Annotated in this window: 60 protein-coding genes (1 of these 60 cut by a window edge); 45 read left to right on the top strand and 15 right to left on the bottom strand. The window is 51.9% G+C overall.

Annotation, left to right across the window (positions count from 1 at the left end; translation table 11 throughout):
- On the bottom strand, window positions 1-870 hold the 5' portion of the coding sequence (locus tag KNP78_RS03545; protein WP_034776964.1) for an FtsW/RodA/SpoVE family cell cycle protein. 297 nt of this gene lie to the left of the window's left edge; only the first 870 of its 1167 coding nucleotides appear in the window; the start codon lies at window positions 868-870; the stop codon falls past the left edge of the window.
- Window positions 871-1019: 149 nt separating this feature from the next.
- On the opposite strand from KNP78_RS03545, the gene fabI reads away from it, so the two are divergent.
- Window positions 1020-1793, top strand: coding sequence for an enoyl-ACP reductase FabI (fabI, locus tag KNP78_RS03540; RefSeq protein ID WP_131433674.1), 774 nt, complete (start codon window positions 1020-1022; stop codon window positions 1791-1793).
- Window positions 1794-1878: 85 nt separating this feature from the next.
- A complete protein-coding gene (locus KNP78_RS03535; protein ID WP_021066964.1) occupies window positions 1879-2067 on the top strand; it encodes a hypothetical protein in 189 nt (62 codons plus the stop codon).
- A 2-nt stretch (window positions 2068-2069) separates the two neighbouring features.
- Here KNP78_RS03535 and KNP78_RS03530 read toward each other — a convergent pair whose 3' ends face one another.
- Window positions 2070-2579, bottom strand: a complete 510-nt coding sequence (locus KNP78_RS03530; RefSeq protein WP_034776969.1) for a YjcG family protein — start codon at window positions 2577-2579, stop codon at window positions 2070-2072.
- 173 nt (window positions 2580-2752) lie between these two features.
- Here KNP78_RS03530 and KNP78_RS03525 point away from each other — a divergent pair, with 173 nt between their 5' ends.
- The 7 genes from KNP78_RS03525 (at window position 2753) to KNP78_RS03495 (ending at window position 8353) form a co-directional block, all read left to right on the top strand.
- Complete coding sequence (locus KNP78_RS03525; RefSeq protein ID WP_034779805.1) at window positions 2753-3298, top strand: phosphatidylglycerophosphatase A family protein; 546 nt, start codon at window positions 2753-2755, stop codon at window positions 3296-3298.
- Window positions 3298-3882, top strand: a complete 585-nt coding sequence (locus KNP78_RS03520) for a phosphatase PAP2 family protein (protein WP_214752615.1) — start codon at window positions 3298-3300, stop codon at window positions 3880-3882. Before KNP78_RS03525 ends, KNP78_RS03520 begins: the two co-directional genes overlap by 1 nt.
- Window positions 3879-4412 carry a hypothetical protein gene (locus KNP78_RS03515; protein ID WP_214823276.1) on the top strand — a complete coding sequence of 178 codons (534 nt, stop codon included), beginning with the start codon at window positions 3879-3881 and terminating at the stop codon, window positions 4410-4412. Before KNP78_RS03520 ends, KNP78_RS03515 begins: the two co-directional genes overlap by 4 nt.
- Window positions 4409-4600 (top strand): hypothetical protein, encoded by a 192-nt coding sequence (locus tag KNP78_RS03510; RefSeq protein WP_214823275.1) that lies wholly within the window; start codon window positions 4409-4411, stop codon window positions 4598-4600. Before KNP78_RS03515 ends, KNP78_RS03510 begins: the two co-directional genes overlap by 4 nt.
- A 170-nt stretch (window positions 4601-4770) precedes the next feature.
- Window positions 4771-6795 carry a BglG family transcription antiterminator gene (locus tag KNP78_RS03505; protein WP_214823274.1) on the top strand — a complete coding sequence of 675 codons (2025 nt, stop codon included), beginning with the start codon at window positions 4771-4773 and terminating at the stop codon, window positions 6793-6795.
- Window positions 6792-7058 carry a PTS sugar transporter subunit IIB gene (locus KNP78_RS03500; protein ID WP_034776979.1) on the top strand — a complete coding sequence of 89 codons (267 nt, stop codon included), beginning with the start codon at window positions 6792-6794 and terminating at the stop codon, window positions 7056-7058. The genes KNP78_RS03505 and KNP78_RS03500 overlap by 4 nt, the downstream gene beginning before the upstream one ends.
- 32 nt (window positions 7059-7090) lie before the next feature.
- Window positions 7091-8353 carry a PTS ascorbate transporter subunit IIC gene (locus KNP78_RS03495; RefSeq protein WP_214823273.1) on the top strand — a complete coding sequence of 421 codons (1263 nt, stop codon included), beginning with the start codon at window positions 7091-7093 and terminating at the stop codon, window positions 8351-8353.
- A gap of 53 nt (window positions 8354-8406) precedes the next feature.
- On the opposite strand, the gene KNP78_RS03490 is transcribed toward KNP78_RS03495, so the two are convergent.
- Together KNP78_RS03490 and KNP78_RS03485 are read right to left on the bottom strand one after the other, a co-directional pair.
- The gene (locus KNP78_RS03490; protein WP_029595769.1) at window positions 8407-8694 is read right to left on the bottom strand and encodes an FHA domain-containing protein; all 288 of its coding nucleotides are present in this window, start codon (window positions 8692-8694) and stop codon (window positions 8407-8409) included.
- 273 nt (window positions 8695-8967) lie between these two features.
- Window positions 8968-9699: a hypothetical protein gene (locus tag KNP78_RS03485; RefSeq protein ID WP_214823272.1), complete on the bottom strand. Its 732-nt coding sequence runs from the start codon at window positions 9697-9699 to the stop codon at window positions 8968-8970.
- 151 nt (window positions 9700-9850) lie between these two features.
- Between KNP78_RS03485 and KNP78_RS03480 the strand changes: the two genes are divergently transcribed.
- From KNP78_RS03480 to nadE, 8 genes are all read left to right on the top strand, one after another.
- Window positions 9851-10420 carry a GNAT family N-acetyltransferase gene (locus KNP78_RS03480; RefSeq protein WP_034776985.1) on the top strand — a complete coding sequence of 190 codons (570 nt, stop codon included), beginning with the start codon at window positions 9851-9853 and terminating at the stop codon, window positions 10418-10420.
- The gene (locus KNP78_RS03475) at window positions 10420-11133 is read left to right on the top strand and encodes an alpha/beta fold hydrolase (RefSeq protein ID WP_214823271.1); all 714 of its coding nucleotides are present in this window, start codon (window positions 10420-10422) and stop codon (window positions 11131-11133) included. The genes KNP78_RS03480 and KNP78_RS03475 overlap by 1 nt, the downstream gene beginning before the upstream one ends.
- Window positions 11126-11686: an NADPH-dependent FMN reductase gene (locus KNP78_RS03470; RefSeq protein ID WP_214823270.1), complete on the top strand. Its 561-nt coding sequence runs from the start codon at window positions 11126-11128 to the stop codon at window positions 11684-11686. Before KNP78_RS03475 ends, KNP78_RS03470 begins: the two co-directional genes overlap by 8 nt.
- Before the next feature lie 69 nt (window positions 11687-11755).
- Entirely contained in the window at window positions 11756-11995 is a 240-nt protein-coding gene (locus tag KNP78_RS03465) for a hypothetical protein (protein ID WP_034776991.1), read from the top strand.
- Between the two features lie 71 nt (window positions 11996-12066).
- On the top strand, window positions 12067-13158 hold the full coding sequence (locus KNP78_RS03460; RefSeq protein WP_214823269.1) for a virulence factor: 1092 nt from the start codon (window positions 12067-12069) through the stop codon (window positions 13156-13158).
- Between the two features lie 243 nt (window positions 13159-13401).
- Entirely contained in the window at window positions 13402-13596 is a 195-nt protein-coding gene (locus KNP78_RS03455) for a hypothetical protein (protein WP_021066980.1), read from the top strand.
- Between the two features lie 100 nt (window positions 13597-13696).
- Complete coding sequence (locus KNP78_RS03450; RefSeq protein WP_235420157.1) at window positions 13697-14506, top strand: BsuPI-related putative proteinase inhibitor; 810 nt, start codon at window positions 13697-13699, stop codon at window positions 14504-14506.
- A 117-nt stretch (window positions 14507-14623) separates the two neighbouring features.
- Complete coding sequence (gene nadE, locus KNP78_RS03445) at window positions 14624-15439, top strand: ammonia-dependent NAD(+) synthetase (protein ID WP_034776993.1); 816 nt, start codon at window positions 14624-14626, stop codon at window positions 15437-15439.
- A 304-nt stretch (window positions 15440-15743) separates the two neighbouring features.
- On the opposite strand, the gene KNP78_RS03440 is transcribed toward nadE, so the two are convergent.
- Window positions 15744-16133: a disulfide bond formation protein B gene (locus KNP78_RS03440; RefSeq protein ID WP_034776995.1), complete on the bottom strand. Its 390-nt coding sequence runs from the start codon at window positions 16131-16133 to the stop codon at window positions 15744-15746.
- Window positions 16134-16243: 110 nt separating this feature from the next.
- Here KNP78_RS03440 and KNP78_RS03435 point away from each other — a divergent pair, with 110 nt between their 5' ends.
- From KNP78_RS03435 to KNP78_RS03415, 5 genes are all read left to right on the top strand, one after another.
- Complete coding sequence (locus KNP78_RS03435; protein ID WP_034776997.1) at window positions 16244-17122, top strand: transcriptional regulator CcpC; 879 nt, start codon at window positions 16244-16246, stop codon at window positions 17120-17122.
- On the top strand, window positions 17119-18240 hold the full coding sequence (locus tag KNP78_RS03430; RefSeq protein ID WP_034776999.1) for an N-acetyldiaminopimelate deacetylase: 1122 nt from the start codon (window positions 17119-17121) through the stop codon (window positions 18238-18240). The genes KNP78_RS03435 and KNP78_RS03430 overlap by 4 nt, the downstream gene beginning before the upstream one ends.
- Before the next feature lie 268 nt (window positions 18241-18508).
- On the top strand, window positions 18509-19897 hold the full coding sequence (locus KNP78_RS03425; RefSeq protein ID WP_034777000.1) for a cytochrome ubiquinol oxidase subunit I: 1389 nt from the start codon (window positions 18509-18511) through the stop codon (window positions 19895-19897).
- A gap of 14 nt (window positions 19898-19911) precedes the next feature.
- On the top strand, window positions 19912-20943 hold the full coding sequence (locus KNP78_RS03420; protein ID WP_034777001.1) for a cytochrome d ubiquinol oxidase subunit II: 1032 nt from the start codon (window positions 19912-19914) through the stop codon (window positions 20941-20943).
- Window positions 20944-21050: 107 nt separating this feature from the next.
- Window positions 21051-21713 carry a potassium channel family protein gene (locus KNP78_RS03415; protein ID WP_034779811.1) on the top strand — a complete coding sequence of 221 codons (663 nt, stop codon included), beginning with the start codon at window positions 21051-21053 and terminating at the stop codon, window positions 21711-21713.
- 28 nt (window positions 21714-21741) lie between these two features.
- Here the strand turns inward: KNP78_RS03415 and KNP78_RS03410 are convergent, their stop codons facing one another.
- Window positions 21742-22518, bottom strand: a complete 777-nt coding sequence (locus KNP78_RS03410) for a Cof-type HAD-IIB family hydrolase (protein WP_034777002.1) — start codon at window positions 22516-22518, stop codon at window positions 21742-21744.
- A 221-nt stretch (window positions 22519-22739) separates the two neighbouring features.
- On the opposite strand from KNP78_RS03410, the gene rnjA reads away from it, so the two are divergent.
- Together rnjA and KNP78_RS03400 are read left to right on the top strand one after the other, a co-directional pair.
- Window positions 22740-24407, top strand: a complete 1668-nt coding sequence (rnjA, locus tag KNP78_RS03405; RefSeq protein WP_034777003.1) for a ribonuclease J1 — start codon at window positions 22740-22742, stop codon at window positions 24405-24407.
- Between the two features lie 66 nt (window positions 24408-24473).
- Window positions 24474-25931: a phospholipase D family protein gene (locus KNP78_RS03400; RefSeq protein ID WP_034777004.1), complete on the top strand. Its 1458-nt coding sequence runs from the start codon at window positions 24474-24476 to the stop codon at window positions 25929-25931.
- 209 nt (window positions 25932-26140) lie between these two features.
- Here the strand turns inward: KNP78_RS03400 and KNP78_RS03395 are convergent, their stop codons facing one another.
- Together KNP78_RS03395 and def are read right to left on the bottom strand one after the other, a co-directional pair.
- Window positions 26141-27766 (bottom strand): alpha/beta hydrolase, encoded by a 1626-nt coding sequence (locus KNP78_RS03395; RefSeq protein ID WP_214823329.1) that lies wholly within the window; start codon window positions 27764-27766, stop codon window positions 26141-26143.
- 1 nt (window position 27767) lies between these two features.
- On the bottom strand, window positions 27768-28307 hold the full coding sequence (gene def / locus KNP78_RS03390; RefSeq protein WP_034777007.1) for a peptide deformylase: 540 nt from the start codon (window positions 28305-28307) through the stop codon (window positions 27768-27770).
- 330 nt (window positions 28308-28637) lie between these two features.
- On the opposite strand from def, the gene pdhA reads away from it, so the two are divergent.
- The 4 genes from pdhA to lpdA all read left to right on the top strand — a co-directional run bounded on the left by pdhA (window position 28638) and on the right by lpdA (window position 33490).
- Window positions 28638-29723 (top strand): pyruvate dehydrogenase (acetyl-transferring) E1 component subunit alpha, encoded by a 1086-nt coding sequence (gene pdhA, locus KNP78_RS03385; RefSeq protein WP_034777009.1) that lies wholly within the window; start codon window positions 28638-28640, stop codon window positions 29721-29723.
- 3 nt (window positions 29724-29726) lie between these two features.
- On the top strand, window positions 29727-30704 hold the full coding sequence (locus KNP78_RS03380; protein ID WP_034777010.1) for an alpha-ketoacid dehydrogenase subunit beta: 978 nt from the start codon (window positions 29727-29729) through the stop codon (window positions 30702-30704).
- Between the two features lie 76 nt (window positions 30705-30780).
- Window positions 30781-32073, top strand: coding sequence for a dihydrolipoamide acetyltransferase family protein (locus KNP78_RS03375; protein WP_034777012.1), 1293 nt, complete (start codon window positions 30781-30783; stop codon window positions 32071-32073).
- 4 nt (window positions 32074-32077) lie between these two features.
- A complete protein-coding gene (gene lpdA, locus KNP78_RS03370) occupies window positions 32078-33490 on the top strand; it encodes a dihydrolipoyl dehydrogenase (RefSeq protein WP_034777014.1) in 1413 nt (470 codons plus the stop codon).
- Window positions 33491-33507: 17 nt separating this feature from the next.
- Here the strand turns inward: lpdA and aac(6') are convergent, their stop codons facing one another.
- Window positions 33508-33951, bottom strand: coding sequence for an aminoglycoside 6'-N-acetyltransferase (gene aac(6'), locus KNP78_RS03365; RefSeq protein ID WP_034777016.1), 444 nt, complete (start codon window positions 33949-33951; stop codon window positions 33508-33510).
- 75 nt (window positions 33952-34026) lie between these two features.
- Between aac(6') and KNP78_RS03360 the strand changes: the two genes are divergently transcribed.
- Entirely contained in the window at window positions 34027-34350 is a 324-nt protein-coding gene (locus tag KNP78_RS03360) for a DUF3055 domain-containing protein (protein ID WP_052090094.1), read from the top strand.
- Window positions 34351-34457: 107 nt separating this feature from the next.
- Here KNP78_RS03360 and KNP78_RS03355 read toward each other — a convergent pair whose 3' ends face one another.
- The gene (locus tag KNP78_RS03355; protein WP_034777019.1) at window positions 34458-35939 is read right to left on the bottom strand and encodes an aminotransferase class I/II-fold pyridoxal phosphate-dependent enzyme; all 1482 of its coding nucleotides are present in this window, start codon (window positions 35937-35939) and stop codon (window positions 34458-34460) included.
- 172 nt (window positions 35940-36111) lie between these two features.
- Here KNP78_RS03355 and KNP78_RS03350 point away from each other — a divergent pair, with 172 nt between their 5' ends.
- The 3 genes from KNP78_RS03350 to KNP78_RS03340 all read left to right on the top strand — a co-directional run bounded on the left by KNP78_RS03350 (window position 36112) and on the right by KNP78_RS03340 (window position 38146).
- On the top strand, window positions 36112-36378 hold the full coding sequence (locus KNP78_RS03350; RefSeq protein ID WP_034777021.1) for a UPF0223 family protein: 267 nt from the start codon (window positions 36112-36114) through the stop codon (window positions 36376-36378).
- 246 nt (window positions 36379-36624) lie between these two features.
- On the top strand, window positions 36625-36813 hold the full coding sequence (locus KNP78_RS03345) for a hypothetical protein (protein ID WP_015881266.1): 189 nt from the start codon (window positions 36625-36627) through the stop codon (window positions 36811-36813).
- Between the two features lie 79 nt (window positions 36814-36892).
- Window positions 36893-38146, top strand: a complete 1254-nt coding sequence (locus KNP78_RS03340) for an inositol monophosphatase family protein (protein ID WP_034777023.1) — start codon at window positions 36893-36895, stop codon at window positions 38144-38146.
- A 61-nt stretch (window positions 38147-38207) separates the two neighbouring features.
- Here KNP78_RS03340 and KNP78_RS03335 read toward each other — a convergent pair whose 3' ends face one another.
- On the bottom strand, window positions 38208-38384 hold the full coding sequence (locus KNP78_RS03335) for a hypothetical protein (RefSeq protein ID WP_034777025.1): 177 nt from the start codon (window positions 38382-38384) through the stop codon (window positions 38208-38210).
- Between the two features lie 163 nt (window positions 38385-38547).
- Between KNP78_RS03335 and typA the strand changes: the two genes are divergently transcribed.
- Together typA and KNP78_RS03325 are read left to right on the top strand one after the other, a co-directional pair.
- Entirely contained in the window at window positions 38548-40392 is a 1845-nt protein-coding gene (gene typA / locus KNP78_RS03330; RefSeq protein WP_034777027.1) for a translational GTPase TypA, read from the top strand.
- Window positions 40393-40479: 87 nt separating this feature from the next.
- Complete coding sequence (locus KNP78_RS03325; RefSeq protein WP_232939276.1) at window positions 40480-40824, top strand: YlaH-like family protein; 345 nt, start codon at window positions 40480-40482, stop codon at window positions 40822-40824.
- A 42-nt stretch (window positions 40825-40866) separates the two neighbouring features.
- On the opposite strand, the gene KNP78_RS03320 is transcribed toward KNP78_RS03325, so the two are convergent.
- Window positions 40867-41067: a YlaI family protein gene (locus KNP78_RS03320; RefSeq protein WP_021067006.1), complete on the bottom strand. Its 201-nt coding sequence runs from the start codon at window positions 41065-41067 to the stop codon at window positions 40867-40869.
- A gap of 112 nt (window positions 41068-41179) precedes the next feature.
- Here KNP78_RS03320 and KNP78_RS03315 point away from each other — a divergent pair, with 112 nt between their 5' ends.
- On the top strand, window positions 41180-41629 hold the full coding sequence (locus tag KNP78_RS03315) for a PNPOx family protein (protein ID WP_034777031.1): 450 nt from the start codon (window positions 41180-41182) through the stop codon (window positions 41627-41629).
- Between the two features lie 33 nt (window positions 41630-41662).
- A complete protein-coding gene (locus tag KNP78_RS03310; protein ID WP_214823268.1) occupies window positions 41663-42979 on the top strand; it encodes a PhoH family protein in 1317 nt (438 codons plus the stop codon).
- Between the two features lie 28 nt (window positions 42980-43007).
- Here the strand turns inward: KNP78_RS03310 and KNP78_RS03305 are convergent, their stop codons facing one another.
- Both KNP78_RS03305 and KNP78_RS03300 read right to left on the bottom strand, forming a co-directional pair.
- Window positions 43008-44219, bottom strand: a complete 1212-nt coding sequence (locus tag KNP78_RS03305) for a multidrug efflux MFS transporter (protein WP_034777035.1) — start codon at window positions 44217-44219, stop codon at window positions 43008-43010.
- A 94-nt stretch (window positions 44220-44313) separates the two neighbouring features.
- Complete coding sequence (locus KNP78_RS03300; RefSeq protein ID WP_214823267.1) at window positions 44314-44781, bottom strand: hypothetical protein; 468 nt, start codon at window positions 44779-44781, stop codon at window positions 44314-44316.
- A 172-nt stretch (window positions 44782-44953) separates the two neighbouring features.
- Between KNP78_RS03300 and KNP78_RS03295 the strand changes: the two genes are divergently transcribed.
- The 4 genes from KNP78_RS03295 (at window position 44954) to KNP78_RS03280 (ending at window position 51431) form a co-directional block, all read left to right on the top strand.
- Entirely contained in the window at window positions 44954-45232 is a 279-nt protein-coding gene (locus KNP78_RS03295; RefSeq protein WP_021067011.1) for an Fpa/YlaN family protein, read from the top strand.
- An 86-nt stretch (window positions 45233-45318) separates the two neighbouring features.
- Entirely contained in the window at window positions 45319-46554 is a 1236-nt protein-coding gene (locus KNP78_RS03290) for an FtsW/RodA/SpoVE family cell cycle protein (protein WP_214797053.1), read from the top strand.
- A 31-nt stretch (window positions 46555-46585) separates the two neighbouring features.
- The gene (locus KNP78_RS03285) at window positions 46586-50023 is read left to right on the top strand and encodes a pyruvate carboxylase (RefSeq protein WP_214797052.1); all 3438 of its coding nucleotides are present in this window, start codon (window positions 46586-46588) and stop codon (window positions 50021-50023) included.
- A gap of 52 nt (window positions 50024-50075) precedes the next feature.
- Window positions 50076-51431: a cryptochrome/photolyase family protein gene (locus KNP78_RS03280; protein ID WP_214823266.1), complete on the top strand. Its 1356-nt coding sequence runs from the start codon at window positions 50076-50078 to the stop codon at window positions 51429-51431.
- Between the two features lie 51 nt (window positions 51432-51482).
- On the opposite strand, the gene KNP78_RS03275 is transcribed toward KNP78_RS03280, so the two are convergent.
- Window positions 51483-52385, bottom strand: a complete 903-nt coding sequence (locus tag KNP78_RS03275; RefSeq protein WP_128122990.1) for a COX15/CtaA family protein — start codon at window positions 52383-52385, stop codon at window positions 51483-51485.
- Window positions 52386-52716: 331 nt separating this feature from the next.
- Between KNP78_RS03275 and cyoE the strand changes: the two genes are divergently transcribed.
- The 5 genes from cyoE to KNP78_RS03250 are packed head-to-tail and all read left to right on the top strand — an operon-like array spanning window position 52717 to window position 57579.
- A complete protein-coding gene (cyoE, locus tag KNP78_RS03270) occupies window positions 52717-53637 on the top strand; it encodes a heme o synthase (protein ID WP_034777042.1) in 921 nt (306 codons plus the stop codon).
- 60 nt (window positions 53638-53697) lie between these two features.
- Window positions 53698-54714 carry a cytochrome c oxidase subunit II gene (gene coxB / locus KNP78_RS03265; protein WP_214791563.1) on the top strand — a complete coding sequence of 339 codons (1017 nt, stop codon included), beginning with the start codon at window positions 53698-53700 and terminating at the stop codon, window positions 54712-54714.
- 38 nt (window positions 54715-54752) lie between these two features.
- On the top strand, window positions 54753-56621 hold the full coding sequence (gene ctaD / locus KNP78_RS03260) for a cytochrome c oxidase subunit I (RefSeq protein ID WP_214823328.1): 1869 nt from the start codon (window positions 54753-54755) through the stop codon (window positions 56619-56621).
- Window positions 56622-57248 (top strand): cytochrome (ubi)quinol oxidase subunit III, encoded by a 627-nt coding sequence (locus KNP78_RS03255; RefSeq protein WP_214823265.1) that lies wholly within the window; start codon window positions 56622-56624, stop codon window positions 57246-57248.
- 1 nt (window position 57249) lies between these two features.
- Window positions 57250-57579, top strand: coding sequence for a cytochrome C oxidase subunit IV family protein (locus KNP78_RS03250; protein ID WP_034777045.1), 330 nt, complete (start codon window positions 57250-57252; stop codon window positions 57577-57579).
- Window positions 57580-57671 lie beyond the last annotated feature (92 nt).

The following is a 57671-nucleotide window of genomic DNA, read 5'->3' as shown; positions in this document are numbered from 1 at the left end:
CCCATAATGTTCAGCGATGACGGCGAAAATGAAGTCGGTCTGCGACTCCGGCAAATAGACCAAACCTTGACCGTAGCCGGCCCCGAACATTTGACCGGACCCGATCGCCTGAAGCGATTTAATCAATTGGAATGCCAAGTCGTCGGAATACTCATACGGATAAATCCACGCTTGGAATCGATTCAAGGCGTGTCCCGGAACAAAGCTTTGCAACACCTCGAAATGGGAGAAGAACAAGTACATGAAACCGCCGATCGTCACGGCAGCGGCGCTGAACAGACCGAGCAACCATTTCCAGCCGATTCCCGAGACGATGATGATGGCCCCGAGCATCGTGATGAGAACCAGTCCGGTCCCTAAATCCGGTTGCGTGACAATCAGTCCGAGCGGCGGAATGGCGAGTAGGACGAGCTTCATTAACAGCCACGTATCCTGTTGGGATGAGCCATAGCGTTTATTATGGTCGTAGACGATCGTAGCCATGGAGATGAGCAAAAACAACTTCATGAATTCGGCCGGTTGAAAACTGAAACCTGGCACGTTGTACCAGCCGTACGCCCCGTTGATGTTTGGAACGAGTGTCGTATCTCGGAGCGGTATCAAGCCCACTAGCAGCAAGAGCCCGAAGGAATAGAGATACCAGTGAATTTTTCGCAACTGTTCGTACTCGATCGTCATGATGGCGAACATGGCCACGAACCCGATGATGTAACGGATTCCTTGATCGAATGCGAAGTTGATATGTTGTAATCGTGTCGGCAACATCGGTTGTGCCGTGTAAATGGCGCCTAGGCTTATGACCATCAAGAAAAAGACGATTGTCAAAAGTGTCGTGTCTAAACTTCTTAAATAAGATTGAATGCGGTTCATGATGAAGTCGTCTCACCCTTTCTATACGTATTTTATCTTACCGTAAGTTAAAAAAATCGCAATACGTTACGCGCTAGTTGACAAAACAGACACCATTCTGTAATCTGATAACAGATGTTATAACCAGGTACTAAAAAGGGGAGTTTACGATGTCAATCTATCCAACGTTAACGAATAAGACGTATGTCGTCATGGGAATTGCCAATAAACGCTCGATCGCATGGGCGATCGCGAAGACGCTCGACGCGGCAGGTGCGAAGCTCGTCCTTACGTATGCGGCCGAACGCTTCAAATCAGGTCTTGAGTCGCTTGCGGCCGATTTGAACGGAGAGGCCCTACTTTTAGAATGCGACGTCACGAACGACGAAGCAATCGATACGACGTTCCGTACGATTCACGAACAAGCAGGGCCGATTCAAGGGATCGCCCATTCAATCGCATTCGCTGACAAAGAAGCACTACGCGGCGAATTCTCGGAAATGACGCGCGGGCAGTTCGCGCAAGCGCTCGACATTTCGGCGTACAGTTTGACGGCAGTCGTCAAAGCGGCCAAGCCGTATTTCGCAGAAGACGCTTCGGTCATCACACTCACGTACCTCGGCGGTGAGCGCGTCGTCCCGAACTACAACTTGATGGGTGTCGCGAAAGCAGCTCTCGACTCGAGCGTCAAATACTTGGCGAACGAGTACGGACCTCACGGCGTCCGCGTTAACGCGATCTCGGCAGGACCGATTCGCACGTTATCGGCCAAAGGTGTCGGCGACTTTAACAGCATTTTGTCTGAGCTTGAACAGAAGGCACCACTGCGTCGCAACGTCTCGGCAGAAGAAGTGGCCTCGACGGGCTTGTTCTTGTTATCGAGCATGGGCAGCGGTGTGACAGGAGAAGTCATCCACGTCGACAGCGGTTATCATATTTTGTAAATATAGGGGAAGGGCGCAGCGATGCGCTCTTTTTTGTATTATTCCGACCTGATTTCGGGTAAGGACCTGTGAAGGAGGTTGGATCATGGGTCCTTATCAGATTGATTTCACGGTCGTCCAATATGGAAATCGCCAAGTTCAACCGACAGAACGGGCGAATATCGAGCCGGTCACGCGGATTCAGCGTGTCCAACGAATCCGGCCGCGCCAAGAAGAATGGCTAGAAGCCGAACAACAAAACAGCCCCGGTCGATTTGTCGACCGGAGCGTGTAATCTTATCCGCGGAACCGGAACGTCTCATAGACGTTCCATGTTTCGTTTTCGAGCTCATACATGACGGCCATACGGTTGACCGTTTCCTCGAAATGAACTTGCTCCATGCGCATCCGTTCGAGCACGTCGAACAGTTCGGCATCGGTCAAATCTTGCCCGATGGTGATGTGCGGGAGAAACTCGTATTTGGGAGGCTGGTTGAGAAGCCCCTCGTGGAGCTTGTCTTGGAGCGCTGACAGTTCGCGCGTCGGCAACACTTTTAAGTAGAGGACGTTGTTCGTCGGTGCGAACGAGCGGACCCCATCGATTTTTAATTGGATCGGTTTGGTCGAGTCCGCGACTTGTTGCAAATACTCGAGCACTTTCGGTAAATCGGCTTCGTCAATCTCCGTGCGTTCCTTGATTGTCACGTGTGGTGAAATCAAGGCGTACTTCGTATCGTACCGCTTCCGATACGAGTTGGCGAAATCTTGAACTTGTTTTGATGGAAATAAGACTACCCCAATCTTCATTCCAGTTCCCCCTTTATAAAGTGGTCTACTTTTTTATGATGACCGATTTATTGAATGAAGTCAAAGCGGGCTTAGTCTTTTTTTCGAGTTTTCAGTATAATAGAGGTTGAGTACTTCGGGAGAAACCTTCTCGAGATGAAAGGATGTGTAGCGGGAGTGTTCCCGCCTAGATGATGAAACATGTACCACACTCACGAGACGTACGCGAGGCCGCACGGGCTCGCTTGATTGAACGGGGCGTATCGATTGAATCGATCGCCGAGATCGTCTATCAAATGCAGGCGCCGTATTCGCCACACTTGTCATTGAAAGACTGCACGGAATCGGTCGAGGCCGTGTTAGATAAACGAGAGCTCCAACATGCGATTCTCGTCGGATCAGAACTTGATATTCTCGCCGAACGCGGACAGTTGTCCGAGCCACTGTTGTCAATCGTGGCATCGGACGAGGGCTTGTTCGGTGTCGATGAGACGATTGCCATCGGGGCCGTCAACACATATGGTTCCATCGCCGTCACGACGTTCGGATACTTAGACAAAGCGAAAATCGGCATCATCAAACAGCTCGACACGAAAATGGAAGATGGTCAAGTCCATACGTTTATGGACGACCTCGTCGGCGCGATCGCGGCGAACGCATCGGGACGCTTGGCGCACCGCTTGCGCGATATGACCGACTTTGGCGAAGACGAGATGCGGGAACGGAAAGGCTTGTATTAATGACACCGCGCTCAAACATGTTGGCGATCACCGGGGCGATCAGTTTCGTGCTCTTCTCGGTGGTCGTTGTTTTAGGTTGGGTGGTGCCGGTTGATCGGTTCGTCACGTCTACGCTTGACCCGCTCGCCGGTCCGCTGTTCGTCTATGTGACCGAGCTCGGCAGCGTGAAGGTATTGATCGGCCTGTCGTTTATCGGCATGCTTTATTTTTTGTGGCGGGGCGACCGGTTCGAGGCGTTTCGTTTACCGATTGTCGTCATTACGACGCTACTTGTGACGCAAGGGCTGAAACTCATCTATGGTATCGACCGGCCGTCGATTGATGCGGCGCTCGACGCGACGACGTACAGTTTCCCAAGCGGTCATGCCTCAGGGTCACTCGCGTTGTATGGACTGCTCGCCGTATTGGTGTATCGACGGAATGAGACCGTCGCCGGCTTGATTCTGCTCGTCACACTGACGTTGGCCGTCTCGTTCAGCCGGGTCATCTTGAACGTCCATTATTTTAGTGACGTCATCGGGGGCTGGCTCGTCGCCCTTGTCATCGTGGCGGGATCAGAAATGGTAAGGAGGAAACAAATTTGATTCTTGTAACACAAGTCGAAACATGGTTGTTTATGGACCGCGACCGGGCTGATGCGGCGGAAGCGCCGACGATCCTGGTCGAAAAGGATGCGTCCGGAGCCAAATCGTTCACCGCGATGCGGACATTGTTCCAACTGAAGAAATGGACAGGGCAACACCGCTTCGTGCCGCTCTTGTCATGTGATGAAGCGGCTTATCGAGCCTACGAGGTGTTTCATGTCGATGCCAAGCCTCCGTTCGCCATCCTTGAATCGGGACATGTATTGATGAAGGACAATGAGCGGGATGAGGCCTATGAAGGCCCCCTGCGCGACGCAGGTGTCACGACAGACCGCGAGCGGATCGCGTTCGCAGCGGATTACCTTGAACGGGAACTCGGTGAACCGGTCATACTCGCCATCGATGAGGCGATCACGTCGCGTCCCCGCGTGCCAGATGACGTATGCGTACCGGGAAATGTGATGCAGACAAGTGAACGGTTATTCGCTTGGGCAAACCGACAACAAGCGGAGAGAGGTGACGTACGATGAACGAGTGGGAACAAAAAATCCAAGCACTACTCGACGGTTCGGTCGAAGAGTTACTCGTGCCAAAAGACGATTTTTTGACGGTCCGCTCGCTGTTGATTGACAAGGGCTGGATGTTTGAAGTCGTCGGGGAAGCGAAACACGGGGGCGTCACAATTTATCGGAAGAACGAAGCCAGTTCGACAGAATAAGCGGCTACGGATAAAGGAGGGGCAAAGGACAAATGAGGTCCTGTGCCTCTTTTTTCTGGTCGCACGACGAGAGACAGAAGTTTGGGGACGGTGACCCGAAAACTCTGTCGTAAACGCTTACATAATCTAGACGAAACTCGCTTATACTAAACGTGTAGGAGGCCACTACCATGTTATTGAATGAAAAGAGCAAGCGAATCTTGAGCGTTATCATGCACGAACAACGAGTGACGATTGAATCGCTCGAGCTGATGCTCCCGTATTCACGACGGACCATCGAGTATGAGCTGGAGCGAATTCAAGAATGGTTGGTCGATTGTGGACTGCCGGACATGCACACGGACGGGGCGACGATTCAATTGACGCTCACTCCCGAGCTGACGGAGCGGTTTGAACAAGCAGGATTGATTTGGGCTGAAGAAGAGCGCGAATTGCTGATCGTGTTCTTCACATTGGTCAACCGAGAGTTTTTATCGGCGTTTCATTTTCAACAACTCCTTGACGTCTCCAAATTCACGGTGCAAGAAAGTTTGAACGGTGTGAAGAAAAGTGCGGCGCATTTCGGTCTCGATTTCGCCTATACCCGGAAGTCGGGGTATCACGTAAACGGACATCCACAAACAATCGCCTTGTATTTATATCGGACGATTGAACGTCTCGTCACCCGTTCGACGAAGGAGCGTCTTGTCAGTGCCGTGCTCGCGGATTGGGAGATGGAATATGAAGAGCTGCTTCACCAACTCGAAACGTACGAGACGGTTCGACAGTTCCGCTTGGTCGAGAGCCATCGAGAAAAACTCGCCTACTTCCTCTTGTTCGGAAGCCGAATGGCGTTGCCTACGTCCACCGACGAAGAAGATCACGTCATGGCGGAGAACACGGACGACGCGCTCCGGCACCACTTCAGTCAAATGCCTCATCTCTGGGTGACGCTCGATATGCTGATCAAGAGCGGACCGAAAGTCGAGGAAGAGATGGATGAGGCGACACAACACGAATTGGCTAGCGTCATGATGGATGTGATCGAACGGTTCGAACTTCTCAGTTGCACGTTCATCATCGAGCGGGAAGCACTGTGCGAGAAACTCGTGCTTCATTCGAAAGCGACGATGCAACGCGTCTACACAGGGCTCGAAGCACCCGAAGAGCTCGAACGTTATGTCATGAAAGAACACAAAGTGTTGAACGTTCTCGTAGAGCGATCACTCGAGCCGTTCCGGCAACGTCTCGGCAAAGACGTTCCGGCGACGGAAGTCATGTATTATACGCTCCATTTTGCTGCGCATCTCCATCAACAAGGACAGCACCTCGATGAGCAGATGAAAGCCATCGTCGTCTGTCCGAGCGGGATTAGCGTCTCGCACATGCTCGACCATATTTTGAAGAATCAATTTCCTGAGATCGTCTTTTTACCACCGATCTCGCAGCGGGACGTCGAGCAGTACGCGCCGCTCGTCGACTTGATTTTCACGACCGTCCCGTTGCCGCGAACGATTCATGAGTTGGCGAATGTGACACTTGTCCCAGCGTTGCCGACACGGCTTGAACAAATCCAGTTGAAGCGTCAAATCGAGCAACGATTTTTAAAACGGGGCGAGCACGTCACAGTTCAACTCGACGACGTGTTGCAAGTCGTAAAAAAACATGCGACCGTCACGAACGAACGGCAACTGCGCCAAGATTTGCGGGCGTTGCTGTATGCAGACACGACTCAAACTGTACACCAGGGGGGACAGCCGGTGCTAAATGAACTGATCACGCGAGAAAATATTCAAGTGCTAGACAAAGTCGAGGATTGGCAAGCGGCCATCCGTCTAGCGGCCAAGCCGCTCGAAGCGAACGAATCGATTGTGACGAGTTATATCGACACGATGATTGACAACGTAGAAGAACACGGACCGTATATCGTCCTCATGCCTGACGTGGCCATTCCGCACGCCCGACCCGAGGACGGGGTCCGAAAGCTCGGCATGAGCGTATTGAAAGTGGGAGACCCGGTCGTCTTCCCCGAAAACAAATCGGTCCGGCTCTTCTTTGTACTTGCGGCCATCGACCAGACGACACATTTGAAGACGCTCGCCCAACTGACGGAATTGCTCGGCAACGAGGCCGATTTGGCGACGTTGTTGTCCGCCCAGACGAGTGACGACATGTTACCAGTCATCAACAAATATTCAGAGGAGGAACAATCATGAAAAAAATCTTAGTTGTATGTGGAAACGGGCTCGGTTCAAGTTTCATCATGGAGTTGAATGTGAAGAAGGCGCTTGATCAAATGGGTGCCGAGGCAGAAGTGTCGCACACGGATATCGCGACGGCACGTACGGAACCGGCCGATATTTATCTGGGGGCCAAAGACATCATCGGTACGCTCGATGACGGGACGCGTGAAATCGTGGCTCTTGAGAACGTCATGGACATTGAAGGGATCAAGGCGCAACTAGAAGGTAAACTGTAAACGACTTCGGGGGTCGGAAGGGGGAACAATGAATGCTTGATTTAATTATGCGAGACATACTAGGGACACCTGCCATTTTGGTCGGTCTGTTCGCTTTGATTGGTCTTGTGCTTCAAAAGAAAGATGTGGCATCGGTCGTCTCTGGGACGTTGAAGACGATCATGGGCTTCGTCATTATCGGGGCCGGGGCCGGGGTCATCATCGCGGCACTTGATATATTCGGGCAGATGTTCGACGAAGCGTTCAGTATTCGCGGGGTCATCCCGAATAACGAAGCGATCGTCGCGGTCGCCCAAGACGCGTTCGGCGTCGAGACGGCGATGATCATGGTGTTCGGGATGGTCATGAACATCGTGCTCGCCCGATTCACACCATTCAAATATATCTTTTTGACGGGTCACCACACGTTGTTCATGGCGAGTTTGCTCGCCGCGATTCTGTCGGTGTCAGGCCTTGAAGGAGTCGTCCTCGTCGCGGTCGGTTCGCTGTTGCTCGGGTTATGTATGGTCCTGTTCCCGGCGCTGTTGCAACCGTTCGTCCGTCAAATCACGGGGTCGGACGACTTCGCGATTGGGCATTTCGGTTCGCTCGGATATTTTGTCTCGGGTACGATCGGCAAGTATGCGGGCAACAAAGAGCATTCGACGGAACACATTCAAGTGCCGAAGCAACTCGGGTTCCTGCGTGACACATCGGTCGCCGTCTCTTTGACAATGACGCTCTTGTTCGTGGTCGTGGCCATCTTCGCTGGTCCCGGTTTTATCGAGAGTGAATTATCGGGCGGTTCGAACTATATCGTCTTCTCGATCATTCAAGCGATCACGTTCGCGGCTGGTGTGTATATCGTTCTCGCCGGGGTACGGATGTTGATTGCCGAGATCGTACCGGCGTTCAAAGGGATCGCTGACAAGATGGTACCGAACGCGAAACCGGCACTGGATTGTCCGACCGTGTTCCCGTTCGCTCCGAACGCGGTCATCATCGGCTTCTTGGTCAGTTTTGCGGCAGGATTGATTTCGATGTTCTTCCTCCCGCTGTTCGGGCTCGCGATCATCGTACCAGGGTTAGTTCCTCACTTCTTCACGGGAGCGACGGCTGGCGTGTTCGGGAACGCGACGGGAGGGCGACGCGGTGCGATTTTAGGTGCGTTCGCCAACGGTCTCCTCATCAGCTTCTTGCCGGCCATGTTGTTGCCGCTGCTCGGGAACCTCGGTTTTGAGAGCACGACGTTCGGTGATTCGGACTTCGCGCTCGTCGGGATCCTCATCAGCTGGTTCGTCTCCTTGTTCACATGAAATTGAATCCAAACGAAAGACCATGTCCGAACGGACATGGTCTTTCTGCTGTTTCAGGCGTTTGAGGCCAATTTGATTTTTTGTCGTTTTAACTTGTGTAATAACCAGGCATGTAACACTTCACAAGAATGGTGAGGAAGGGTCAGTTCAACGAGCGGGTGTGACTGACCGAATATAGTGAAGCGCGAATGGTCCTCGTCGAGCATCGATACTTGAATATCGGTCGCTTCTTGAAGCGAAATCCGTTGCTCGCCGGCTACTGCATCTTTTAGTTTCAGCATTTTTCCATTCGTCGCAAACTTGGTGAACGAAGACATTCCCTGTACTTTCAGTTGTTCCATCTCGTGTATCTATCCATCCGCATGATGAATAGATTTTCACCTCGCTTTCTCTATATTGCCTTCCATTCCTCCAGAAGGTTATTCCTAGTATACCGTCCTCGCGATAAAAGAAAAGACTTAATTTAACGAAAAATTAAGACAATTTGTTATCAATTTTTAAAAATAGTGTCACAGGCGCATCGCTAAGGGATTTAAGGTGTAATCCGTATGGGCGGGATAACAAAAAAGAACCTGATGGGATCAGGTTCGACAAAGATTCATGCAGGGATGAACTCAAAAGCGTTCGATCTCCCACGTGCGCCGGCGATACGTCAATTGTCCCTTCAACGCAATCGATTCCTTCTTCGCGTCAAAGTCTTCCTCGAGGACGGACATGTCCTCGTAACGTCCCGCGACATAGAAGGAAATCGACACTTGGCGATTGAATAGACTCCGTTTCGTATGGTCAAAGTCGATGATCAGGCCTTGCGGTGACAACGCCAAAATTTCATCGATGACCGGGAGGGGGATGGGGACGAAACTGATGTTACGGATGTCCCGATCGAGTTTGCTTTGCAAGACGCTTTGGAGAAACTGGCTAATCGTCGACCAGTCTCTGATGTAGAGGCTGCTGTGACGGTCGTTCGACTCGTTGAAGAAAGCGATCTCGTTTTGGATCGAGTTGAGGAACGGCCCTTTCAAACCTCGTTCCATGTGGCTGAGGAACAAAATCTCGGCGATTTCATGGTCTGATAACGATTCGAGCAGGTGGTAGTCGGGAAAGTCGATAGCAGTGAAGCTTGTTTGATTGTTTAAGTATTTCGTCGAGAACGTCGACAGTTCGTGCGCCTCGATATAGCGAAACCGGGTCCGGGACGACTGTCTCATCCCTTTTATGTCCGTGCGACAGATGATCATCGGGCGAGCGAGTGATAGCGCCTCGGTGACATCGCTCAGCGTCACGCCGTGAAGTGTAAAACGTTGCAGTTCTCGGTCTTGTTTAATATAGAACAACTGTTTTGACATGTTTATCCCCTCAGTTCAAAGTCACTATAGTTTGATTTTAGCAAATCCCTATCGAGTGCGCCATGTTTGAGCGGTTCGGGAGGATTGAGATGATGGTTTTTTTGGGAAAATGGTTATAATTGAGGAAAAGAAGCAGAAAGGCGGATTCCATATGTGGGGGTTGAAAAAAAGCTTTCCTGAACTCATAACGAGTCGGTTCATCTTAAGAGAACTCGAACCCCGTGACGCGAGGGCGCTCTATGTGATTCTCTCGACCGAGGAAGTGATGCGCTATTACGGGTCTGACCCTTTATTGGCCGTATATGAGGCGAAGAACGTTATCGCTTATTTCAAAGACCAGTTTCAACAAGGCAAAGCGATCCGCTGGGCGATCTGCGACCGTGAGACGAACGAACTGGTCGGGACCATCGGCTTTCATAACTGGACGCCCCAATACTTTCGTGCCGAGATCGGCTTTGAGGTTGCGCCGAACCACTGGCGTCGCGGCGTCGCGCATGAGGCGGCATCGGCCGTCATCCGGCACGGGTTCGACGAGTTCAAGTTTCATCGCATCTCGGCGCTCGTCGCCCCGGAAAACGAAGGGTCGAACCGGTTGGTGCAGAAGCTTGGATTCACGGAAGAGGGGCTACTTCATGATTATGCCTATAGTCATGGCCGTTTCATGGACTTGACGATGTATCGTCTCTTGAAAGAGGAATGGAATGAGAGGGAGGAAAGATAATGAGACAACTTGTGCTGTTACACGGTTTATGTGGGTCACCTGACTACTTTGAGGAACTTATCCCGTTGCTTGATGCGGAAGTATATGCGCTGACGCTGCCAGGTCATGCTGGAACCGAAGCAGGACCTGAGACGATGGACCAGTTCGCAGAGTGGGTGGTCGCCGAGATGCGGCTCCGAGAACTCGACCGGCCGATCGTGCTCGGCCATTCATTCGGCGGCTACATCACGACAAACCTCGTCCGCCGTTATCCGACCGAGTTGTCGGGATTCGGTTTGATCCACTCGACGGCAGCGGCTGACCCGGAAGAAGCAAAAGCCAAACGCAATCAAGCGATCGAACGAGTGATGGAAGAAGGGGTCCATCCGTTCATCGATACGATGATTCCCGGCGTGTTTGCGGCTGATTCCGACACTAGCTTGATTGAACGCGCGAAACAAATCGGGTATGAGATGTCGAAGGAAGGGGTCATGTCTGCCCAGCTCGCGATCCGCGATCGGGCCGACGAAACGGAGACCGTGCGTGAAACGGGATTGCCCGGACTATTCCTCTATGGGGACAAGGATCCGAACATGGGCGCGGATCGTGCTTTCTTAGGCGCAGAACATCACACGAAACAAACCGTCCCAGGCAGCCATATGGGGATGATGGAGGAGCCTGAATTAGAAGCGCGACTCATCAACGATTGGCTTAAGGAGGTGCGACATGTCTAAATTCAAACTTGTCGCCGTGTCAGGGAGTCTTCGGAAAGCGTCGTTCAATACGGCGTTGCTCCACTCGATTATCGAGCTCGGCCGTGACCGCTTCGATGTCGAAATCGCTTCGATTGAGATGCCGCTCTATAACGATGACTTGATCGACCCGGATGAACCCGAAGTCGTGCGCGACTTCAAACGAGCTGTGCGTGAGGCGGACGGTCTGCTCGTCGTCACCCCGGAATATAACCACAGCATCCCGGGTGTGTTGAAGAACGCAATCGATTGGCTGTCGCTCGAACCAGGCACGCCGCTCCGTGAGAAACCGGTCATGATTGCCGGGGCGTCTCCAGGGATGCTCGGGACGGCGCGATGTCAAATTCATCTCCGTCAAGTATTTGCCACAAATCGTGCTAACGTTTTACCAGGAAATGAAATCTTTATCACGCATTGTAAAGAAAAGATTGATGATACTGGATTGCATGATGAAAAGTCGTGGCAACAAATCGACCGAGTATTATCGGAGTATTACAATTGGATTGAATTTTGGAAGCGTCAAGCAAAAAATTAACTTGAAGTCGCCCTGATTGTTTGATAGAAATGAATTGTGAAAACAAACACAAAGGGAGCGACAGCAAAAATGGAAACGTATATTGAACTGTACAATGGCGGCGAGTTAGAGGACCGGGCAGTCATCAATGACGGGATGACGTTCGGCCGGGTCACGATTGTGGAATTATTCTATCAGACGGGCCATATTTTCGGATACGTGAAGGCCGATGGAGAGAAACGTTTCTTCCTCGAGCCGGTCGCCGGGGACGATACGTTCATCGTCGAAGGGGATCGTTATTCGCTCCAACAGTTCATCGCCCTATTTTGATGTTCACGACGCAAGCGACTCGCTTGCGTTTTTTTGTCGTTTTCGTCACGATTGAAGGTGAGGTGATGAGGATGAAACTAGTAGCAATTGAACCAACTCCAAGTCCAAATAACTTGAAGATTATCGTGGAGCCGGCTTTCACTGGCCGAGGCGTCACGTATGACAAGGCGAGCCGTGACATGCCTCCGATTATCGAGGACATCGTCGGGTTGCGAGGGGTCAAGTCGGTCTATGCGGTCTCCGACTTCCTCGCCGTCGAACGCCATCCAAAACATGATTGGCACGACGTTATGAACGAGATTCGTCGCGCGTTCGGGGAAGACGTCCCGGAAGTCGAGGCAAACCAGATGGCGGCGGACTATGAACCGGTCCACGTATCGGTCCAGTTCGTACTCGACGTCCCGATGCAGTTAAAACTCGTCAAAGGTGACACCGAAAAACGTGTCGGTCTGTCGAAGAGGTTCGTCGACGCGGCGCTCGACGTGCAAGCACAAGTGAAAAACATCATTCAAGACCGGCGTTGGGTCGAGCAAGCTCCGCGTTACGGAGAGCTCGAGGACGTGAGCGTCGTCGCGCAAGAAGAACTCGAGGCGGCTTATCCCGAAGAACGGGTCGCGCGCATCGTCGCCCGTGCGTTCAGCCGGGAAGCCGACTATGAAGCGAATGCGAACCAGTTGCAATCAGACGATTGGAAAGCGCGATTGGCGTTCTTGGACGAACTCGAGATCGTTCCGGACAACATGGTGTACTTCCGCCGTGCGCTCGAGGATAAAGTGATGGCGATCCGTCGACAAGCGGTCGTCATGATCGGCATGTTCGAAGAAAACCGCGAAGAGTACGTCACGTATATCGAACAGGCGCTCGTGGACTCGTCACCGATCGTCCGTCGTACGGCCGGCGATACGGTATCGGATTGGGCGTTGCCGCAGTCGCAGCCGTCGATGATCGAGGCGCTCAAAGACAAGAGCAAGCTTGTCCGTTGGCGGGCCGCCCGGTTCTTGTTCGATTGTGGAGATGAGCAAGCGGTGCCGGCATTGAAAATTGCCGAGGACGACCGCGAGTTCGAGGTTTCTCTTCAAGCCCGTCTCGCGAAAGAGCGAATCACGAGTGGAGAGACTGCGCTTGGGACGGTGTGGCAACAAATTTCGAATCGAACGAAGTAACAATCATTCGACAAACAAATATTTAATTTTTTTACAGTTACAGGGAAGAGAGACGAATCCTCATGCGATTCGTCTCTCTTTTCTCGTATTCAATTTGATAATTCATCCAAATGACTAACAATCGATACCAGTTATTCGACAGTTGGGTAAACGGGTCTTTTGGCCTGTCGAACGATGGGACGTTTTTCCTTGCTAATCGTTGATACACTAAACATATCTTATACCAACAAAGGAGCCATACTCATGATGCTTTTTGCAGAAACCCCAGAACTCGTAGCCTATAAGGAAGTCGTCGATGGTATGATCACGGTCATCTTTGAGTCGATTCACAGTGAGACGTTCTCGATCTCTGCACAAGTTCGTTCCGACATCGACGTCGCCGACGCGTTGTTCATGACTGGTTGGCAACAGTACGTGGAAAACGTCCAAGTTTCATAATAAAGGTGAATAATATACGTAAACCCATTACAAACGTCTGCACGAACGTTTACACTAGTGCTATAGACGTTTTTTTATTTTTCAGAGGAGAGTGGGATACGTGAAGAAGACTTGGTTATTGGCCATCGTCACGGCGATGATATTGGTTGTGGCGGCGTGCAGCAAAGAAGAAGCGAACCCGAGCGATGTGGACGACACCGCGTCGACACCGCCTGCTTTATTGACGCTCGATACGGACGTGAGCTACGATGCCGAATCGAAACAACTGTCGACGACGGTGTCGATGACAAACCCGAACGAAGAACCGGTCAAGGTAACGTTCAACTCGTCTCAACGGTTTCAAATGACGGTGATGAACGGTGATACGACCGTCTTCGATTACGGCAGTGAATATATGTTCACGGAATCGATTATCGAAGAGACGTGGGAGCCAGGCGAGAAGAAAGTGTTCGATGAAGTGTTCCCGCTCACGCTCGAAGCCGGGGACTATACAGTCGATTTCGTCGGACTGGCCCAAGTCGACGGTGCACCTGAAATGGCGGTCACGGATCAACAGACTTTGACGGTCGAAGCGGCGGAGCCACCGGCAGAAGAGGGAACGAGCGAAGAACCGGCGGAAGAGCCGACGGAAGAGCCGAGCGATCAGCCGGCCCAAACGAACGGTGCGTTCCGCGATGTCGCCATCAAACTGAACGGTAACGCGATCGACGTGTCTGGCTACACGGACGTCGAAGAGTTTGAGTGGAGTGTGTCGGACGGTCATAACCTGTATGCCCAAGGCGCGGCAGAAGTGACGAGCGGCGGCTTTACGTTCGGCGTTCTATTGGACGAAGAACCTCCGGTCGGGAAAACGCTGTTCTTGGAGATGACACCGATTGGCGGAGACGTAGCCTCGTTCCGCATCCAATAAGCGAACGACGGAAACTGAGGTTTCCGTCGTTTTTTTTCGGGAATGAAACAAGTTGACGGCACCCACGGATTGTCAGACAATTAGGCAAACCGATATCAGTTAGGGAGGAAGTTGAGTATGCAGCAACATATTATCGAATCGACACATGTCAAACCATCGATTAACCCGGCCGAAGAAATTCGTCTTCGGACCGATTTTTTAAAGGCTTATGTTAAACGGGCCGGTGCGAAAGGGCTCGTCCTTGGCATCTCGGGTGGACAGGACTCGACGCTCGCCGGTAAACTCTGTCAGCAGGCGATGGAGGAGTTGCGTCAAGAAACGGGCGCGGAGTACACGTTCTACGCCGTCCGTCTTCCATATGGGGAACAACATGACGAAGCGGATGCGAAGCGCGCCCTCGAATTCATCCGTCCGGACAAGACGTTCACGGTCAACGTGAAGCCGGCCGTCGACGCCTCGGCTGAAGCGTTCGCACAAGCGACCGGTCTTGAACTCGGTGACTTCCATAAAGGGAACACGAAAGCACGCGAGCGGATGAAAGTTCAATACGATATCGCCGCCACGTTCGGCGCGCTCGTCGTCGGTACGGATCATGCGGCTGAATATGTGACCGGCTTTTACACGAAGCACGGCGATGGGGCTGCCGACTTGACGCCGCTCACCGGACTCAACAAACGCCAAGGCAAGGCGTTGCTCCATGAACTTGAAGCGCATGAGAGTTTAATCTATAAAGTGCCGACGGCTGACTTAGAAGATGACAAGCCGGGACTCCCGGACGAGGTCGCTCTCGGGATGACGTATGATCAGCTCGATGACTACTTAGAAGGCAAAGAGATCGACCCGGCCATCGCCGAGCGGATCGAGACGATCTTCAAGCGGTCGCGCCATAAGCACCATATGCCAGCCTCGCTCTACGACGAGTGGTGGCAGTGACCATAGAGGACCAGCCCACGGGTTGGTTCTTTTTTGTATGATGAGCCAAGTTCTGTATTGCCTTTGCCGGCACCCTCCGTTCCTGGGGCGATGCGGATGCCTCCGCAGCGCGAATCGCGCTTTACGGGGTCATCCTTGCATCGCTCTCCCCTAGGAGTTCGGGTGCCGGCCTTGGCACTGGACAGTCAGACCGTCGCGATGGGGCACCGTGATTGCCCGCGGAAAGCATGGGCGCCGAAAGGGACGCGCGATTTAATCACACAAAAGAACCGATCCTTAGACCGGTTCTTTTGTGTATCACGTATTAGCGCTTCGAGCGTGTCGGCACGAATTGGATGAGCAAGATGAGCGTGAACGCGATCAAGCTGAGCAGCGGGATCGTGATGAATCCGAAGTAGTTCACCCAACGAATCAAACAGTCGTTACTGCAGAACGCGTCGCCGTTCGGGATGCGTTCGAGAACGACGTGATAGAGGGCGATCGCCCAACCCGCCCCGGCCATGAGACCGACGAACAATTTGTTCACAGCACGGTTTGAGACCATGACCGTCAAATAATAGATGGCGAGCGGATACATAAATATGCGTTGGAACCAGCATAACTTGCATGGCACGTACAGCATGATTTCCGAGAAATAAAGACTGCCGAGCGTCGCGATGGTGGCGACAATAAAGGCAAAATGGTGACGTTGCATCTGATTTCCTCCTGACGATTCAAAACTAATCGACAAACATGATATGATACAGTGAAGCAATAACGTATCCAGTATACAATCTTTGAAACGATAGAGAAACAGGTGACGTCATGCAAGTATCAGAAGTGGAAGTGTTGATCGTCCTCGCCGAGGAGTTGAACATGCGCAAAGCAGCGGAGCGGTTATTCGTCTCCCAGCCCGCACTCAGTCAACGTCTCGTCACGATCGAGCACCAATGGGGTAAAAAGATATTCGTCCGTTCGACGCGCGGGCTCGCGCTCACACCAGACGGAGAAAAGATCATCGACTTCGCAAAGAAGATGTACAGCGAAGAACAGGAGCTGCGTGGGGAGTTGACGGCGCAACAAGGTGAGGTGTACGGTACATTAAAAATCGCCGTCGCATCCATCATGGGACAGTATTGGCTGCCCCGCGTCTTGAAACGATTCATGGAGCGGTATCCGTCGGTCCGGGTCAAACTCGTCACGGGTTGGTCAAGCGAGATGATGCGCTATATGCTAGAAGAAAATTTTCATATCGGTATCATCCGGGGGAACCCTGACTGGCGCGGCGAGAAGATGAAACTGTTCTCAGATTCGCTCCACTTGGTCGATATGCGGATGACCGATTTAAAGCAACTCAAAAACAACGAGCGCTCATTCATTCAATTCAAGAGCGACTCGACCTATTATCAAGAGATTCTCGAATGGTGGCAGGAACGGTTCTCGAGCCCGCCGCTGACGACGCTCGTCGTTGATCAGATTGAGACGTGCAAACAGATGGCGCTCCACGGAATTGGCTTCGCGATTTTGCCGGAGTCGACGATCCGCGATGTCGAGGCGATCAATAAGATTCCGCTCACCTCGTCGAACGGGACACCGCTCGTCCGAGATACGTGGATGTTGTCGACCGAATCGATGCTCGAGTTGGCGCAAGTGAAGGCATTTTGGGAAATCGTGGACGAAGTGACAAAGGAGAGTGTGGAATGAGTTGGGCAATTGAAGCAAGACGGCAGTTACATTTGATTCCAGAACGAGGTTATGAAGAGTTTAAGACACAGGCGACGCTTGAGGAGTTGATCCGGTCCCTGAACTCGCCGCGGGTGCATATCTCACACTGGCGCACCGGTCTGTTCGTCCGGGTTGATGGGCTTGTCGGTGAGAAGACGATTGGGTACCGGGCCGACATGGACGGCTTGCCGATCACAGAAGAGACAGGACTCGAGTTCGCCTCGGTCCATGAGGGGATGATGCACGCCTGTGGTCACGACGTTCACATGGCGATCGCCCTTGGGTTGATCAAACGTGCCGTCGAGGAGCCGCTCGACCACGACCTCGTTATCTTTTTCCAACCGGCAGAGGAAGGTCCGGGCGGAGCTGAGCCGATGGCCGTGTCGGAACTGTTCTATCATTTCCGTCCCGATGCAATGTTCGGCCTTCATGTGGCTCCGGAATATCCGGTCGGCACGATCGCCTCGCGCCCGGGTGTCTTGTTCGCGAGTGCGCGTGAACTGCATCTGACGATTCACGGGAAAGGTGGTCACGGGGCCTTCCCGCATGCCGGGATTGACGCCGTGATCGTCCAAGCTGCCTTAATCATGCAACTTCAAACGGTCATCTCACGGAACATCGATCCGATGGGGAGTGCTGTCATCTCGATCGGTAAGGTTGCGGCCGGCACGAAAGAGAACATCATCGCCGACACGGCGAAACTCGACGGGACGATCCGGGCGCTGTCGGATAAGGAGATGGTCGTGCTCGAAGGGCGTATCCGTCAAATCATCGCCGGAGTGGAGATGACGTATAACGTTCAAATCGACCTTGAGTTCGGCAATCGCTATCACGAGGTCGTCAATGACGAACGTTATTTGTTCCAGTTTGAAGAAGTAGTCGAAGAAGTCGGGTATTCGTACAAGACGTGTGTCCCCGCCATGACCGGCGAAGATTTTGGTTACATGTTGAAGCAAGTACCGGGCTTCATGGTCTGGCTCGGCGTGAACGATATGGGTTCAGGGCTCCATCAATCAACGCTCAATCCGGACGAGCGGGCGATCGATGTCGCCATCGAGCTGTTCGATCATTTCTTTCGAACAGCGATCATTAAATGAAGGGAGCGGACACGACGGTGTCCGCTTTTTTGTGCGAAATGTGTTGAATTGTGCGTGAACGGTTAAAAATTCGGGAAATAAATAAGACTTGTAAAGCGTCGATATTGTTAATCATGCTCAAATGTGAACATTTTGCGAACTCAAGCATTGAGACATTACAGCGCTATATAAAATCATTATGATAAGGGTATCCAAGGGAAATCATCTGTGATGTTGCGCGATAGACATTGGTTTAAAGCGCTAGAGAGAGATAGGAGGTAATCAATAGATGTTTCAAGATCCTGTCCTGATGAGCCGGGCGTTAACGGCACTCACGTTGGGTTTCCACGTGATTTTTGCCACAATCGGCGTCGGGGTTCCACTTTTAATTTTATTGGCAGAGTTTCTAGGCATTAAAAAGAAAGATCCGAAATATACCTTGATGGCCCGTCGTTGGTCACGGGGCTATGTTGTCACAGTAGCGGTCGGTGTTGTGACGGGTACGGCAATCGGGCTTCAGCTGTCCTTACTTTGGCCGAACTTGATGCGGGTAGCCGGTCAAACGATCGCACTCCCATTGTTCATGGAAACGTTCGCGTTCTTCTTTGAGGCGATCTTCCTCGGAATTTATTTGTACACGTGGGATCGATTTAAAAACCCGTGGCACCATATGCTTCTCGGGATTCCGGTCGCGGTCGGTGCCTTGTTCTCAGGTTTCTTCATTACGACCGTGAACAGCTTCATGAACCAACCGGTCGGATTTGATATCGTCGACGGACGGCTTGCCAACGTGAGCCCGCTTGAAGCGATGTTCAGCCCAGCGATGCCAACGAAAATGGCGCACGTCTTGACATCGGCTATCTTGACGTCGGCGTTCATCCTAGCGGCGATCGCGGCCGTCCAGTTGCTCCGTCAGCGACGGAACCAGCTCGACAAGTTGTCAATCGAGTATCACAAAAAAGGACTACGCTTGACGATGACCGTCGCACTCATCTTCGCAATCGCGACTGCTCTTGTCGGGGACTTCTCAGGGAAATACTTGGCGAAGTACCAGCCGGATAAATTGGCGGCTGCGGAGTGGCACTTTGAAACCTCCTCGGAAGCTGAGCTTATCCTAGGCGGCTGGCTCGAGGAAGATGGGGAAGGCGGTTACGAAGTACGTGGCGCTTTGAAGATTCCATACGCCTTGTCCATCTTAGCTGGCGGCGTACCGAACTACGAGGTAACAGGTCTTGATGAATTCGCGAAAGAAGACCAGCCACCGCTATTCATCCACTATCTGTTTGATGCGATGGTCGGGATCGGGATGCTCCTCGCACTGATTTCGTTCTTGTTCGTCCTCGGACGTTATATCAAGCGGCTACCGCAATTCAGTAAACCGATGCTCATCGCCATCGCAGCGGGTGGTCCGCTCGCGATGATGGCCATCGAGTTCGGCTGGTTCTTCGCCGAGTTCGGTCGTCAACCTTGGGCGCTTTATGATTTGATGCGCACGAGTGAAGCGGCCACGACATCAGCGAACGTCGGTTGGATGCTTATCGCCTTTGCGATCCTGTATGCAGTTCTTGGCGTAGTCACGGTGCTCGTCTTGACTCGTCTGTTCAAGGACAACCCAGTAGGGAAAGAACTAAAACAATCGGAGCATCGCGGTGAAGCGATGTTCGCGGATGAAGTGTGATCGGAGGGTATGACATGCAGATTCAAGAACTAGGGATTGCCGTACTATGGACGTTTTTGTACGGCTATCTCATCGTCGCATCGATTGATTTCGGTGCCGGCTTCTTCGCTTTCTATAGTAAGTACACGAAGCGTGACCACATGATCAACCGTCTGATTCAGCGGTACTTGTCACCGACGTGGGAAGTGACGAACGTCTTCTTCGTCTTCTTCTTCGTTGGAATCGTCGGGTTCTTCCCGGATACGGCCTACTATTACGGGACAGCACTTCTCGTTCCGGCTTCGGTCGTCTTGATTTTGTTGGCGATTCGCGGGAGCTTCTATGCGTTCGCCAACTACGGTTCAAAAGAGAGCACGTTTTACATGTTCTTGTACGGGGCAACCGGCCTCTTGATCCCAGCCTCGATGTCGACCGTCCTCACGGTCAGTCAAGGCGGGTTCATCAATGAGACCGAGTCCGGCGTCTTCTTTGACGGCATGAAGTTGTTCACCAACTTCTACTCGTGGACCGTTGTCTTCTTGGCAATCGTGTCGGTGCTCTACATCAGTGCCATGTTCCTATTATTCTACGCGGACAAAGCGCGTGACGTTCAAGCGGTCCCGCTCGTTCGGAAGTGGGCCTTGTTCTGGAGCGTGCCGACGATTATTGCCTCGGGCCTCGTCTTCTTCGGGTTGAAGTCGCAGGCGGCTTGGCATTATGAGAGCATTTTGGCAGGCAACTGGTGGTGGTTCGCCGCAAGTTTCATCTTCTTCGTCGTAGCGGTTTCATTCGTCTACTTGAAGCGGAACTACGGCCTCGCTTTCTTGATGGTCATGGGTCAATTCTTCATGGCTTGGTTCGGATATGGTTATACGCACTTGCCATATATCCTTTATCCGTACATCGACATCAACGGAAGCGTCGTCAACGAATCGATGGCGGTCGCACTCGTCGTCGTCTTCATCCTCGGATTGCTCCTCCTCGTACCGGCGCTGTATCTCTTACTTCGCCTGTTCTTGTTCGACAATGACTATGTACGCGGAAAGCGTTCGAGTGGTAAAGCATAAGACCGGATGATTCCGGTCTTTTTTTGTATAGTTTTTTTGGAGGGAATCGGTTACACTGTACGAAGAATCGGGAACAGAAACAGCGTAGGAAAGGGATGTATGAAATTATGACAGGTGAATTTGCAGTCATCGGATTAGGACGGTTTGGCGGCTCAATCGTTCGTGAATTGTCGGCGAACGGGTATGACGTGTTGGCCATCGATGCCGATGAAGAACGCGTCAACGAGTTTATGGGATTGGCGACACATGCGGTCATCGCGGATACGACAGACGAGAACGTATTGAAGAGTCTCGGCATTCGTAACTTTGAGCACGTCATCGTGGCGATTGGGGAAAACATTCAAGCCTCGATTTTGACGACGCTCATTTTGAAAGAGCTCGGCGTTCAAATCATTACCGTGAAGGCGACGAACGATTATCACGAGAAAGTGTTGCGCCGCATCGGAGCCGATAACATCGTCCACCCGGAACGCGACATGGGTGTTCGGATCGCGAACGGGTTGATGAGTCAAAGCATCCTCGACTACCTCGAACTCTCGAACGAGCACTCAATCGTTGAAATCAAAGCGTCGGATAAGTTGTCGAACAAGTCGCTTATCGACTTGGACCTCCGTGCTAAATACGGCGTTAACATCGTCGCCGTTCGCCGCGACGACGACGTCATCATCTCCCCGCAAGCCGACGAGATGATTCTGCCAGAAGATATCTTGATTATTATCGGCAAAGATACAGACTTGGACCGACTCGAACGTACCCTTCGGTCTAGATAAAAACGAGAGGCGCGCGCCTCTCGTTTTTTTAGATGAGCTTCATTTGTTTTAAGCCGTACTCGATGCCATCCTCGAGAATCGACTTTGTGACGAAGTCGGCAACTTCTTTCGCCTCGGTCCGGGCGTTGCCCATCGCGATACCGGTCCCGACGTATTCGAGCATTGCCAAGTCGTTCAAGGCGTCGCCGAACGCATACGTGTTTTCGAGTCTGTACCCGTTCGCCTCGATGAAGTGGCGAATGCCATCGGCCTTGCTCGCCCCGCGATTGATGACGTCCATGGCGTGGGGGTGCCAACGGATGAAATCAAATTCGCCGTATGCGTCCAAGTAATGATGCTCTTCTTCTGGTGTACAGTAAAGTAACGTCTGGTAGACGGCTTGTTCGATATGGAAGTTCGGTTCGTAAGTCGGGATCGGCATATCGAGTTCTCCAAGCGACTGTTCGACGACATGGTCATTTGCTTTCGTCGCTCCGCCCCGATCTTGGCCGAGGTAGACGAGCGTGTGGTCGTTCGAGCCCGCATGCGTTGTCAGGCGGTGGAGAGCATCTGTCGGTAAGGCATTTCGGTAGACGACCTCACCTTGATGGACGACGATTTGTCCGTTGTAACAGACGAAACTCTCAATCCCGACTTGTGCGGGGATGTCCGACAGCATCGCTGGACCGCGACCGGTCGCGATAAACGTCTCGACGCCGTTCGCGCGGAGTTGTTCGATGGCTTTGATTGTCGAAGGTGGAATGTACGATCCTTCGTGGAGCAACGTCCCATCGATATCAAAAAAGACTACTTTCTTATCTTCCATGTTGTTTCACCATGCTTTCTCTGTCTTTATGAAGTCAGTTTTATACTAAAAAGCATAACATGAAATTGAGAAACCGCCCTCAATCTAACGTCATTAGTGAAATATTGTCACAATATAAGCTATAATGAAGAAAGAATCTTACGGAGACATAATTTTTATAGCGAGAATCACTTATGTATCACATAGATGAACATCAACTACTTGTAGTAAGGAGAGATTAAATGAAGTTTGTAAAGAACCACCAAACAGCTGTGTTTGCCTTAGGCGGACTCGGAGAAATCGGGAAGAACACGTACGTCGTTCAATTCCAAGATGAGATTATCGTCATCGATGCGGGCATCATGTTCCCGGAGGATGACTTGCTTGGAATCGATTACGTGATCCCTGATTACTCGTACTTGATTAAAAACAAAGATAAAGTCAAAGGGGTGTTCATCACCCACGGTCACGAAGACCACATCGGCGGTATCCCGTTCCTGTTGAAACAAGTGAAATTGCCGATCTACGCGACGAAGCTCGCGCTCGGCTTGATTAAAGTGAAGTTAGAGGAGCATGGATTGCTCCGCGAAGCGGAACTTCACGAAATCGATGAGGATACGATCGTTAAATTCCGTAAGACGAGCATCTCGTTCTTCCGGACGACCCACTCGATCCCGAACTCACTCGGTGTCGTCGTCAAGACACCACAAGGAAATATCGTTCATACAGGTGACTTCAAATTTGACTTCACACCGGTCGGCGAACCGGCTGACATCGCGAAGATGGCAGACATCGGGAAAGAAGGCGTGCTCTGTCTCTTGTCTGATTCGACGAACGCAGAAGTCGAAGGCTTCACGATGAGTGAAAAAGTCGTCGGCGGGACGATCAGCGAGACGTTCCGGAAAGCGGAAGGCCGCATCATCTTCGCCACGTTCGCCTCGAACATTTATCGTCTGCAACAAGTCGTCGATGCTTGTGCCGAGACAGGCCGCCATTTGGCTATCTTCGGTCGATCGATGGACAAAGTCATGACGATCGGGCAAGAGCTCGGCTTCATCAATGTGCCAAAAGGCATGATCATCGAAGCGAATCAAATGCGGAACTATGAGCCGCATGAAGTGGCAATCCTTTGTACCGGTTCGCAAGGTGAGCCGATGGCAGCGCTCAGTCGCATCGCCAACGGGACGCACCGCCAAGTATCGGTTATTCCTGGAGATACGGTCATCTTCTCGTCGTCACCGATTCCGGGGAACGCCATCTCGGTCGGGAAGACAATCGACCAATTGTATAAAGCCGGCGCGGACGTCGTCTACGGCAAGTTGACGAACATCCACACGTCGGGCCACGGTTCGCAACAAGAGCAATTACTCATGATCCGTTTGCTGAACCCGAAATTCTTTATGCCGATTCACGGCGAGTACCGCATGTTGGTGAAACACGCTGAACTCGCAGAGTCGGTCGGCATCCCGAAAGAAAACAGCTTCATCATGGATAATGGAGAAGTGCTCGCGGTCGACGCCGACTCGGCGGCCATCACGGGTAAAATCTCGGCTAACGCGGTTTATGTGGACGGGAACGGCATCGGGGACATCGGCAATATCGTTTTACGCGATCGCCGCATCCTTTCAGAAGATGGGCTCGTCGTTGTCGTCATCAGCATCGACGGCAAGACACGCAAACTCGTCTCCGGTCCAGACATCATTTCACGCGGTTTCGTCTATATGCGTGAATCTGGTAGCTTGATCCGTGATGGGGAGCGCTTGCTCAAGAAGACGGTCGAACAAGGATTGTCGAACAAGCAGATGAAGTGGTCGGAGATGAAACAACTCGTCTCGGACACGCTCACGCCATACTTGGCACAAAAAACACGAAGACACCCAATGGTTCTTCCGATCATCATGGAAGTATGACCGAGCGGGCTGTAGGTGACTACAGCCCGTTTTTTAGAGGACTATAATAAAAGGAGATGGTGCTGAATGGAACGACCAAAACGGAAGAAAGGGTGGGTGAAATGGGGGCTTGCCGCGTTTGCCTTACTTTTCCTCATCACGATGGTTTACCATCAAGTCAAACCGCTACCGGACGGTGTGTCCCGGGCGTCGGAGCCGGTCGCGATTTCAGACGACCAAATCGATTTTTTATCTGATTTGACGTATCAAGGCGAAGACACTGAAATCAATGAGCAAGAGATTTTTCAAGATGTCGAACGATCAATCCGCGAGGCACGGGAATATATCGTCATGGACTTTTTCTTATTCAATCCTTATTCGAACGAAGACCGTCAGTATCCCGACATCACGGCTAGCCTGTCGTCGGCCTTGTTAGAACAGATGGAAGCGTATCCGGACATGAACGTCGTGTTGATCACCGATGAGATCAATACGACGTATAACGGTCATGCGTCCGATCATTTAGACGTGTTGAAAGAAGCGGGCGCCGAGATCGTCTACACGAACCTCGATGCGCTCCGTGACCCGAATATCTTATACTCGACGCTGTATCGCATCGGGTTTCAATGGTTCGGTGACAGTCAGAACGGGTGGCTCCCGAACCCGATGGCCAAGTCGGCCCCGGATATCACGATCCGGTCGTATTTACGACTCTTGAACGTGAAAGCGAATCACCGCAAAGTGATGGTGACCGAGAATGATGGTTTCGTCTTATCGGCTAACCCACACGATGCGAGCGGCTACCATTCGAACGTAGGCGTCCGGCTCGACGGTCCAATTTTAGCGGACATCCTCGAAGGGGAAGAAGCGATTGCGACATTTTCGAAAGGGGACGCCGAGCGTTTCCCGAGCGAGGAGAAGCTCGCCAACCTGCGCCAAGAGGAATCATCCGGTCCGATGCAAATCCGTTATGTCACGGAATCAAAAATTCAAGAAGCGGTCATCGGAGCAATGGAAGAGGCTGAAGCTGGCGAGACGATTTGGATCGGCATGTTCTACTTGGCCGACCGTAACATCATTCAAGCCATCCATGAGGCCGCTGAGCGCGGTGTGTTCGTCAAACTGATCCTCGACCCGAACACGAACGCGTTCGGTCGCGACAAATCAGGTTTGCCGAACTTGCCTGTCGCAGCGGAATTGAACTCGGTGAACCCGGAGCAAATCGAAATCCGGTGGTACGAGGTCGGCAAAGAACAATATCATCCGAAGATGCTGTACGTTGAAGGGGACCGGCGTGTCGTCGTCATGGGGTCAGGGAACTATACGACCCGGAACATGAACGACTATAACCTCGAAGCGGACGTTGAAGTCGTGACGACGACGGAGACGGAATTCATTCGCGAAGTCGACGGCTACTTCAAACAGCTATGGAACAACGAACAAGGGACGTACACGCTCGCCTATGATGAGATTCAGACCGATTTACCAATCGGGAAGTATTTGATTTATTGGTTGCAGAAGTTGACGTGGACGATGACCTATTAAGTCGAACCCGCCTTCGCAGGAAGGCGGGTTTTTGTTTGCGGATGGTGGATGTTGGTGAACGTCATTTTGACTTTCACCGGCGTTTGCTTCGGTCGACAGACGCCGGTCAATCCAAATAACTTGCCACGTAATGCGAGGATGATGACCGGACGAGTACCTATAATCATGATACCGAACAAAACCCGCCCTCATGAGAAGGCGGGTTTTCGTCAATTCGTTTCGACAGGGTTAAACTCGTTCGAATACTCGTACAAGAAGCGTCCTGTCTCCCGGAGGACGTCTGTCTTCCGGTGGAGCGAGAAGTGATCGTACGGCACGGTCTCCGTGTCGATATTGTTCGTGTATTCTTCGAGTAGGAGCGAGCTGGACGGCTCGATCAAGTTGAACTCGCCGCCGCGCCCTGAGAAGGAGAACACCTGGACGGAACGTGGCCACGTCTCGAGCTTGGCTTGGAACGCTTGCAGACCATCGGAGGTCGGGGACAAGTCGCGGATGGCGGGGCTTCCCGTATTGATTCCGAAGTTGCTAGCGGATAAACCAAAGTTAGCGAGGCGAGTGCCGGCGAACGGACTATCATACGTCACGAACTTGTCGATGATGTAGTCTTCTTGATTCAAGACATAGTTCGCTGCCGCGACGCCGCCCATGCTGTGGCCAATCAAGTACATTCGATCAAAAGAACGGTTCCGCTCGTCCTTATAGCGTTCGATGGCGGCGTTCAGCCATTTCGTCTGATTGTTGAGCGATGCCTCAGCATCCTCGTATTCGATGCGGACAATCGGTCGCATCGAATTATAGTCATTGATGACGCAGTCGACCGCACCTTTCGCCGTCACGGTACAGAGCGCCCCATCTTTGGCCAACCCGCGCTGTTCCATATACTGCGAGAGGCGGAGGAAAGTTCGGTCTGTCCCGAGCAAACCGTGCACGGCGAACGTCGGGATGAACTCGTCCGTTTGGGCCGCTTGGCGAATTGCTTCGGTCTTCCGTTCGGTCGTCAATTCTTCGCGAATCGTCACGATGATCAAGGCGAGTGTCAAGACGAGAATCAATCCACCGAAAATACGGGACCGAATCGATGTCTTGTCTGGATTGCCGACGTTTTTGCGGTACTTCCGCCAGACGAAAAAACCGATCAGGGAGAGGGCGAGGCCGACGACGATCGTGATGATCCATGCTTTGACGTTCGGCACGTGGGCGACGAGTGTCATGTTGTTTTGACGGCCGCCGTACACTTGCCATTCGACATGTTTCATGGAACGCAAGTCGAGTCCGGTTCCGTCTTCGACGAACACGCCGGTCGGCACCGTCAAATTGAACCGAATATCGGCTTGACGAACGTACCGCTCTGCTAATTGTTTCGGCGAGCCGCTCAAATTCACGCCGGGTAGGTCGACACGGTCGAGCCGAAGGTCGAGATTCGTATTGAGCACATACGAGTCAAACCATATCCCGTCCTCTTTTGCGACATCGAATTTCACATCGGGAGGGACGAGGATACCGGCCGGCCCGGTTTGCCATTCTTCTTTGATGTTTTGAAGGTCATCGACATGATCGAACGTTTTCTTCAGCACCATGCCCTCATAATCGTCCTCACTCGAATAGTCACGCGTTGCGTAGCCGTTCTCAGTCGCTTGTTGTTTCCATGTTTCCCAATCAAGCCGCAAATTGAGCAACTTCATGACGGGGTGGTCGCGGAAAGCGTACGTCGTCTCTAACGTGACCGACTGGTCGTAATGAACGGTGGCATCATACTCAATCCGGACACATCCGCCGATTAAAAGAAATAAAAATGGGAATACTAACAACAGCGCCTTTTTTTTCAAGCTCGTCACCTCAAATCGGCTCACCGTAAGTCTCTAACGGGTTGGTTGGATTGATGCGGTCGTAAAACAAGACCCCATCTAAATGGTCGAGCTCATGCTGACAGACGATGGCGCGCATCCCACGGAGACGCAATTTGATCGGGGCACCGTCACGGTCGAATCCTTCGATTGTGATGCGGCGATGGCGTGGGACGTTCCCTTTCACGACGCGATCGACAGATAGGCACCCTTCGCCGCCGTTTAAGTACGTCTGTTCAACCGAGTGGCTCGTGATTTTCGGGTTGAAAATCGATAGTTTGAACGTGTCGTCTTCTTCATGGAGCAAGACCGTGAAGAAACGGCGATTCACACCAAGCTGAGGTGCAGCGATGCCGACGCCGCCACGAAGTTCATACTTCTCGCTCATCTCGGGATCCTGGCTATTGACGAGGAACGTCTCCATTTCGTCGAGTAACGCGAGGTCTTCTGCCGTCGGTGGGACCGGGACCTCGATTGAACGGGTGCGGAGCCGCTCGTCTCCTTCACGAATCACATCTTTCATCGTTAACATGCAAAACTTCCTTTCCAATGGCGATATGATCAATTATATCATATTTATTAGTGATTTCGCCTAGATGGTACAGAAGGTGAAATGAAAATGATACAGAGCCGAAATCAAGAGAAAGATGTGCTCATGTAAGCGTTTTTATGAGGTGAGCATATTTTTTGCGTTATTATAACAACCCGTTTTATACTGACTAGGAAACGGCAGGATAAGTGTTACTTTCCTGAATCACGTTAATACAGATTGCTTTTTTGGACAGATACACTTAAGATTTGAGGTAGTGTTTGATCACAAAAAAGACAATTGTCTCATAGTTGAAAGGATGAGGTGAAACGAATGAACAACGTTCAGGTACTTCAAAACGTGGAAGAAAACTTCCAAACGTTCCGTATTCTCGACGAGAAGGGCGAGGTCGTCAACCAAGACGCGATGCCCGATGTAACGGACGAGCAACTCCAGGAGCTTATGCGCCGCATGGTCTATACTCGAATCTGGGACCAACGTGCCATCTCGCTCAACCGTCAAGGACGCTTAGGTTTCTATGCGCCAGTGGCTGGTCAAGAAGCAACGATGATCGGGACGCAATACGCGCTCGACAAACAAGACTGGATCCTTCCAGGCTACCGTGATATCCCACAACTCGTATTCCACGGACTTCCGCTTTATCAAGCGTTCTTGTTCTCACGTGGCCACGTCGCGGGTAACCGTATCCCTGAAGACGTCAACGTCTTGATGCCACAAATCATCATCGGGGCACAAATCATCCAAACTGCGGGTGTGGCTATGGGCCTCAAACGCAACGGCAACACAAACGTCGCCATTACTTACACGGGTGACGGTGGTTCATCACAAGGTGACTTCTACGAAGGATTGAACTTCGCAGGTGCATTCAAATCACCAGCCATCTTCGTCGTTCAAAACAACCGCTTCGCCATCTCGACACCTGTTGAGAAGCAAACTGCAGCTAAAACGATCGCGCAAAAAGCTGTCGCAGCGGGAATCAACGGAATTCAAGTTGACGGAATGGACGTTCTTGCTGTCCTCGCCGCAACACAACAAGCGCGTAAAGACGCACTTGATGGAACTCCGACGCTCATCGAAGCACTCACATACCGTTACGGACCACATACGCTCGCTGGGGATGACCCAACACGTTACCGTACGAAAGAACTCGATACAGAGTACCAAGAGAAAGATCCGCTCGTACGTTTCCGCCTCTTCCTCGAAGGCAAGAAGCTTTGGAACGAAGACATGGAAAACGAAGTCATCGAGCAAGCGAAAGCAGACGTGAAAGAAGCGATCAGCCTCGCCGACAAAGAACCAAAACAAAAAGTTTCGGACTTCATCAACAACATGTACGAAACACTTCCTTCAAACTTGAAAGAGCAGCTTGAAGAATATACAGCAAAGGAGTCGAAGTAAGTTATGGCTCAAATGACAATGATCCAAGCGATTACTGATGCGATGCGCGTAGAAATGAAGCGCGACGAGAAAGTACTTCTCTTCGGAGAAGACGTTGGTAAAAACGGTGGGGTCTTCCGTGCGACGGAAGGACTTCAAGATGAGTTCGGCGAAGACCGTGTCTTCGATACGCCACTCGCTGAGTCGGGTATCGGTGGTCTTGCAATCGGTCTTGGTCTCACAGGCTTCCGTCCAATCATGGAAGTTCAGTTCTTCGGATTCGTTTTCGAAGTCTTCGACTCGGTTGCTGCTCAAATGGCACGTATGCGTTACCGTTCAGGCGGCGCTTACAGCCAACCGGTTACAATCCGTTCACCATTCGGTGGCGGTGTTAAAACACCAGAACTTCACGCGGACAGCCTTGAAGGCTTGATGGCTCAGACACCTGGTCTTAAAGTCGTCATCCCGTCAACGCCTTACGATGCTAAAGGTCTTTTGATCGCATCGATCCGTGACAACGACCCAGTCGTATTCCTCGAGCATATGAAACTTTACCGTTCATTCCGTGGCGAAGTTCCAGAAGGCGACTACACGATCGAGCTTGGGAAAGCAGACGTGAAGCGCGAAGGAACTGACGTTTCGATCATCACTTACGGTGCAATGGTCCACACGTCACTCAAAGCGGCAGAAGAGCTTGAGAAAGAAGACATCAACGTCGAAGTCATCGACCTTATGACAGTTAGCCCGCTTGATATCGACACAATCGTAGAATCAGTCAAAAAGACTGGTCGCGCCATCGTCGTTCAAGAAGCACAACGTCAAGCAGGTATTGCGGCAAATGTCGTAACTGAAATTCAAGAACGCGCAATTCTTCACCTCGAGGCACCAGTGCTTCGTGTAACTGCACCAGACACGGTCTTCGCTTTCGCACAAGGGGAAGACGCATGGTTACCTGACCATAAAGATGTCGTTGCAAAAGTTAAGGAAGTTATCAACTTCTGATCGTGTTCAAGTAACGATGAGGGAGAATTGTCTCCCTCGTTGTGTTTACATGATGAATTGATGGGAGGAAAAACCAGTGGCAGTATTTGAATTTAAATTACCAGACATCGGTGAAGGAATTCACGAAGGTGAAATCGTCAAGTGGTTCGTAAAAGCAGGGGACACAGTAAAAGAAGATGACATTCTTCTTGAAGTTCAAAACGACAAAGCCGTCGTTGAAATCCCTGCTCCAGTTGATGGAACAGTTAAAGACGTTAAAGTCTCTGAAGGTACAGTTGCGGTCGTCGGTGACGTCCTCATCACGTTCGATATCGAAGGTGACGCGCCAGCAGGCGAAGAGGAAGCAGCTCCTGAACAGCCAAAAGCTGAAGAGAAGACGGAAGACGTGAAAGAAGACGTAAAAGAAGACGGCCCGCGTGAAGTACAACTTCACAAATCGGAGCGCGTCATCGCTATGCCTTCAATCCGCAAGTACGCTCGTGAAAAAGGCATCGACATCCGTGAAGTCAAAGGTTCTGGCGACAACGGCCGCGTCTTGAAAGAAGACATCGATGCATTCGCAAACGGTGAAGCACCAACAGCCGAAGCTACAACAGAGAAAACAGAATCTGTAGCTCCAGCAGCAGCTGCTAAAACGGAAATCAAGCCTTACGAGTCAGCGACGCCTGAACTCGAAACGCGTGAGAAAATCCGTGGAATCCGTAAAGCGATCTCGAAAGCAATGGTCAACTCGAAGCATACAGCTCCACACGTTACACTCATGGACGAAGTCGACGTCACGAAACTCGTCGCACTCCGTAAAGAGTTCAAACAAGTGGCTGCTGACCAAGGCGTGAAACTCACGTACTTGCCATTCGTCGTTAAAGCATTGACAGCTGCAGCGAAAGCTTACCCAGCCATCAACGCATCAATCGATGATGTCAACGAAGAGATCGTCTACAAAAACTACTACAACATCGGTATCGCTGCCGATACGGACAACGGTCTCGTTGTTCCTGTCGTCAAAGAAGCGGACCGTAAGTCAATCTACGCACTCGCTACAAACATCAATGAGCTTGCCGGTAAAGCACGTGAAGGCAAACTTGCTGGGGACGACATGAAAGGCGGATCGATCACAATCACGAACATCGGTTCTGCTGGCGGACAATGGTTCACACCTGTCATCAACCACCCAGAAGTTGCGATTCTCGGTATCGGCCGTATCGCTGAAAAAGCTGTCGTTAAAGACGGTGAGATCGTCGCGGCACCAGTCCTCGCCCTCTCATTCAGCTTTGACCACCGCCTCATCGACGGTGCGACTGCTCAAAACGCACTCAACATGGTGAAACGCTTGCTTCAAGATCCAGCACTTCTAATGATGGAGGGATAAGAACATGGTAGTAGGAGAATTCGCACAAGAAACTGATTTGCTTGTCATCGGCGCCGGTCCTGGTGGATACGTCGCAGCCATTCGTGGCGCACAACTTGGCCTCAAAGTCACAATCGTCGAAAAAGGTAACTTTGGTGGCGTTTGCTTGAACGTCGGTTGTATCCCATCAAAAGCGTTGATCACAGCTGGTCACAACTTCCAGCACGCAAAAGGTCACTCGTCAATGGGTATCACGTCTGACAACGTATCAGTCGACTTCACAAAAGTCCAAGACTGGAAACAGTCGGTCGTCAACAAATTGACTGGCGGCGTCAAAGGCCTTTTGAAAGGTAACAAGATTGACATCGTTCAAGGTGAGGCTTTCTTCGCATCTGAAGACACAGTTCGTGTTATCACAGAAGACAGCTCGACTCCTTACAAGTTCAAAAAAGCGATCATCGCGACTGGTTCGACACCAATCGAGATCCCATCGTTCAAATGGTCAAAACGCGTCCTTTCTTCAACTGGCGCATTGGCTCTTCCTGAAGTACCGAAGAAACTTGTCGTCATCGGCGGCGGTTACATCGGTATGGAGCTTGGCACAGCGTACGCGAACTTCGATACAGAAGTCGTCGTCGTTGAAGGCGCAAGCGACATCTTGTCTGGCTTCGAGCCGCAAATGACGCAAATCGTCAAGAAGAAACTCAAACAAAAAGGTAACGTCACGATTCACACGAACGCTCTTGCAAAAGGCGTCGAGGAAACAGAAGACGGCGTAACAGTTAAGTTTGAAGTGAACGGCGAAGAGCAGTCTGTTGAAGCGGACTACGTCCTCGTCACAGTCGGCCGTCGTCCAAACACTGGCGACATCGGTCTCGAAAACGCGGAAGTTAAAATCAGCGACCGCGGCATCATCGAAATCGACGACCAGTGCAAGACGTCGAACGAAAACATCTACGCAATCGGCGACATCGTACCTGGACCACCGCTCGCGCACAAAGCTTCTTACGAAGCGAAAGTCGCAGCGGAGGCAGCTGCCGGTAAGCCAGCTTACCTCGACTACTCAGCAATCCCAGCGGTCGTCTTCACTGACCCTGAACTTGCAACAGTCGGTTACACAGAGCCACTCGCAAAAGAAGAAGGACTTGAGATCACTGTATCGAAATTCCCATTCGCAGCGAACGGCCGTGCCCTCGCTCTCGACGAGCCAGACGGCTTCATGAAGCTCATCACGCGTAAAGAGGACGGTCTCTTGATCGGTGCTCAAATCGCGGGTACAGGCGCTTCAGATATGATCGCCGAGCTTGGTCTCGCCATCGAAGCAGGCATGACTGCAGAAGATATCGCGCTTACAATCCACGCTCACCCATCACTCGGTGAGATGGCAATGGAAGCGGCAGAAATCGCAATGGGTATGCCAATCCACGTCGTTAAATAAGTCAAAAGCTCTCTCGCTTACTCGCGAGAGAGCTTTTTTATGTAATGAACGGTCCGTTCGACTTCTTGAAAGCCGATCCGTTCATGGAATTGTTGGCTGCCGACGTTTTCGATTTCCGTATCCGAAGCGAGCTCGTCGCATCCGTTCGACCGGGCGTATACGGAGGCCGCCTCGACGAGGCGTGTCGCCACGTCCTGCTGCCGCGCGGCTTCGATGACGTAAATCCCTTCTATAAACGCGGTCGGGGAGGTGGAGGTGCCAGGGACATAGTCATGACGGAAGCTGAGCTGACAAAATCCGACCGGTTCATCCGTTTCCGCGATAAAATAGTGCATCTTGCCGGAGCGGATCCCGAGCCGGACCTCAGGGGTCAGTTCAGCAACGGGGGCGTCTGGCCATAGTTGTCGCATGAGAGCTACCAGTTCAAGGCAATCTTGTTCATTCGCTTTTCGAATCTTCATCAGTCGTCCTCCTTATGTTTCGTACGTTCAGTATAAAGGAAAATAAAGAATGAAGTGAGAAAGGAGGGAACGATGATGGCGTTCGATGAAGAATTGTTATACACCGTCTCTGAGACGAGCCGCGTCCGATTCACGGGGATCGAGACAGAGACGTCACGTTATGATTTCGGTTTTGTGTATACACATCAATTTATGGGGAAAGTGCTCGTCGTCTGCATGCAGACCGGACAGTCTGCCCTTCTTGACGTCCATGCGCTCGAAGAACCGAGACAGCTCTATCCGATGCTCGGCATCGCCTTGCGAGACACCGGACACGTCGCTGAGTTTTTACGCCTTTGTCTAACTGAAAATGAGACTGAATCCAACCAAACTGAAAATTCACCCCTTGAAAAAATGTAAGCGTTTTCTTATAATGGAACGTAGGGGAAGCAATTCGATCATCATAAGCCACCTTTTCTTCTGATGACACAAAGCGAGCCGGTCCATTGGACCGGCTCGCTTTCGTCTTAGCGGATAGCTTTTGTTTGTTGGATGACTTTAATCATTTGGAGCGACTCGTCTTCTAGACCTTGGACCGGGAGACCGGCCTCGATGTTGGCCATAATATATTCGAGCGTCGATGTCGTGATGAGCTCTCCCGGAATAATGATTGGGATTCCTGGTGGATACACCATGATGAACTCGGCCGAGATGCGTCCGACGGCGTTCTCGAGTGGAATCGTCTCCGTTTCCTCGTAGAAGGCGTCACGCGGGCTGAGCGCGAGTGGCGGGATCTCAGGGAGCATGATCGACAACGAATCGTTTCCAGACTGGTCGTAGACCGATACGACGTCACGCATCCCGTCAATCAACGCTTGAATCGTCGACTCGTCGTCGGCGCTCGTCACGATGAACAAGACGTTCAACAGATCTGACATCTCGACTTCGATGCGGTGCGTCTCGCGCAAGTACTTCTCGACTTCAAAGCCGGTGATCCCGAGCTCGCGGACCGAGACGAGGATTTTCGTCTCGTCGAGCGCGTACGTCGACTCTGAATGGAGTTCGGCGTGACCGTAGACCGACAAGTGCGGCATGTTGTCGATGGCCACTCGAGCCAATCGTGCGAGCGTGAGGGCACGTTCGTTCATCGCCTCTCCTTTTGTCGCCAATTGGCGACGGGCCGCATCGAGCGACGCGAGGAGGAGGTAAGACGTCGATGTCGTCGTGATCATCGAGAGCATCGCGTGAATCCGTTCTGGTGAGACGAGTCCGCGGCGGACGTTCAAAATGGAACTCCCGGTCATCGAGCCGCCGAGTTTGTGCACACTCGTTGCCGCGACGTCCGCGCCGGCCTGCATCGCCGAGAGCGGGAGTTCGTCGTGGAACGGCAAGTGGACACCGTGTGCCTCATCGACGAGGACAGGTACGTCTTGGGCATGGGCGACGGCGACGATCCGTTCTAAATCACCAGCGATCCCGAAGTAAGTCGGGTTGATGACGAGGACGGCTTTCGTGTCAGGGTGCATCTCGAGGGCGCGTTCGACGGCACTTGCCGTGATTCCGTGGGCGATTCCGTATGTCTCATCATATTCAGGGTGAATGAAGACAGGGTGGGCCCCGGTCAAGACGAGCGCGGACATAACAGATTTATGGACGTTGCGCGGCACAATGATCTTCTCGTTCGGTCCGACGACGCCCATGATCATTGCCATGATGGCGCTTGATGTCCCTTGAACTGAGAAGAACGTCTCGTCGGCACGGAACGCTTCGGCTGCGAGGCGCTCGGCCTCGGCAATCGACGCTTTCGGATGATGAAGGTCATCGAGCGGGGCGATGTTGATCAGGTCGATCTTCAAAGCGTTCTCGCCGATGAAGTCGCGGAACTCAGGGTCCATTCCTTTCCCGCCTTTATGGCCTGGGATGTGGAATGCGATCGGATTCGTGTCCACGTGCGTGAGCAACGTGTCAAAGAGCGGTGTCTCGAGCTGTGTAGCACCTTTAAGTTTCAATAGTAAGTCCTCCTTGATAGCAGTGTGTATATGGGTTGTCGGTTTAGGTTCAATCTCATGTCATTTTAGACGTTTCGTTTTAAAAAACAATGCAACAAAAAAACTATAGTGATTTCTATCCCAACTTGCAATAGTTTTTTTTGTTGATACAATGGTTGTCGAGGTGAAGAATATGCAAATCAACTATCCGATTAATCCGGACTGGACGACGGATGAGCTCATAGAAGTCGTCGAGTTCTACAATCAAGTCGCCCTTGCCAATGAAGGCGGTGTCGACCGCGAAACGTTTTTGGATGCGTATCGGTCGTTCAAACAAATCGTGACATCGAAATCAGAAGAAAAACAACTGAGCGCCGTGCACGACGAACAGACCGGATACTCTACCTATCGTACGGTCCAAGCGGCCCTAAAATCAAATGCAAAGATTATAAAATTGTAACTGCTGGAAAGCATGGGAGAACAGAACAGTTTTCTCATGCTTTTTTTGTTATTTGTCTTTTAAATAGGGTACATATTATTAACAGTTATTTCAGGTTTAGCGTCAGTTGAAATGGGAATATACTCACTAAGATAAAAAATTCAAAATAGTCAGACAATTCTCTTTCCTTTTTGAATCTCATCTGATATACTCAATTCAACTCACTAAACCGTAACTTGTAGCCCAACTAAAGGAGTGTGGCATCTCATGAAACAAGTGATCGAGGCATTCAAAAGAAAAGACGCAGAAAAACGGATTCCGGTGCTGCGCTTAGAGATTGATTATGAATTGGCAACTCTCTTCGATGCGATGGCGTCACAAGACGATGCCACTGTCCAGGCTAGCAAGCATCGGTTAGAGAAATATCGCCAAGAACTTTTGCGTCTCGAAGCCTGACCCACAACCACTCATTCAACCAGTATTCCATGCGGATACTGGTTTTTGTTTGGTACAATACATAGTAGAGGTGATAAACATGTTGGAATGGTTCGCGATTGACTTGATTAAACAAGCAGGGGAATATATTCGGCAAAAAATCGATGAGAGCTATCGCATCGAACGAAAGACAGGTAAAGGGGATTTGGTCACAGAAATCGATCGAGCCGTCGAACAGTTGATTGTCGACCGTATCCGTGAAACGTACCCCGAGCATCACATCATCGGGGAAGAAGGAATCTCGACAGGACCGGACGACTTGTCCGGAACGGTCTGGTTTGTCGATCCGATCGATGGGACGTTGAACTTCATCCATCAGAAGCGCATGTTCGCCATCTCAGTGGCCGTCATGATCGATGGGGTCGTCGAATACGGCTTCGTCTATGATGTGATGGCGGATGAGCTGTTCGTGGCACGTCGCGGCGTTGGGACGACGCTGAACGGTCGTAAGCTTCCGGCCATCCAAGAACATCATGTCCGTGACGCCTTCCTGAGCATGAACGCGACTTGGGTCACACCGAATCAGCAGATCGCTCCGGAAGTACTCGCCCCAATCGTGCGCGACTCGGTCGGCACGCGGGCCCATGGCGCCGCGTCGCTCGAACTCGCGTGGCTCGCCGCGGGTCGGGTCGACGGGTACATCACGATGCGGAATATGCCGTGGGATTATGCGGCTGGAAAACTGCTCGTCGAGGAAGTCGGAGGCAGAGTCGTCTCAATTTACGGGGAACCGGTCCGTTATGACGGGAAGACGTCGGTCCTTGCCGGTAGCGAGACGTTCGTCAAAGATGTCGTCAAACACTATGTCATCGCCAAAGGGGCGGCGCCGGAAGTGAGACCTGATCTTCAGATTGGGATTAACGGCTCCTACGACCGTGTCCGGGACTTGCTCGTCTTGGCCAATCCGAACGAGGCGATGGTGCGTGAGCAGTATGAAGCGGGGGAGACATATGAAGCGACGCTCGGCGGAGAACGCGTCGGAGCGTATATGTTGGTGCGGCGCAGTGAAACGCTGCTCGAGCTCGTCAATATCGCCGTCAAGCCGGAGCGGCAAAACCAGACGATCGGACAACGGCTGCTCCAAGACGCGATTCGTCGGGCCGAGCAAAGCGGTGCGAAGCAGATGCTCGTCTGTACGGGCAACTCGAGCATCGTCCAGTTGCGATTTTATCAACAAGCTGGCTTCCGCTTCGACTCGGTCGAGCGCGACTACTTCCCGAGCCATGGTTATCCGCCAATCGAAGAGGACGGGCTCGCCTTGCGTGACCGCATCTGTCTGACACGCGACTTATAAGCGTGTCAGACAGAAGGACAAGCTCATAAACAAGGCCCGGGCGCAGCGCCCGGGCCTTCTGTTATGGACGTCGGTCAGAGAGGACGCGACGGCGTAAGTTGATACCGAAGAACGTGGCGATGCCGCTCAAGGCGAGACTGCCGATGATGATGGCGGCACTTCCTTCGGCCACCCCAATTCCGATGCCGACGAAACCGGCGACGACCGCGGTCGCGATTAAAACGAACATGAGTTGCATGGAGATTCCCCCTTTTTTCTCTAGTCTTCTTTATTGTAGTCAAAAATGATGCGTTTGGAAACGTTAACAGTTGATAACACTCGACAAAGGTGGTGGGACGTGTGCTATACTCTTAAAGTTGAATAAAAGATGAAACTTTTTTAAATAAGAGAGGACTAACTACATGAATGTAAGAACTAACCTTCGGAACGTAGCCATCATCGCCCACGTTGACCACGGTAAAACAACGCTTGTCGATGAATTATTGAAACAGTCTGGTACTTTCCGGACAAACGAAATGGTCGCAGAACGCGCCATGGACTCGAACGACATCGAACGTGAGCGCGGAATCACGATTCTCGCGAAAAACACGGCAATCGATTATAAAGATACACGCATCAACATCGTTGATACACCAGGTCACGCCGACTTCGGTGGTGAAGTTGAGCGGATCATGCGTATGGTTGACGGCGTTATCCTCGTCGTCGATGCACGTGAAGGCTGCATGCCACAAACGCGTTTCGTATTGAAGAAAGCACTCGACCAAGGTCTCCGTCCAATCGTTGTCGTTAACAAAATCGACAAGCCGATGGTACGCCCACTCGACGTTGTCGATGAAGTTGTCGACTTGTTGATCGACCTTGGAGCAGATGAAGATCAACTTGAATTCCCTGTCGTCTATACGTCTGCTGTCAGCGGTTCAAGTTCGTTCGATCCTGATCCAGAGAAGCAAGAAGATACAATCACGTACGTGCTCGACACGATTCTTGAGAACACACCGGCACCAATCGATAACTCGGATGAGCCGCTTCAGTTCCAAGTCACGATGCTCGACTATGACAACTACCTTGGCCGGATCGGTGTCGGTCGCGTCTTCCGTGGGAAAATCAAAGTTGGCGAGTCAGTCTCACTTTGCAAAACAGACGGATCAATCAAACAATTGCGCGTCACTAAATTGTTCGGTTACTTCGGCCTCAAACGTGTTGAAATCGAAGAAGCCAAAGCTGGTGACTTGATCGCCATCGCCGGGATGGAAGACATCAACGTCGGTGAAACGGTCACGCCAGTCGGTAAAGAAGAGCCACTTCCGCTCCTTCGCATCGATGAGCCAACACTTCAAATGCGTTTCATGACGAACAACTCTCCATTCGCAGGGCGCGAAGGCGATTTCGTGACGGCACGTAAAATCGAAGAGCGTTTGATGAAACAACTTGAGACGGACGTTTCACTCCGTGTCGAGAACACAGATTCTCCTGACCAATGGATCGTATCAGGACGCGGTGAGCTTCACCTCGGGATCTTGATCGAGAACATGCGTCGTGAGGGCTACGAACTTCAAGTTTCGAAACCACAAGTTATCATCCGTGAAGACGAAGATGGTACGAAGATCGAACCGTTCGAGCGCGTCATCGTTGACGTCCCAGAAGAGTACACGGGTTCAGTCATGGAATCAATCGGTCTCCGTAAAGGTGAACTTGCCAACATGAACACGAACGACAACGGTCAAACACGTATGGAATTTATCGTTCCTTCACGTGGCCTCATCGGATATCGTAACGAGTTCTTGTCAGCGACACGCGGATACGGAATCTTGAACCACACGTTCGAAGAGTACCGTCCGTTCATCTCTGCTGACATCGGCGGCCGCCGCAGCGGTGTCATGGTTTGTATCGAACCTGGTAAGTCGACGGCTTACTCGATCGGTGCCCTTGAAGATCGTGGAACGATCTTCATCGAGCCAGGTGTAGAAGTATACGAGGGAATGATCATCGGTGAATGTAACCGCGACGTCGACCTCGCGATCAACGCTGTCAAAGGCAAACAGTTGACGAACATGCGTGCTTCAGCAAAAGACTCGACACAAGTCTTGAAACGTCCACGCGTCTTCTCACTCGAAGAGTCGCTCACGTTCTTGAACGATGACGAGTACTGTGAAATCACGCCGGAGTCAATCCGTCTCCGTAAAAAAGTCTTGAACAAGAACGAACGCGAGAAAGCTGACAAGCGTCGTAAACTTGGTAAAGAATAAGTCAGAAAAAAAGGGAGCGCCTAGGCGTTCCCTTTTGTTTTGGATAGTGTAGAATGGTTGTGAAGGAAATAAAGGGGGATTATCAGCTTGAAAGCTTCTCAAACGATGGACATCACACAAATCGATGTGCCGTGGATTGCCTCGCTACTTGGCGTCGGCAGTGACGCGAACGATTTCTCGGTCGGGTTTAACGCCTTGATCATCACGGTCATCTTATTGACGATACTCGTGTTTAAATTAGGTTTTGCCAAACAATTGACGTGGTGGAAGTCGCTCGTCGTCTATATGTTGCTCGCACTTGGGGCAGGCACGATGGCGCTCGTCTTCTTCACATGGCCGATTCCAGAAGTTCTCCTTGTCATGGCTGTCGTCTTGGCGATTTACCGGGGCCGCCTCTGGTGGAACCGTCGACAAGGCGTCGAATCACACTGAAAAAATGGACGTTTCGCCCGAGGGCGAAACGTCCATTTTTGATTACCATCTCCGTTTTTGACGGAACGATGGATATAGGTGGAATTGGCCGGTCGCGGCACGCTCCGCAGTTCGCGCGGTGATGCGTTCTTGACACGTCTGGCACATGTACGTTTTAGCAGGCTTATTACGAAGTCGTTTCGCTTCGAACGACCACGAATCAATCGTATCGATTTTGTCACAAAGAGAGCACTTTACGCGCATGGTCTCACCTTCCTCTTCGTTGATTATAGCATGATTTCAGGAGAGAAAAGCAGGGAAAGAGGTTTGTAAGGGCGAATCCATTTCGTATACCCGTTCGGGAGGAGGGGAGTATATGGCGAGCAAAGCCGCGTTCGAACTCTCAAAGGCACAACAAGGTACGTTGAATGATATGCCATTGACATTTTTAATCACATTTGACGAACCGAAACGGTGGCCGATCACCCATGCCATCAGCTGGGTGCAAGCGCCGAATGAAGTAACGATACGTTTCGCCTTGACGAAAAATTCGCATTTGATCACGTTGCTTGGGAATGAACGGACCGCAAGTCTCATCTTTATAGAAGGAGGCCTGGCTTACAGTGTGGCCTTGTCGCATGTGGCCGAGTTCGAGCCAAGCGTGAAGCCGGGATTGCACCTTCGCTTTTTTGAAGGGCACGTTGAAGAAGTCCGTAACGTCTCCTTTTACGGGGCGACATATGGACAACCGGACATCGTCAAGACGTACGATGTCGAAGCAGCAGAAAAGCTGGACCGTGAAGTCAAGGAGAGTTTGAATTCTTGATCACCATCCTATTTTCGAGGGGCGGCAAAGTCTATGAAAAAAACGTATGTGCTCGATACGAACGTACTCTTACACGATCCACTATCCTTGTTCCAATTCGATGAGCACGATGTCGTCATCCCCGCCATCGTATTAGAAGAGCTTGACGGCAAAAAACGCAATATGGACGAGGTCGGACGTAACGCCCGTGAGACGGCGCGTGTACTCGACCAACTCCGCACGACCGGGAAACTGCATGACGGGGTACCGCTCGAGAATGGCGGTCACTTGTTCGTCGAGATCGGCCATGAACATACCGTCGATTTCCCGTTCGACGTCATGACGAACGATAACCGCATTTTGACCGTGGCGCTCGGCCTGATGAAACAATACGAGCACGACCGGACCCGTAAAGTCGTCGTCGTCTCGAAAGATATACTTGTCCGCGTCAAGGCGGACGCGATCGGTATTGAAGCCGAAGACTATTTGACCGACCATATCGTCGATACGACGAACCTATATGCCGGCTACCGGGAGATCGAGGTCGATCAAGCCGTCATCGATGAATTTTACAAAGTCCGGCAGCTGCCGCTGTCTGCGTTGACGAAAAATCAACTGTACCCGAATTCATTCGTCGTTTTAAAAAGCAACGTCTCGAAAGCGAGCGCAGTCGCGGTCGTCGATTCGCTGCAACCGATCCTTCGTCCGCTCTCCCTAGACGTCGAACACGTCTGGGGCATCCATCCGCGCAACGTCCAACAGCGGATGGCACTCGACTTGTTGCTTCGTGACGATATCCCGTTCGTGACGTTGCTCGGGAAAGCCGGAACCGGGAAGACACTTCTCGCGCTCGCGGCCGGGTTGTCGCTCGTTGAAGACGAGCGTCGTTTCAATAAGCTCGTCGTCGCCCGTCCGGTCGTCCCAATGGGGAACGATATCGGCTACTTGCCGGGGGAGATGGAAGAAAAGCTGCGGCCTTGGATGCAACCGATTTACGATAACTTAGAGTTTTTGTTTAATGCCAATTCGAAAGACGAGCTCGGGAACATCTTGGCCGGCATCAAATCGATTCAGCTCGAGGCGCTCACGTATATCCGTGGCCGCAGCATGCCGGACCAGTTCATCATCATCGATGAGGCCCAGAACTTGACGAAACACGAGATCAAGACGATCCTGACCCGCGTCGGGGAGAATTCGAAAATCGTCCTCGTCGGCGATCCGTATCAAATCGATCACCCATATTTGGATGAATATTCGAACGGTCTCACGTACGCCGTCGAACGGTTCAAAGGGCAAAACGTATTCGGCCACGTCCAACTCATCAAAGGGGAGCGCTCGTCGCTCGCCCGGTTGGCAGCCGATTTACTATAACGAAAAACGCCGAGCGGCTGCTCGGCGTTTATTTCGTATTCGGATGAAGTGCCACTTGCACGTTCGATTTTTCGAGCAAGGCGTTCGTCAACATAATCAAACCGGTCACGATGAAGAGGGCGGAGAAGCCGAAATGCGCGACGACTTGAGACCCGAACAACGGTCCGAGCAGGTTACCCATGAACTGGGCCGACTGATTATAAGAGAAGATGCGCCCGGCCGCTCGGCTCGGCGTGTGTTGTCGCAAAAGCGACTGCACGGACGGCATGAGCGCCGCGGTGGCGAAACCGAGGCCGAATCGCAACACGACGAGTTGCGTCGTCGACGTCACGAACGCCTGTGGAATCAAGAAGGCACTATAGACGATGAGCGCCCAAAACAAGATACGTTCGGCCCCGTACCGGTCCGATAGCCGCCCGAGCCGCTGTGCGGAAATGAGCGCGGCCACACCCGGTGCCGAGGCGACGATGCCGGCGATAAAGGCGAGCGATGTCGTATACGGGTTCAATTCCCGGACATACAGTGTCAGTAACGGACCGACCGATTGCGTCGAGAAGGTGATTAAAAACGTCGTTAAAAAGAGACTTAAGATCAGTTGTGGATGGCGGAGCGAGGCGATGATCGATTTGGTCGAATCTAGCCGTTCGCGCGCCACTGGGACGAAGTCCTCTTTGACGAACACGAGTGTGATGATGAACGTGATAAATAGGGCACTGCCGGTCAAGAGAAAAACGGGTCGAAGCCCAATCCAGTCGGCGAGGAGTCCTCCGATCAATGGACCGAGGAGTCCGCCGGTGATGCCACCGGTCGACAAGGTACCGAGCGCCCAGCCACTTTTCTCTTTTGGCGTTTGTGAAGCGACGAGGGTGATCCCCGCCGAGATGAACCCGGAGACGGCACCCATGAGGAGCCGAAGGCCGACGAGTTGATACACGTCTTGGACGAAACTGATGAGCGTCATCACGACGGCCATGCCGAGACTTGCCCGAATGAGCATCAGCTTGCGGCCTTTTTGGTCGGCGAGCCTTCCCCAGAGCGGGGAGACGATGGCGGCCACGAGGAACGTGGCCCCGAAAGCGACGGCTGACCAGGTGACGACGTGATCGGGATTCGTGACCCCGAGCTCTTCGATAAATAAGGGGAGGAACGGTAAGACGAGGCTCATCGAGGCCGCCGTCAAAAAGCTACCGATCCAAACGATGATTAAGTTTTTCTTCCATAAAGGATACGTAAGCGTCACGACCTTTCAAACATGAAGTTTTTCCATAACCTATATGTTACACTTTGTGAAGTAAAAAGTCCAAAAAAATGAGAAGGCGCTATGGCCTTCTCGATCAAGCTTCTGTTCGCACTGCGATATGGTGGACGCCGCGCAAAACTTGCTGATGATACAAGACGTATACCGGGCCGTCCGTGAGCACTTTCCCGTCCTTCGAGAACTGGAGATAGACGGTGCGCGCCTCATCGATTGGTAGCGTGAGCACCGATTCCCCATAAAAGCTGACGTGTGTCGCCGTAGCGATTGGTTCAGCGTTTTGCAGGAACGGAGCGAACGGCATCGCGAACGAGTCGCGAAGCGCCGCGTCTTTATCGGCCCGAGTCATCGGTTTATTGTGGTCGACACGTGTCCCTTGTGTCAAGCCGTCGTCCCATGCCTTCCCTATCTTGGCATAATACGCTTCATTATCATTCTCAACCGCGCGGTCGAGTTCCTCGATGTTCCGCTTGCGGTCGTCGAAAATCCATACGGTCGGGTCGATCGTCAACGCGTGACGAACCGCTCCGTCTAGTGGAAAAATCATTGATACGCCCCCTTTATTCACGATACACTGTACATTATACAGCTCTTCCGGGGAAAAAGGGAAACTGCGAGAAACTCATAGTGAATCCAGACTGTTCATTGAATTATGATGAAATATAATGTACAGTTGAGTTATGACAAACAGTCTGTCATTGTACGGAGGAGGGGTCGTAGTGGCGACAAATTTGGCTGCAGTCCAACGGGAGCAAGCGCTTCAACTATTAGAGGCAGACGCTGAAAAAATCCGTTGTTTGATTGAAGTGCAGTTAGAAAACCTAAAAATGCCGAAGTGCCCGCTTTATGAAGAGGTGCTTGATACACATATGTTCGGTCTATCACGCCAAATTGATTTTGCGGTCCGTCTTGGACTCATTTCAGACATTGAAGGTAAAGGACTGCTCGATTCATTGGAACAAAAGCTGTCCGCCCTCGCGGAAGCTTCAGATTTATGAACCTTATACTCAAACTGTGCAAGCGGCGCTGTTTGAGTATTTTTTTATAATGGGTCAGGGATTGTTGTACATAAGGAAGTGAAAACATGAAAACTCGGTTTCGTTACTTTGATTTCTCACTGTTCATTGCGGTGCTCATGCTTGTCGGAATCAGCTCGATCATGATTTACAGTGCGAGCGTATGGAATCGCGGGGATTACGCGAACAGCGGTTTGTTCTATCGGCAACTCTTCTACGCCGGACTCGGGATTGTCGTCTACTTGATTGCGACGATGTTCCGCTATGAGAACTTTAGAAAACCAAATATTTTGTACGGCCTCTACCTCGTGTCGGTCGTCCTCTTGTTCGTCACTTGGGCGATGCCACCACTCAACGGGGCACGGGCGTGGCTCATCATCGGCGGATTCACGGTGCAACCGGTCGAGATCGCCAAGTTCGTGTTGATTTTATTGCTCGCGAACTATTATCACCAACTGTGGAACAATGAACTGAAAGGGTTGCCGGGACGCCTCGGCCGAGCCGCGATCACGAAAAAAGGATTACGGGCCCAAGCCGGTGCCTTCTTCGTGATTCCCGTCATCTATTTCTTTCTCCCGTATGCGATCGCCATCAACGGGCAACCGGATATGGGGGGGCTGTTCGTCCTTGGCGCCATCATGTTCCTCATGTGGCTCGCCGTTGGGGCGCCGCTCCGAATCATTATCCCATCGGTGATCGCTGGGATTGGGGCCGTCTATTTGATGTTCACGACAATTTTTTCGGAAAACCAGCGCAGTCGGATCGAGGTCGTCTTCAATCCGTTCATGGATCCGGAAGGCTATGGCCATCAATTGCTCATGTCGATCATCTCGATCGTGCACGGAGGGTTGACCGGTGTCGGCCTCGGCAACAGTTATCAGAAGTATGGGTATCTGCCCGAACCGGAGACGGACTACATCATGTCCATCATCGCGGAAGAGCTCGGTTTTGTCGGTGTCGTCGTCGTCCTCGTCCTGCTCTTTTTCATCGCGTTCCGCGCCGTCAATATCGCCAACCATAGCGATAGTCACTTCGCGATGTTCGTCTCATTCGGCATCGCTGCCCAAATCATGGTCCAAACCGGGATCAATATCGGGGCGATGTCGGGCTGGTTCCCGGGGACGGGGGTCACGCTTCCGCTCGTCAGTTACGGCGGGACGTCACTCATCATGACGATGGGCATTCTCGGAGTGCTCAGCAGCATCTCGATGCGAAACCGGCACCGGGAAGCGACAAGACGGGCTGAGATTCGTGAGAAATCAGCCGAAAATGTGCAAGGTTCATCGTTACATGTTGTCAGGTAAGAAGGTTCGAACTACTTAAATGGGGGGATTTATGTTGAAACCAATTAGCAAATTACTTGTAGCCAACCGTGGAGAGATCGCCATTCGTGTATTTAGGGCAGCCACTGAACTAGGAATGCGCACAGTCGCCGTCTATTCACAAGAAGACAGCGGCTCGTTACACCGCTTTAAAGCGGACGAGGCATATTTGATCGGTCTCGATAAAAAGCCGATCGACGCCTATCTCGATATCGAGGACGTGATTCGAATCGCGAAACAGTCGGGGGCTGACGCGATTCACCCAGGATACGGTTTCTTATCTGAGAACATCGAGCTCGCACGTCGTTGCCGCGAAGAAGGTATCATCTTCGTCGGTCCGAATGAATCGCATCTTCATGCGTTCGGGGATAAAGTTCGGGCCCGTCAAAGCGCAATCGCGGCCGGTCTCCCGGTCATTCCAGGTTCGAACGGACCGCTCACATCATACGAAGACGCGCTCGAGTTTGCGAACGAGCATGGATTCCCACTCATGGTCAAAGCGGCGATGGGCGGTGGCGGCCGCGGGATGCGTGTCATCCGCACGGAAGCCGAGATGAAAGATTTGATTGAACGTGCCAAGTCAGAGGCGAAGCAAGCGTTCGGTTCAGACGAAGTGTACATAGAAAAATTAGTGGAGCGTCCGAAACACATCGAGGTCCAAATCCTCGGGGACGACCACGGCAACATCATCCACTTGTTCGAACGTGACTGTTCGGTCCAACGCCGACACCAAAAAGTCGTCGAGGTCGCACCGTGTGTGACGTTGTCTGAGGAATCGCGCCAAGCGATTTGTGACGCGGCGGTTAAGCTCATGCGCCACGTCGGCTACATCAACGCCGGGACGGTCGAGTTCCTCGTCACGGAAGACGAGTCGTTCTACTTCATCGAGGTCAACCCGCGTATCCAAGTCGAGCACACGATCACAGAGATGGTGACCGGCTTCGATATCGTGCAGACCCAGCTCATGATCGCGCAAGGCGAGTCGCTTCACGGCGACGTCATCCATATGCCGAAACAAGAAGACATCAAATTGCTCGGTTACGCGATCCAGTCACGTGTCACGTCAGAAGACCCGGGCAACAACTTTATGCCGGACACGGGCAAAATTATGGCGTACCGCTCTCCGGGCGGCTTCGGGGTCCGACTCGACGGCGGGAACGCTTACGTCGGGGCCGAGATTTCACCGTATTATGACTCGCTTCTCGTGAAGCTGTCGACACACGGCATGACGTTCGAACAGGCGGCTTCGAAAATGGTCCGTAACTTGAACGAGTTCCGGATTCGCGGCATCAAGACGAACATTCCGTTCTTGATTAACGTGATGAAGCACCAGAACTTCATCAGCGGTGACTACAACACGTCGTTCATCGACGAGACGCCAGAATTGTTCGTCTTCCCGAAACGGAAAGACCGTGGAACGAAGTTGCTCAACTATATCGGTGACGTCACCGTGAATGGATTCCCGGGTGTCGGATTGAAAGATAAGCCGATTAGCCGCTCGGTCCGGATTCCGCAAGACCTTCCGACTGAAGCCAAACCAGGTACGAAACAGATTTTGACGGAGCTCGGTCCGGACGGCCTTGCCGATTGGATCAAACGTCAACCTGAACTGTTGTTGACGGATACGACGATGCGAGACGCGCACCAGTCGCTTCTTGCGACGCGGATGCGGACACAAGACATCGTCAATATCGCCGAACCGACGAGTAAACTCATGCCAGAGCTATTCTCGGTCGAGGCATGGGGCGGGGCCACGTTCGACGTCGCCTATCGTTTCCTCTCGGAAGACCCATGGGTACGCCTCATGCGTCTTCGTGAGAAGATGCCAAACGTCTTGATTCAAATGTTGCTTCGCGGCGCCAACGCGGTCGGGTATAAAAACTATGCCGACAACGTCATCGAACAGTTCGTCCATGAGGCGGCCTATGCGGGTGTCGACGTGTTCCGGATCTTCGACAGCTTGAACAACCTCGAGTCGATTCAACTTGCGATCGACGCGACGTTACCGACAGGAAAAGTCGCGGAAGCGGCCGTTTGTTATACGGGCGACCTGTACGATGGCAACCGTCCGAAGTACCACTTGCCATACTATGTCGATTTGGCGAAGAAACTCGAAGCGAGCGGGGCCCACATCCTTGCCATCAAGGACATGGCCGGTCTGCTCAAGCCAGAGTCGGCATACGCGCTCGTCTCAGCCTTGAAAGATGCCGTCGATTTGCCGATCCACTTGCACACGCATGACGCTTCCGGCAACGGAATCTTCACGTATGCCCGGGCGACGGATGCGGGCGTCGACATCGTCGACGTGGCTGCGAGCTCGATGTCAGGCATGACGTCACAACCTTCAGGCGGCAGCTTGATTTATGCGCTCGACCATCACGAGCGTCAACCGAAAATCGATGCGAAGCATTACGAGGTCATCAGCGACTACTGGCAAGACGTGCGTCATAACTATGAGCCGTTCGAAAGCGACATGCGTGCTTCGAACCCATCGGTTTATGAGCATGAGATGCCGGGCGGTCAGTATTCAAACTTGCAACAACAAGCGAAAGCGGTCGGGTTAGGCGACCGTTGGAGCGAAGTGAAGGCGATGTACGCCCGCGTCAACATGTTGTTCGGCGATATCGTCAAAGTGACGCCGTCGTCAAAAGTTGTCGGGGACATGGCACTGTTCATGGTCCAACATAACTTGAACGAACAAGATGTGGTCGAGCGGGGTCACCAACTCGACTTCCCAGACTCGGTCGTCGAAATGATGCGCGGTGAGCTCGGAACGCCTCCAGGCGGATTCCCGACAGACGTGCAACAAGCCATCTTGAAAGGCGAAAAACCGCTCGATGTACGTCCGGGTAAACTGATCGAGCCGTATGATTTCAAGGCGGCGCAGACGAAGTTGTTCGAGAAGCTCGAGCGCCCGGTGACGGACTTCGAACTGCTCTCGAACGCGTTGTATCCGAAAGTGTTCGAGGATTACGTCACCCATTCGACGACGTATGGCGATGTATCCGTCCTCGACACGTTAACGTTCTTCTACGGCTTGAACGTCGGAGAGACGATTCAAGTCGAGATCGAGACCGGGAAGACGCTCATCATCAAACTCGTTCAAATCAGTGCGGCGAACGAGGACGGTATCCGTCTTGTCTCGTATGAGATGAACGGGGTACCGCGTGAAATCGAAATCAAAGACGTGAACGTGAAGTCGGCGACGACGAGCCGACCGAAAGTTGATCGGACGAACCCGAAACAAGTCGGTGCTTCGATGCCGGGATCGGTGTTGAAAGTGCTCGTCGAACCTGGTAGCCGTGTCCATCGCGGGGAACAGCTCCTCGTCACGGAAGCGATGAAGATGGAGACGACGGTCCAAGCCGCTCAAGACGGTGAAGTCAAAGCGGTCCATATTAAAGAAGGCGACACAATCCAAAGTGACGACTTATTGATTGAGTTTGTATAATGGAAAGAAGCATAGCGCGGCTATGCTTCTTTTTTAGATAGGAGTGGGAGAGATGAGACGAGTCTGTTGGTTTCGATCGGATTTTCGATTGACTGATAATCATATGTTACACCGGGTATTGAAAGACGCTGCTTCAGGCGATGAATTGGAGTTCGTCTTTTGGCTCAATCCGAACTATTGCGAGCCGTTCGAGACGCGGCACGATTACTTTTTCGCGACGATGCGACAATTTATGGGTGAGCTCAAGGAGAACGGCCTCGGCCTGCGTGTCATCGTCGCCGACACGGCCGAAGTGTTCGTCGAAGCGCTCGGTCAGTTTGACACGCTATACTTTAACGCCGAGTATGTTGAACCGTTCAAGCAGCGCGACGATGCCGTCATCGAGGCGCTCGGGCAAGACGTCAAAGTCATCCGTCTGCTCGATCGGCATTTGTTTGCCCCGAACGCGTTCACGAAAAAAGACGGGGACCCGTACAAAGTGTATACGCCGTTCAAAAAGGCGGCCTACGCCGAAACGCCGCCCGCACCGTATGATGTCGATGTGACAGCGCTGAAGCAACTCGTCGCGACCGAACATGTCGTGCCTGCTGAATTGCGGCGTCAGTTCGACCGGTGCGAGCGTTCGTGGAAAGCGCTCGGAGAAGCGGCCGCGAAACGACGTTTGCATGACTTTGTCGCCAACCGGATCGACGCCTATGATGAGGACCGCGATATCCCGGCGATCGCCGGCACGAGCCGGCTCTCTCCATATCTACGGACCGGGGTGTTGTCGATCCGCACCGTGGCGGAAGCAGTGCTGTCGGCGCCGAAATCGAGCGGACGCGACACGTATTACGATGAGCTGTTATGGCGCGAATTTTATTATATGATCATGGTTCAATTCCCGGGACTGAAAGACCGTCCGTTCAACGACAAGTATAAGCATCTCGACTGGGAAGACGATGACGAGAACTTCCAGGCGTGGTGTGAGGGGAAGACGGGTTACCCGATCGTCGACGCGGCGATGCGGCAACTGAACGAGACAGGTTGGATGCACAACCGGCTCCGGATGATCGTCGCCTCGTTCTTATCGAAACATTTACTGATCGACTGGCGAAAAGGGGAACGCTATTTCGAACAGAAACTGATCGATTATGAGGCAGCCTCGAATATTGGCGGCTGGCAATGGGCCGCCTCGGTCGGGACGGATGCGGTTCCGTACTTCCGCATCTTCAATCCGACGACGCAATCCGAGAAGTTTGATACCGAAGGGACGTTCATTCGGAAGTATGTGCCTGAACTCGCCGACCTCGACAAAAAGTCGATTCACTTTCCCGATCTCAGCGAGCGGGACGGATACGTCGACCCAGTCGTCGACCATAAGGAAGCGCGGGCCCGAGCGCTCGAACGGTTCAAGGATGCACAGTAAATAGGCATAGAAAAAAGGAGCGATGAACGTCGCTCCTTTTCGTGTGTTCGATTAAACTGATTTTTGTCGAGCGGACGCGGTCGTCTGCTTCTGACTCCGATACGCATGATATGCCAAGTACGAGACAATCCCGAAATAGCAGGTAATCAAGAACGCGTGGAGGAGCGGCACGTATGTGGCATGTCCCCCAAGGACAATCCACGCCCCCGTGCCGACTTGGAGCAAGATGAAGAACAAGGATGCCCACATCCCGGTCTCGACGAGTCGATTCGTCTCCCGTCGCGCCAAGTACAACACGTACAGCGTATAGAAGACGAGCAGTCCCGCCATGATGCGGTGCCCCATTTGGACGTACGACTCGAACGTCCAGACGTCTTGGCTACATACCGGCCAGCCCACACACGCATACGTCGCGCCGAGGTGACGGACATAAGCACCCGTGTAGACGACGACCATCGTATAGATCGTCAAGCCGTAAAGGTGAATCTTCAATCGTTCGGAGACGGCCCGATGCACGCGTTCTCCTTCGAACAAGAGAATCGTCAAAATGAGAAGCGACGCGAACGAGACGAGCGAGATGCCGAAGTGGAGCGCGAGAATCGCGTCCGACTGTTGCCAGATGACGGCACCGGCGCCGATGATGGACTGGATGAGCATAAAGATGAACGCGAGGAACGCGAACACTTTGACGTCATAGCGGTTCTTGACGACCGCGAACGTCCAAACCGTCAATGCGATGATGAGCAGTCCTTCGATGCCGGAGACGACACGGTGACTGTACTCGATCATCGTCTCGACGCTCGGATTGGTCGGAATCAGTTTCCCGTGGCAGAGCGGCCAGTCTGTACCGCACCCGTCGCCGGAGTCCGTCTTCGTCACGGTTCCACCCATGATGAGAACGAGCATCATCCCGAGCGTGACGAGTGCTGAAAATAGTGCGAGTTTTTTATGCATTCGTTTCCACCTGCTTTTGAGAAAAATCACTAGAATTGTGCCTTGTCAGTTTATATTTTTTTCGCCATACTTATTATACGGCTTTACGTCGTAAAAACGAAACGGAAAAGCTTGCAATCGCTATCAAAATCGTTATTCTAGTATTAGCGTAGCGTTTTTACTGTGACAATTATCACACGTCTGTCACAAAAAACTAGCTATTTTACAAGCATAAACGACGTATTCTTTTTGAAAATATGGTATCTTTGTTATGAGTTAGGTGAACTTTGTTCATATTGTGTTTTTTCTGTGAAAAGAATACGAGGATTTCGTGATTAGTAGGGGGGTCAGTATGACAAAAGTCAACCCAGGGACAATGGCAGAAGTAGAATATACAGAATCCGCCTCGTTCCGCGACTATGTTGCTCTTGCAAAAATGGGAATCGTCCGCGCCAATCTATTGTTGGTGTTCGCCGGTTTCTTTGTAGCAGCAACATATCAGAGTGATACGCCAGTACTTTATTTGTTTGAAGTTTGGCCACAACTCTTATTAACGATGTTAGGAAGCGCGCTCGTCATCTCCGGGAGTTGTTACCTAAACAACTTCGTGGACCGTGATATCGATTACTTGATGGGACGTACAGACAACCGACCAAGTGTCACCGGGAAAATTTCGGGAGAACGGATTTTGCTCCTTGGATTAACGCAACTCGCGATCGGGACATTGCTCTTATTGATCGTGTCGTATGTGGCAGCAGTCTTCGGTTTAATCGGGGCATTTTTTTATGTCGTCATTTATACGATGTGGCTTAAACGAACGCACACGTTGAACACGGTCGTCGGCAGCATCTCCGGAGCGGTACCACCGCTCATCGGTTGGGCAGCCATCGATCCCGCGCTTCATATCGATGCGTGGCTCATGTTCCTCGTCATGTTCTTGTGGCAACCGCCACACTTCCTCGCGCTCGCCATGCGGCGTGTCGAGGAGTATCGAGCGGCCGGCATTCCGATGCTACCGGTCGTCAACGGCTTCGCGATCACCAAGCGCCAAATCATTTGGTGGATCGCGACACTCATTCCCGCGTCGCTCTTGTTCTTGCATTACGGTTTGATCTACGTGATCGTCGCGGCCGGTCTTGGGGGCTACTGGTTATATCTCGGCTTGAAAGGTTTCAAGGCCGAAGATGAGATCAAGTGGGCAAACAAAATGTTCTTTTATTCATTGATTTATTTAGTCGTGTGGATTGTCACGCTGGTATTGACGGCACTTTGATAGTCGCACTCACTATATAGAAACCATTGCACATCATTTTGGGAGAAAGTGGGGATTGTTGTGAAATCATTTAAGAAGCTTCTGTTTGGCATCGTCCCGATGATGATGTTCGCACTACTGTTATCAGGGTGCGGCGTAGAGGGATTGTCTGCATTGAAGCCGATGGGAGAGGGAGCTGAGATTCAGCTTCGCATCATTCTCATCAGTTTGGCAATCATGCTCTTTGTACTTGTCATCGTAACGATTATTTACGTGTACGTGCTCATGAAATTCCGTCGGAAAGATGAATCGATTCCGAAGCAAGTCGAAGGAAGCAGCACGCTTGAGATGATTTGGACAGTCGTTCCAATCATTTTATTGATCATTCTCGCTGTTCCGACGATCACGACGACAGTCGAGCTCGCGAAAGCGAAAGAAGCGAAAAAAGAAGAAGAAATCAATGTCACGGCCAACCTTTACTGGTGGGAATTTGAATATCCGAACGCAGGCGTGGTCACGGGTCAAGAACTCGTCATCCCAGTCGGTAAGCGTGTCGGCATCAACTTGACATCGAAAGACGTCATTCACTCGTTCTGGGTACCGGCCTTGTCAGGTAAGACGGATACGAACCCAGGCCTTGATAACGAAATGTGGTTGCATGCAAATGAACCAGGTACGTTCTACGGGAAATGTGCCGAGCTTTGCGGACCTTCACACGCACTCATGGACTTCAAAGTCATCGCACTCGAGCAAGAAGAGTACGACCAATGGCTCGAAGACATGAAAGCACAGCAGGACGCAAACACAGAAAACCTCGTTGCAGATAACCAAAACTTGACGACAGGCGAAGCCGTGTACGTCGAGAGCTGCTTAAGCTGTCACGGTGGCGGGAAAGTCGCGCCGAGCTTGACGAACTTTGGTGATCGCGAATGGTTGGCGGGCTACCTCGAAAACAACGAAGAGAAGTTGAAAGAATGGATTCGCGACCCACAAGAATTGAAACAAGGCGCGCTCATGCCTGGCTTCGGTGAAGGCCAAATCAGTGATGAAGAGTTAGATGCACTCGTTGACTTCTTGTACGATCAGAAGATTGACTAACGGGAAAAGGGGGATTTCACGTGGCACAGACCACTGCTATGCAGCAACCGCGTAAATACAATGGCATCATGGATTGGGTTACGACGGTTGACCACAAAAAAATCGGTATTTTGTATTTGTTCTCAGGAATCTTCTTCCTCCTTCTCGGTGGAATTGAAGCTTTACTTATTCGTTGGCAACTCGTTCGTCCGATGAACGACTTCGTCAGCGGCGAAACGTTCAACCAATTGATCACGATGCACGGGACGACGATGATCTTCCTAGCGGCCATGCCGATGCTATTCGGATTTATGAACGCCGTCGTACCGCTACAAATCGGGGCACGCGACGTCGCGTTCCCGTTCATTAACTCACTTGGTTTCTGGTTGTTCTTCTTCGGTGGTGTCATGCTGAACCTTAGCTGGTTCTTCGGCGCTGCACCGAACGCAGGGTGGACGGCGTACGCGCCGCTCTCGACACAACCTGAAGCGTCAGGGGTCGACTTCTATGCCCTCGGTCTTCAAATCTCAGGTTTCGGTTCACTCATGGCCGGGATTAACTTCCTCGTCACGATTCTGAACATGCGTGCACCAGGTATGAAACTCATGCGGATGCCGCTCTTCACGTGGACGACGTTCGTCGCTTCGGCGTTGATCCTCTTCGCGTTCCCGCCGCTCACAGTCGGCTTGTTCATGTTGATGTTCGAGCGCTTGTTCGGTGCCGTCTACTTTGATCCGGCAGCCGGCGGTAACGTCGTCATCTGGGAACACCTTTTCTGGATCTTCGGACACCCGGAAGTATACATCTTGATACTCCCTGCGTTCGGTATTTTCTCGGAAATCATTCCGACATTCGCTCGTAAACGTCTGTTCGGTTACACAACGATGGTCTTCGCAACGATGCTCATCGGTTTCCTCGGATTCATGGTTTGGGTCCACCATATGTTCACGGTCGGTCTCGGACCGGTCGCCAACTCGATCTTCGCTGTCGCCACAATGGCCATCGCCGTTCCGACAGGGGTCAAGATCTTCAACTGGTTGTTCACGCTATGGGGCGGACAAATCAAGTTCAACGTCGCGATGCTCTACTCGGTCGCATTCATTCCATCGTTCCTCGTCGGGGGGATGACAGGGGTCATGCTTTCGGTCGCACCGGCCGACTATCAATATCACGATAGTTACTTTGTTGTCGCTCACTTCCACTACGTTATCGTAGGTGGGGTTGTCTATGGTCTATTCGCAGGACTTTACTACTGGTTCCCGCTCATGTTCGGCAAAGCGCTCTCTGAGAAGCTTGGCTACTGGCAGTTCTGGTTGTTCTTCATCGGGTTCCACTTGACGTTCTTCCCGCAACACTTCCTCGGATTGTTCGGGATGCCACGCCGCGTCTTCACATACCTTCCTAACCAAGGGTTTGAGACGATGAACTTACTGTCGACGATCGGTGCCTTCTTCATGGGTGTATCGACAATCATCTTGCTCGTCGCTGTTGTCAAGGCATTCTTGTCGAAGCAACGCGTCAAGCCAGACCACTGGGAAGATGGACGTACACTTGAGTGGACGCTTCCTGTACCGACACCAGAGTACAACTTTGCACAAACACCGCTCGTCAAAGGTCTCGATACGTTCTGGCTCGAGAAAATGGCGGGCAACAAACGGGTCTCTGTTGCTGAACCAGTAGCAGACATCCACATGCCGAACAACTCGTTGATTCCATTCTTCATGTCACTCGGTCTTTTCATCGCCGGACTTGGAGCGATCTTCCAAATTGATAACGCGGTTGTCGGTTGGTCACTCATCGTGATCGGATTACTCATCACATTCGTGTCGATGTTCCTCCGTTCATGGATCGACGACCATGGCTTCTATATTCCAAAATCACAGATTGAAGCGGATTTGAAAGCGATTCGTGAGAAAGGAGACCAATAAATGGCACATGCAGTCGAAAAACACCCGGTGACCGGTATTCCGGCCAATCCAGAGAAAGCCACGCTGGAAGGGAAAAATAAATATGTGGCCTTCTGGTTCTTCCTCGGTGGAGAGACTGTTCTCTTCGCCACGCTATTCGGAACGTACGTCGGTCTACTGAACTCTGGTGCGCCAGAGGAACTTCGTTCGTACAATATCTTTGAGATGGGGCTCGTCTTCTTAATGACGATGCTCCTCCTCACAAGTTCGCTCACAAGTGTTCTCGCCATGATGAACATGAAAGCGAACAATCCAGGCCGCATGAAGTTTTGGTTGGTCGTCACGCTTCTCCTCGGGGCTGGATTCCTTGGAGCAGAGATTTATGAGTTCATCCACTACTACCACATCGGTCACACGTTCACATCGAGCGCGTTCGGATCTGCGTTCTATACGCTCGTCGGATTCCACGGCGCTCACGTCACGTTCGGTCTCCTTTGGATCACGACGCTGTTGATTCGCAACTGGAACCGTCCAATCGATGTGTACAACGCACCGAAGTTCTACGTGTCGAGCCTGTACTGGCACTTCATCGACGTCGTATGGGTTTTCATCTTCTCAATCGTCTACCTCTTAGGGATGGTGAGCTAATATGGAAAAACAACCAATGAACGAAACGCACAAACAGTTAGAGCTTGAAGTAAAAGCCGAATCAAGACGCGAGTATCAACTTCAGTTGATTAGCTTCGCGATGATGATTTTGCTCACATTCGTCGCGTTCGGTGCCGTATACGCTGAACTCATGCCGGTGTGGGCGGCAGGTGGCTTCTTGATCATCCTCGCCATCATCCAAGTGTTCTTGCAACTTTATATCTTCATGCATATGAACAACCGTGGCAACACGTGGATCGTCGGAATGATGTGGCTCGGTATCTTTGTCGCCATCATCACGGTCGCGGCCCTTCGCTTGCTCATTTGGTAAATGTGACAAAGGATTGAACATCTGTGGAAACATAGATGATTCAGTCCTTTTTGCTTTACTTCAAAAATAAAGGAATAGTAATCTTGAAGTGA

Source organism: Exiguobacterium sp. s28, from assembly GCF_018618135.1.
Classification (GTDB): domain Bacteria; phylum Bacillota; class Bacilli; order Exiguobacteriales; family Exiguobacteriaceae; genus Exiguobacterium; species Exiguobacterium mexicanum_A.
Note: the sequence above shows the minus strand (reverse complement) of the source record. Positions and strands in the feature narration are given on the sequence as shown.

Coding starts and splice junctions, on each gene's coding strand:
- KNP78_RS03400 (WP_034777004.1), top strand. CDS start 24,474: ATGGAACGACCAAAACGGAAGAAAGGGTGGGTGAAATGGGGGCTTGCC.
- KNP78_RS03255 (WP_214823265.1), top strand. CDS start 56,622: ATGGCACATGCAGTCGAAAAACACCCGGTGACCGGTATTCCGGCCAAT.
- KNP78_RS03505 (WP_214823274.1), top strand. CDS start 4,771: ATGTTATTGAATGAAAAGAGCAAGCGAATCTTGAGCGTTATCATGCAC.
- lpdA (WP_034777014.1), top strand. CDS start 32,078: ATGGTAGTAGGAGAATTCGCACAAGAAACTGATTTGCTTGTCATCGGC.
- KNP78_RS03320 (WP_021067006.1), bottom strand. CDS start 41,067: ATGCGCGTAAAGTGCTCTCTTTGTGACAAAATCGATACGATTGATTCG.
- KNP78_RS03280 (WP_214823266.1), top strand. CDS start 50,076: ATGAGACGAGTCTGTTGGTTTCGATCGGATTTTCGATTGACTGATAAT.
- KNP78_RS03315 (WP_034777031.1), top strand. CDS start 41,180: ATGGCGAGCAAAGCCGCGTTCGAACTCTCAAAGGCACAACAAGGTACG.
- cyoE (WP_034777042.1), top strand. CDS start 52,717: ATGACAAAAGTCAACCCAGGGACAATGGCAGAAGTAGAATATACAGAA.
- nadE (WP_034776993.1), top strand. CDS start 14,624: ATGCAGCAACATATTATCGAATCGACACATGTCAAACCATCGATTAAC.
- KNP78_RS03360 (WP_052090094.1), top strand. CDS start 34,027: ATGGCGTTCGATGAAGAATTGTTATACACCGTCTCTGAGACGAGCCGC.
- KNP78_RS03470 (WP_214823270.1), top strand. CDS start 11,126: ATGTCTAAATTCAAACTTGTCGCCGTGTCAGGGAGTCTTCGGAAAGCG.
- KNP78_RS03410 (WP_034777002.1), bottom strand. CDS start 22,518: ATGGAAGATAAGAAAGTAGTCTTTTTTGATATCGATGGGACGTTGCTC.
- KNP78_RS03525 (WP_034779805.1), top strand. CDS start 2,753: ATGAAACATGTACCACACTCACGAGACGTACGCGAGGCCGCACGGGCT.
- fabI (WP_131433674.1), top strand. CDS start 1,020: ATGTCAATCTATCCAACGTTAACGAATAAGACGTATGTCGTCATGGGA.
- KNP78_RS03285 (WP_214797052.1), top strand. CDS start 46,586: ATGTTGAAACCAATTAGCAAATTACTTGTAGCCAACCGTGGAGAGATC.
- KNP78_RS03300 (WP_214823267.1), bottom strand. CDS start 44,781: ATGATTTTTCCACTAGACGGAGCGGTTCGTCACGCGTTGACGATCGAC.
- KNP78_RS03275 (WP_128122990.1), bottom strand. CDS start 52,385: ATGCATAAAAAACTCGCACTATTTTCAGCACTCGTCACGCTCGGGATG.
- KNP78_RS03380 (WP_034777010.1), top strand. CDS start 29,727: ATGGCTCAAATGACAATGATCCAAGCGATTACTGATGCGATGCGCGTA.
- KNP78_RS03335 (WP_034777025.1), bottom strand. CDS start 38,384: ATGCAACTCATGTTCGTTTTAATCGCGACCGCGGTCGTCGCCGGTTTC.
- KNP78_RS03415 (WP_034779811.1), top strand. CDS start 21,051: ATGACAGGTGAATTTGCAGTCATCGGATTAGGACGGTTTGGCGGCTCA.
- KNP78_RS03535 (WP_021066964.1), top strand. CDS start 1,879: ATGGGTCCTTATCAGATTGATTTCACGGTCGTCCAATATGGAAATCGC.
- KNP78_RS03420 (WP_034777001.1), top strand. CDS start 19,912: ATGCAGATTCAAGAACTAGGGATTGCCGTACTATGGACGTTTTTGTAC.
- KNP78_RS03485 (WP_214823272.1), bottom strand. CDS start 9,699: ATGTCAAAACAGTTGTTCTATATTAAACAAGACCGAGAACTGCAACGT.
- ctaD (WP_214823328.1), top strand. CDS start 54,753: ATGCAGCAACCGCGTAAATACAATGGCATCATGGATTGGGTTACGACG.
- KNP78_RS03460 (WP_214823269.1), top strand. CDS start 12,067: ATGAAACTAGTAGCAATTGAACCAACTCCAAGTCCAAATAACTTGAAG.
- KNP78_RS03465 (WP_034776991.1), top strand. CDS start 11,756: ATGGAAACGTATATTGAACTGTACAATGGCGGCGAGTTAGAGGACCGG.
- typA (WP_034777027.1), top strand. CDS start 38,548: ATGAATGTAAGAACTAACCTTCGGAACGTAGCCATCATCGCCCACGTT.
- KNP78_RS03520 (WP_214752615.1), top strand. CDS start 3,298: ATGACACCGCGCTCAAACATGTTGGCGATCACCGGGGCGATCAGTTTC.
- KNP78_RS03475 (WP_214823271.1), top strand. CDS start 10,420: ATGAGACAACTTGTGCTGTTACACGGTTTATGTGGGTCACCTGACTAC.
- KNP78_RS03510 (WP_214823275.1), top strand. CDS start 4,409: ATGAACGAGTGGGAACAAAAAATCCAAGCACTACTCGACGGTTCGGTC.
- def (WP_034777007.1), bottom strand. CDS start 28,307: ATGTTAACGATGAAAGATGTGATTCGTGAAGGAGACGAGCGGCTCCGC.
- KNP78_RS03495 (WP_214823273.1), top strand. CDS start 7,091: ATGCTTGATTTAATTATGCGAGACATACTAGGGACACCTGCCATTTTG.
- KNP78_RS03310 (WP_214823268.1), top strand. CDS start 41,663: ATGAAAAAAACGTATGTGCTCGATACGAACGTACTCTTACACGATCCA.
- KNP78_RS03480 (WP_034776985.1), top strand. CDS start 9,851: ATGTGGGGGTTGAAAAAAAGCTTTCCTGAACTCATAACGAGTCGGTTC.
- KNP78_RS03455 (WP_021066980.1), top strand. CDS start 13,402: ATGATGCTTTTTGCAGAAACCCCAGAACTCGTAGCCTATAAGGAAGTC.
- KNP78_RS03290 (WP_214797053.1), top strand. CDS start 45,319: ATGAAAACTCGGTTTCGTTACTTTGATTTCTCACTGTTCATTGCGGTG.
- KNP78_RS03490 (WP_029595769.1), bottom strand. CDS start 8,694: ATGGAACAACTGAAAGTACAGGGAATGTCTTCGTTCACCAAGTTTGCG.
- KNP78_RS03340 (WP_034777023.1), top strand. CDS start 36,893: ATGTTGGAATGGTTCGCGATTGACTTGATTAAACAAGCAGGGGAATAT.
- KNP78_RS03425 (WP_034777000.1), top strand. CDS start 18,509: ATGTTTCAAGATCCTGTCCTGATGAGCCGGGCGTTAACGGCACTCACG.
- KNP78_RS03430 (WP_034776999.1), top strand. CDS start 17,119: ATGAGTTGGGCAATTGAAGCAAGACGGCAGTTACATTTGATTCCAGAA.
- KNP78_RS03345 (WP_015881266.1), top strand. CDS start 36,625: ATGAAACAAGTGATCGAGGCATTCAAAAGAAAAGACGCAGAAAAACGG.
- pdhA (WP_034777009.1), top strand. CDS start 28,638: ATGAACAACGTTCAGGTACTTCAAAACGTGGAAGAAAACTTCCAAACG.
- rnjA (WP_034777003.1), top strand. CDS start 22,740: ATGAAGTTTGTAAAGAACCACCAAACAGCTGTGTTTGCCTTAGGCGGA.
- KNP78_RS03435 (WP_034776997.1), top strand. CDS start 16,244: ATGCAAGTATCAGAAGTGGAAGTGTTGATCGTCCTCGCCGAGGAGTTG.
- KNP78_RS03440 (WP_034776995.1), bottom strand. CDS start 16,133: ATGCAACGTCACCATTTTGCCTTTATTGTCGCCACCATCGCGACGCTC.
- KNP78_RS03530 (WP_034776969.1), bottom strand. CDS start 2,579: ATGAAGATTGGGGTAGTCTTATTTCCATCAAAACAAGTTCAAGATTTC.
- KNP78_RS03500 (WP_034776979.1), top strand. CDS start 6,792: ATGAAAAAAATCTTAGTTGTATGTGGAAACGGGCTCGGTTCAAGTTTC.
- KNP78_RS03250 (WP_034777045.1), top strand. CDS start 57,250: ATGGAAAAACAACCAATGAACGAAACGCACAAACAGTTAGAGCTTGAA.
- KNP78_RS03350 (WP_034777021.1), top strand. CDS start 36,112: ATGCAAATCAACTATCCGATTAATCCGGACTGGACGACGGATGAGCTC.